We start from the raw sequence: 57671 nt of genomic DNA on the forward strand, positions 1-57671 counted from the left end.
CGACGGCATCAGCTTCCTCATGGTAGTGCTGACCATCGCGGTGCTGCCGCTCTGCGTGCTTTGTTCGTGGACCTACATCCAGACGCGAGTCAAGGAATTTCACTTCTGTCTGCTGTTTATGACCGCAGCCTGTGTGGGAGTCTTTACCGCTCTTGATCTGGTTCTCTTTTATGTTTTCTGGGAAGCAATGCTGGTGCCCATGTATCTGCTCATCGCTGTATGGGGTGGACCTGAGAAGCGTTACGCATCGCTCAAGTTCTTCCTGTACACTTTAGCTGGTTCGGCTCTGCTGCTGGTGGCAATCGTTGCCTTCAGAATTGTTGGTGGAACCTTCGCCATACCGGAACTTATGGAGCATAATTTTGCTTTCAACTTCCAGTTCTGGGCGTTTCTGGCCCTTGCTCTGGCATTTGCCATCAAGGTCCCGATGTTCCCGTTCCACACATGGCTTCCTGCCGCACACGTACAGGCTCCCACAGCCGGGTCGGTAATTCTGGCTTCCGTGCTCCTGAAGATGGGAACCTACGGCTTTCTTCGCTTCAACCTGCCGCTTACCCCGGCAGCCAGTGAATACTTTGCCCCGTTTATGATTGCCATATCCATTGCCGGAATTCTCTATGGCGGAATTGTGGCTCTCGGGCAGAACGATATCAAAAAGGTTATTGCCTACTCATCCGTAGGCCATATGGGATTTGTCACTCTCGGCATATTCCTCTTTAACCAACGGGGGTTGGAAGGCGCGCTCTTCCAGATGCTCAACCACGGAATCACCACCGGTGGTCTGTTTATGATGATCGGTACTGTATACGAGCGCAGCCACAGCCGTGAACTGGATGACAACCTGGGGCTCGGCAAATATATGCCTGCCTACATGTTCTTCTGGGGACTGTTCGCACTCTCTTCCTTCGGCTTCCCCGGAACCAACAGCTTTGTGGGTGAGATTCTCGTCTTCGTCGGAGCATTTGAGCAGAATCCGTGGATTGGGGCACTGATGGTGCCCGGTGCCATGGTTGCTGCAGCCTATATGTTGCGGGTTTCACTTAAGCTGGCTTGGGGCCGCCCGACATCATGGAAGGAATGGCCTGATCTCAACCTGCGCGAATGGACTTATCTGGTCATTCCGGCAGTCTTTGTCCTTTACATCGGCCTTGCACCGGGACTTTGTTTCAAGGTTATGGATGCTTCGCTGTTGAAGTTGGAGAAGGATGTGAAGGAAGGAGCCAAGATTGTTGCCATGGAAAAGGAAAAGCCTGCTGAAGTGGCCCTTAATTCCCTTAAGGGAATCATCAAGTAAGCAACAGGAGATATTGAAATGAATGTGAATCCATATCCTTTCATGCCGGAACTTTCCATGTTCCTGATTATTGCCCTGTTGTTTGTGCAGGCGGTGGGCAGTGAGCGTATGCGCCACAAGGTCGATGTCTGGCTTCCGATTGCGTCCTTGTTACCCATAGTTGTATCGCTGCTTTCGCTTGGGCAGGAAGGTTTGTTCTTCCATGGGGCCTATCAGGTCGATCCGCTTTCGCAATTTTTCAAGGTTGCTATTGCTATCGGTTTTAGTGTGACTGTATTTAATGCCACCCGCCAGCCCACTTTGCTGAATGAGAAGAGGTCCGATTACTTCCTCTTCCTCGCCATCAGTGGCTGGGGTCTGATGATGCTCGCTTCATCCGTGGAGTTGATTACCATGTACCTTGCGCTGGAACTTTCTTCCTATGCTCTCTATGCGATCATCGCCTTAAGAGCCAAGGATAAGGGGGCGGCGGAAGCGGCAATTAAGTATATCATGTTCGGTGCGGTTTCCACTGCTGTGGCTTTGTACGGATTTTCCTACATCCTCGCCGGAATGCATACTACCTACCTTGCGGAACTGGTCCAGAAAACATGGTCCTTTGAGGCCGCACCAATGGCCGTGACCGGTATGGCTTTATTCCTGCTGGGCATGTTCTACAAGCTGGCTCTGTTTCCGTTCCATTTCTGGTGCCCGGATGTTTACGAGGGGGCAAGCAATGAAACCGCAGCATTCGTGGCAACCCTGCCCAAGCTTGGTGCGGTGGTAATCCTTATTCGTCTGGCAGCCATGTTCAAGCCCGGTTACGATATCACCACCGTGATTGCCGTACTAGGTGCGCTGTCCATGACTTTCGGTAACCTTGCTGCGTTGGCACAACGTGATGTAAAGCGCATCCTCGGTTATTCATCCGTTGCCCATGCAGGTTATATCATGATCGGTTTGATCTCCGGAACTGCGCAAGGTTTGGCGGCTGCTGCATTTTATGCTTTGGCCTACGTAGCCATGAACCTGACCTGCTTCTGGGTGGTCAGCAGAGTTTCCGTGGATGGCCGCAACCTGCAACTGGACGACCTCAACGGTCTGCATAAGCGCGCACCAGCCCTTGCTTTTGCACTGGCTGTGGGAGCATTTGCGTTGGTCGGTCTGCCGCCAATGGCCGGATTCATGGGCAAGCTCTTCCTCTTTTCCTCCGGATGGAACCACGGCTACAACTGGCTGATCATCATTGCCGGGATTAACACCGCCATTTCCATCTATTACTATCTGGGAATGGTCCGCCATGCCTACACCAAGGATGCGGTCGAAGGTACTCCGTTACCGGACACTTCCGCATTCAGTTTTGCGGGTGCGGCTCTGCTTTCCCTGCTGGTACTCGGTTTGGGCATGATGCCTGCGGGCGTGTTTGATTTTGCTTTGAAAGTGGGGGCTGTTGTACCGTAAAACAAGTACGTAATGACTTAATATTAACTGTAAGCTCCTCTGCCGGATGGTAGAGGGGCTTTTTTATTAAATTGCCTTTGACCAAAAATAACCTGCCGCGTAATAGTGGTTCCAGTATCTACTTTTCATGTTCTAGAATTGCAAAGGAGAATCATATGAAGGTTGTTAATCGTTTATTTGCTTTTTGTTTTGCACTGGTTGTGAGTGTCTTGCTCTGTTCTGAATATTCCAAAGCATGTACCAGTTTAGTTTTGGAGGCAGAGGATGGAGCCTTCGTTTACGGGCGAACCATGGAGTGGGGGGCTTTTGATTTGAACTCCAGGCTTGTGGTGGTTCCCCGTGGTTATGAATTTAAAGGTCATACTCCTGATGGAAAGTCCGGATTAAGTTGGAAGGCGAAGTATGGAGCCGTGGCGCTTGATGCGATTGAAAAAGATTACCTTACTGATGGTATGAACGAAAAGGGTCTGGTCGTTGGGGTGTTGTATCTGCCGGGATTTGCGAAGTTTCATCCGTATGATCCTGCTAAGGCTCAAGAAACTTTATCATCTTTGGATCTTTGTAGTTATTTGCTTACCCGGTTTGCAACAGTTGATGAGGTGCGTGAGGGCGTGCAAAAGATTCGCGTAGTATCCATACCGGAGCCAACATTTGGCGGTGAAGTGCCAATCCATTTCACGGTGATAGATAAGAGCGGGAAAGCTATAGTTATTCAGTATCTTGATGGCGAACTTAATATTTTTGACAATCCGCTTCGTGTCCTGACCAACGCACCTCCTTTTGATTGGCATATGATTAATCTTCGTAATTATCTTGGTCTTTCGGCTGCAGCACATTCTGCAAAAGAAATTGAGAATATCAATTTTGCTCCTATCGGGGCCGGAAGTGGCTTCATCGGTCTTCCGGGAGACTTTACTCCTCCTTCACGTTTTGTTCGTGCTGTGGTGTATACCCAGACCGCACGTAAGACTCCGAATGGAGATGAAACTGTCTATGAAGTATTTAGAATTTTGGACAATTTTAACCTTCCGCTAGGGGCGGCTGAAGGTTCGGATACAACTTCCGGTGATTTGAAGGGAATGAGGAGTTCGACAATTTGGACAACTGTCGCTGATACAAAGAATCTCAAATTATATTACCACACGCAGCATAATCGCAGAGTGCGCATGGTTGATCTCAAAAAGATAAATTTTTCACCGTCCAAGTCAGGACTTAAGCGTTTTGCCTTGGATAAAAAGAAGTCGCAAGACATTGAAAATGTGACACCTCGCTAACCTAATAAGAAAAGGGCGGAGAATCTTAACGATTCCCCGCCTTTTTTAAATGGTGTTGTGATACGTGGTTTTACAGATTCAAAGGCTGCAATCCATCCAATTTTTCTGATTCCTTGCTGCCCAGATATTTAAGAGTCGCGTAAATTCCAGCGAGGATGACGATGGCGATCCCTGCGTAAACAGGGTTCCTTCCTTCAGCTATCTGGTAGAACAGGGTTGCTACAGACCAGCCCAGAGCGGTGCAATACATTGCCATAACACCGGAGTAGAAGCCGCCCATTTCCTGTCTGGTTGCGCCGATTACTGCAAGGCAGGGGAAGTACATGAGTACGAAGAGCAGGTATGCGAACGCGGAGTATACGGTGAAGTTTGCTGCAAGGTGCTTGTATACTGAGGCATCAGCGCCGATTTCTTCGGATACGGTTGCGCTGTCTTCGCTGATCAGTCCGATTCCGAGTAGGTCTACGGAACTAACAACACCTGCAAGACCGTCAATAACAGTACCGAAAGCTTCGTTAACCGCTCCGCCGATATCGAGTCCACCCTCTTCCTCTGCTCCTTCTGCCGCAGGTTCTGCAGTAGCAGCGTCATCCATGGATGCGTATAGGGAGTTAACGGTACCGACGATTGCTTCCTTGGCGAAGAGTCCGGTGAACAGGGCCACGGAGGCAGGCCAGTTTTCTTCTTCAATGCCCATGGGCTTGAATACTGGGGAAATGGACTTCCCGGCAATGGAGAGTACGGAATTCTGGGAATCTTCGTTACCGAAAGTCAGTTTGCCGTTGTCGATACCTACTGAGTTAAGCATGGAGAGTACGAATACAGCGGTTACAACGATAACACCCGCACGCTTAACAAAGCCTTTCATGCGTAGCCATGCGCTTTTGAAAACCGCACTGATTCTGGGAATGTGGTAAAGGGGCAGATCCATTACAAAGTGGGACGGAGAGCCTTTAAAAAGGGTGTTTTTAAGCAGAAATCCGGTGAAAATAGCCATTGCCAGACCGGAGAGATAGATGAGGAATACTGCCAGACCGGAATATGCACCGAACAGGGCCACGCAGAACAGTGCGTAAACAGGCAGACGTGCACCGCAGGACATGAACGGAGCCATGAAAATGGTCATGAAACGGTCTCGCTTGGAAGTCAGGGTTCTGGCTGCCATTACCGCAGGCACGGTGCAACCGAAGCCTACAACCATAGGGATGAATGCGGAACCGGGCAGGCCGATTTTACGCATGAAACGGTCAGCAACAACTGCAACACGGGCCATGTAACCGAAGTCCTCAAGTATTGCCAGCGCAAGGAACATGAAGAAGACAACCGGGACGAAGGTTGCAACTGTCTGGATACCCGCGCCGATCCCGCCAAGGGTTACGGTGATCCATTCCGGAGCGCCGATCTTGCTCAGTAGGTCGGCAGGGATGTCGATGAATACCAGTCCGGCCATGATGTCGAAAAAGTCAATAAATACAGAACCGAGGCCGATTGCGAACCAGAATGTCAGGAACATGGAAACAAGAAACACAGGGATAGCCGCGAACTTGTTCATGACAATATTATCCACCTTGTTGGTGAAGTTTTGGCTGCGGTCTTTCTTTTCTTTGAGAACTTTGCAGTAAATGTTGTCGATATGGTTGTATTTTTCAACCGTATCCATAACTTCCTGACGGGTAGGGTGCGAGTCGTGTTCCGGAAGGTTCTGTGATTCTTTGCCAAGGGCTTCGACTGCTTTTGCAACGGAATCCTTGTCCACGGCGATTACGGGAATTACCGGAATTCCAAGTTCTTTGCTGAGCTTGTTGACATCAATATCAAGTCCTTCGCTTTCCGCAACATCAAGCATGTTCAGCAGGATAACGATTTGGTCAGTGCGTTCCTTTAGGTCCATGGTCAGGAACAGGTTGCGTGAAAGGTTGGTGGCATCCACAACGTTTACGATCATGTCATATTCGCCGCTGCGGATCACGCGCTCAGCAACTTTTTGGTCTTCGGTATCAGGGCTCAGGTTGTAGGTTCCGGGAAGGTCTACAAGCTCAACCTTGGCACCGGAAAGTGAAAATGTACCTTCGATTTTTTCGACTGTTACTCCGGGCCAGTTGCCGACCTTCTGGCGCGCTCCGGTCAGGGCATTAAAAAGTGTGGTTTTACCGCTATTGGGTACGCCTGCAATGGCGATTCTTTCGATTTTATGCATGACTAGACTTCCTCCACCTTAACCTGATCTGCTTCATTTTTACGCAGGGCCACACGGCTGCCGCGGATTTCAAAAATCATGGGATCAGAGATTTTAATAGGTGCGAGGGTTATCTTGGTGCCTTCTACAAAGCCCATTTTACGGAGCTTTTGTGAGTATTCCGAAGCTTCACTTTCAAAGCCGAGAACAGTGTAGGTACGTCCGGTCAGTATATTGGATAGATTTATGTTTTTAGTCATCTGTGTCTCCCTGTTAATGACTGTTGCTCTTTCTTGGAGGTTGAAAATCATTGTCAACCGAATTCTTGACTAGCTAGGTATGAAATATGAGTCAAGTAGAAAATGAAATTAATTTTCAATTAAAAAAACGGAGGAGGGAGATCGGTGGAGCTTAATATGTACCATTTTATATGGTTAGATGATGATGAAAGGTCAGATTTTTTAAGATACTGGATAGCAGATTCAAAACCGGGGCCGCTGGCAGGATTACAGATAACAGCGTAAAAGATGTATTCAGAGTTTTCGTCGAAATTTTCTCTTATGGTATCCCCGGGAATGAGATTATCCAGAAAATGGAAATGAGTGTGCTTGCCTTCACAGTGCCACTCTGGGTGTGAAATTACATTTTTAGATGACTCGATAGGGCCGTCATGCTCATGATGGCTGAAGTGCCCATGAAGCTCATCACAGTGGGGGTAGTCATCTGTGTCATGGACTCCACAATCACAATCTTCATTACAATGATATGCGATGGGGCCACCAAGGTGACTATGGGTGACAGTTTCTATTCCGAAAACGTGGCAATGCTCGTGGCTGTCCGCATACGGTGTAATTAGGACCGTGATGATAAGAGCCAGAATTGAGCTGCGTATGATGATATGCATTTTTGCCATAGTAATTAATTGAAATGAAGATTGAGAATCAAAATCGATTAATGTCTATGCTTTGGTGAATGTAAGGTCAAGAGGAAAATGAAAATTATTTTCAATAAAGTTGCTTTTCAGAAGTGTAAAAATCAGTGGAACTCACAAACTTGCGAAAGCTGCCTAAAGATTTTACTATGTTAAGCGATGCAGAACTCATAGGGAGTTTTGCTTCAAGGATAGAGAAGGGTGGGCGACCTGATCGGCAGGTCGTCCTCCCTTCTTTTTTTTGTTGAGAGTGAGTTGTTTCGTCACCTTCCCGCCATGAAGCATCACAATTCATTATGTAATCCTCCGATTTAAAGACAAACAAGCCTCCATCATGCTATCGGAAGGAGAACATATGAATTTTTATCGGGGAGAAGGCCGCATGGTTGTTATGGATGAATCTGGTGAAGTGGCTGCCAGATCAGTGCAGGATTATATAGACGAAACTCCGTATTGGGCAGATGGAACTGTTGCTCCGTCTTCGCCCATGACCGCCATGCAGTGGCGAATCTGGTTTCTGGCTTCTGCCGGGAAGTTTTTTGAGGGCATGGTCGTTTTCATGACCGGGGTAGCCCTTCCGCTGATTGTCCGCGAGTTTAATTTAGGAGCCATGGAAAAGGGAACTGTCAGTGCTGCAACTCTTTTCGGGATATTGATCGGAGCCACTGCGCTCGGTGGATTGGCTGACCATTACGGGCGCAAGAATATGTTTATCGTTGAAATGGTCCTTTTTGTGGCCTGTCTGGTAGCCCTTGTTTTCAGTCCAAATTATATTTTTTTGGTCACGTTTCTGTTCGGTATGGGCTTGGCTTTGGGGTGCGATTATCCCACTGCGCATATGGTTATCTCTGAATCCATTCCAAGTAATGATCGCGGCAGGTTGGTACTGAGTGCTTTCGCTTTTCAGGCCATCGGCGCTCTTGTGGGAACGGCCATCGGTTACCTCATCCTTCATAAAGCTCCTGAGCTTAGTGCATGGCGCTACATGTATGGAGCGGCGATTATCCCGGCGATCCTTGTGGTTGTCGGCAGGTTCTACATACCGGACAGTAGTCACTGGCTGGTTTCCAAAGGCCGCATCAGGGAAGCCGAAGAAGCATTGCGCCGTTTGCTGCATCGCAAACCGCATTATCCTAAAGTGATTAAGATTGCACCGCCGGTTGAGAATGGCAACGGTTATGTAAAGGAGAATGGCAAGGGTTCTTACGCTGACCTATTTAAAGGTAAAAATATACGGTCTACAATTCTTGCTTCGGTTCCATGGTTTCTGCAGGACTTGGGGACATACGGAATCGGTATATTTACTCCGACTATTCTCGGTTCGGTAATCGGAGCAAAAGCCGTTTATGAGCGAAATGTGGCTGATCTGATTCATAATGATATGCTGGCAGCCAAGGGTGCAGCTTTTATTGATGTGCTCCTGTTGGTAGGAATTATTGCTGCTGTTTTCATGGCTGACAAAGTGGGGCGTATCAAGCTTCAGGTAGTCGGATTTATCGGCTGTGCAATCGGGTTATTTCTCGCTTCCATGTCTATGACCGTTCATTCAGATTCATCCATGTCCATGACTTTGCTGTTCAGCGGATTCATGCTTTTCAGTTTTATGACCAACATGGGGCCAAATGCTATCACTTACCTGCTGGCCGGGGAAGTATTCCCCACAAATATCAGGGGTAAGGGGGCAGGTTTCGCGGCGTCATTTGCCAAGATCGGTGCGGTTGCAACAGCTTTCTTTTTCCCAGTATTGCTTAAGGATTTCGGTACAGGACTAATTTTGACATTTCTGGTTGGCTGTTCCTTTCTTGGGGCCATTGTTACCTGGCTTTTTCGTATTGAAACCAGCGGGGTTAATCTCGAAGAACTCTAAATTTCCCTCACCTTCTTCCACTAAAGTCTTGTCCCAATATTGGGGGCAGGGCTTTTTCTTTTTTTGACTACTTGCACAACAACCCAGCATGCTTATATAATTCGTGAACAAATTAACTAAAACCCGACGGCCCCTATCAAAACGTTTTGGGATTCTTTAACCCTTTTGGAAAAGGGTTTAAGCCCCGGAGGGACCGCCGGTAGGCCCGCCGGAGGCAAATATGCATGAAGTAAGTATGGGTGGAACATTACGTGATTACTTGAGTGGCGAAGAGATTGAAGAAACCACTTACGAGGAATTTCGTCAGGCATTGGCAAAGCTACTGGTGGAAGAGCTGGGTTATCCCAAGGATTCCCTGAAAGCCAAGATTGATCTTTGTTTCGAGATAGACGGCGAGGAAATGTGCCGTACTATGGACCTTGTCATCCATGATAAAGTCGGCCTGCCGATTATGCTGGTCATGTTCTGCGCCGGGGATGTGGGCAGTTATGAACGTGAAGCCGTTTGTGCGGGTAAACTCTTTCAGGGCGGGCCTGTTCCTTACGTGGTTATCTCAGATTCCATGGATGCATTTTTGCTGGATGCCATTTCAGGTAAGACTTTGGCTCACGGCATGAAGTCCGTGCCCAGCTATGAAGAACTGCTGAAGATGACCGCTGACTACAAGCGTGAACCGCTTCCGGCAGAAAAAAGAACCAAGATTGAGCGTATCTTTTATACTTACACTGGATTTCTGCAGGGTACCTGCTGTAGCGATTCCTGTTCTTTGCCGCCTAAGAAGTAAGGGGAATACTCTATGGACCATCCGCTTTTAGAGCAGACCGTCGAGTCACTTAAAAAGAATAAATTCAAAGTTTATGTTGCTGATGATCCAGAGCAGGCTAAAGGTATCATCATAAATGAAGTCCTGCCGGAAATAGGTCCCGGTCTGGTTTCATACGGAGACTCTGAAACTCTGTTCGATACCGGGGCACTGGGAGAAATCAAGGCCATGTCCGGTAAAGACGGCTGGCAGTTCCTTGATACCTTTGAAGAAGGCGTAGAGCGGGCTGAAATATTGCAAAGACGGCGTGATGCCTTGCAGGCCGATATATTCTTTACCGGAAGTAATGCCCTGACCGCCAAAGGCCAGCTGGTCAACCTCGATATGGTTGGCAATCGCGTCGGCGGGATTGTCTGGGGGCCACATCATGTGGTGCTGACTATAGGTACCAACAAGCTGGTTGAAGACCTCGATCAAGCCATGTCACGTATCCGTGAGATTGCCGCACCGAAGAATGCTGCCCGGCACAATTGCAAGACTCCCTGCGCCAAGACCGGGAAGTGTCTGGACTGCAACAGTCCGGAGCGTATCTGTAATGTCTGGACAATTACCGAGAAGAGTTGGCCTGCGGGCAGGATTTCGGTGGTTTTGATTAAAGGGGATTATGGATTGTAATCCGTTTTCAAATTTACTCATGAATAAAGCCCGCTATGACATCTTAGTCATTGCGGGCTTTATTCTTTTCAACCGTAAAATTTAAATATTACCCGTCTACCAAGGGATTGATCCCTTCTTCGTAAAACACATCGGGAGTCCATGTTACGTTGTTCTTAATCACCTTTGCGGGGTTGCCGGCAGCAAGGCTCTGTGGCGGAAGTTCTTTACTGAGAACAGTCCGGGCTCCAATTATTGAATCGCGCCCAATTGTTGCCCCTTTCAACAGCACTGCCTCATAGCCAATCCAGACATGGTTGGCGATGGTTATATCCCGGCCATAGTTGAGACGCTTTCCTGTCTTGGCGTCAACAATCGAGTGGGCATCTCCGGTCCATGCATGTACTCTGTCACTGATGAGGCAATCCTCGCCGATAACGAGTTTGGTGCCGACTTCAGATGAAATCAACTCCGCATCAACAATTACGGTTCTTGCTCCTATCGCTATCAGGCCTCCTCCATGGATAAGACGTAAAAGGCCTGCGTCCATTCGAACATCACTGCCTATAAAAAGGCGATGATGATCACCACGTAGAACTATCTTTACTGATCCTAGTCGGGCGCTGGGGTGGATTTTAATGGTGTTATCATTGCCTATAATGTCTATGCTTGCTCGAGATATACTTGGACTTTCGTACTCAAGAGAATTCCTATCTCCACAGATGTTGATATTGTCATTGCTGCTGTTTGGCATTTGAACACTACTTTCACTCATTATGTATTCATCCCTTAGGGACAGGATGTACTCAATTTGTTGGGACAAGTTCTATTTTCTAACTAATAGAAGTTCTATATCCACTTTGTTGTTAGCGCGTCAAACCCCTGCTTAAACAAAAAAGGGCGTAAACCAGTACAGGTTACGCCCTTGATTTTTACTCATTTCAGTTGCTCTAGATATTAGCCCAGCAAAGCTTCAGATGTTCTTTGTTCATCTTTGGTGTAATCGTCGCTACCCCGATAGCCAGTGCCAGCGAGATGGGCAGGGCTACCACGTTGGGGTCAACCCATTGCAGCAGCCAGAGCCATGAGCCTTTGGCGGCGGAGGATACGAGGGTGTCCATTCCGGTCAGGGTCTTGCAGAGCCCGATGGCCTTGGCTTCCTTGGCATGCACGAACAGCAGCCAGAACATGGAAGAGCTGAAGCCGCCTACCATGGATACCTTTGCTGCCTTCTTGGTCATGCCTTTCCAGTACAGGCCCAGCAGATAGATGGGCAGGAAGGATGCGGCGCAGAGTCCGAAGAAGAAGGCCGTTGCGCGGGCAATGATGGACGGAGGCAGAACCCATGCCCAGAGGATTGCAGCCAGCAGGGTGATACCGACTCCAATTTTGGTGATCTTTACGGATTTTTCAGCCGGGACATTTACAAATCTTTCGAAGAAATCACGGCCCAGAGCGGTCCCGCCCACGTGGTACTGGGAGGACAGGGTGGACATCCCGGCAGCAAGCATTGCCAGCAGGAAGAGAGCGGAGAACCATGAAGGCATCATCTGCTCGATGTACATGGGAATTATCTTGTCCATGTTTCCGCCAGCAACGGCAATGGAGATCTTCCCTACCTCTTTATAGAAAACAGCGTTGGAAAGTGCTCCGGTCAGGAAGGCTACCCCGGTCATGAGCGGGATGAAGATTCCGCCGTAAAGTACCGCGCGGTTAAGCTCGCGGTCAGAGGGGACAGTCATGAAACGTACTGCCAATTGCGGCTGGGCCAGTACGCCGATACCCACGCCGTAAACAATAGTGGTGTAGATAACCAGCCAGAGTGGGGTTCCGAATTTCGCGCCTTGGGTCCAGCCTATCATGCCTCCTTTCTGGAGCTTGGCAGGCATGAGATTGACCATGTCGGTCAGGGCTTGATGCGCTTCAGTTACGCCTCCGAGCATTGAATAGGTGGAGACAATGAGAATAATCATCATAATGGCCATGATCAGCCCCTGAAAAGCATCAGTGTACATGACCGCTTTCATGCCGCCGGTGATGACATAACCGGCCAGAATGAAACTGATCACCAGCAGGGCAGTGTCGTAGGGGAGGCCGAAGGAAATTTCCATCATGCGTGAAATGCCGATCAGTACCGCAGCAGCGTAAACAGGAATGAAGAGAAAGATTATCCCGCCTGCAAAGCCCTGAATGAACTTGGAGTCGTAACGACGACCCAGCAGTTCCGGGAAGGTGTGGCTTTCAAGGGCCAGTCCCATTCTGCGGGTGCGCTTGCCGAAAAAGACCATGGCGATGAGTACACCGACCACAATTGTGGCAAGGGTCAGCCAGAGCAGGGGGAATCCGAACAGTCCTGCCGCTCCGCCGAAACCGATGATTGCGGATGTGGAAACAAAAGTTGCGCCGTAGGACATAGCCATGATGAACGGGTTCATCTGCCGTCCGGCGAGCATGTAGTCAGTGGATTTTTTGGTGGATTGCCAGCCTTTGAAACCGAGATAGAAGATTACGGAAAGGTAGATGCAGGTAATGACGATCTTGGTAACCATTACTTATCCCCTTTTCCTTTTACTTCCACATTCAGCGCGGTGGCATCGGGTTTGCCTCTGTTATTCCAGTTCAGGATTCCATAAGCCACACAGCCGAGCGAAGAGAGAATACAGAGCCAGAAGACTGCTGCAATCTCAACGCTTCCAAGTCCTAACATCATTTGAAGCCTCCAGATTTCAAAAATGGTTAAATTTGTAAAATTGTAGCTTTTAGTTGAAAAGACGGAGTTTTTTGGAGGAGCAGGCGGTTTGCGGAAACCCGGGGCAGGAAATAAAAAAGGCCGCGGGCTGGTTGCCTGCGGCCTGGGAGAAAACTCTTTCAACTATCGCTTATGCGAGTGAACACCTCCAGACCACAGGGCTGGTAAAGCTAAAAAAGTTAAAAAAGAAGAATAGAGCTTTGTTGGTGTTCATGAATTATTTTCTACAGTAAGCATTTACTCACTGTCAACCTGTTTGTGTTACAATTAGGCTCTAATGGCGTTGATTAATGGATCAAAAAACACAAAATTAGCAAAAAAAAGATGGAAATTTCTTATGATTTTTTAAAAAGATGTGTGGACTTAGTTGGTTAGTGGTGGAATAAAGGAATTGAAAAAATATTGGATGTTAATTTCATATCAACTGCTTAAGGCCGATTAGGAGGCTGTGCATGGAAATTTTGGAACTGGTCAAAAACAGGGACCCCAATGAACGTGAATTCCATCAGGCTGTGAGTGAGGTTGTTGAATCTATCAAGCCTGTTCTTGACCGCAATCCCGAATACCGCAGTGCCGGGATTATGGAACGGATTGTCGAGCCGGAACGGGTAATCATGTTCCGCGTGCCGTGGGCTGACGATGACGGTGATGTACACGTTAACCGTGGTTTCCGCGTGGAAATGAATAGTGCCATCGGTCCGTATAAGGGTGGTTTGCGTTTTCACCCTTCAGTAAACCTCGGCATTCTCAAATTTCTGGCCTTTGAACAGGTCTTTAAGAACGCCTTGACTTCCTTGCCCATGGGCGGTGGTAAGGGTGGGTCCGACTTTGATCCCAAGGGCAAGTCGGACATGGAAGTGATGCGCTTCTGCCAGAGCTTCATGCTTGAGCTTTCCCGGCACATCGGCCCGAATACCGACATTCCCGCTGGTGATATCGGCGTTGGCGCACGAGAGATTGGTTATCTTTTTGGTATGTATAAGAAGATTCGTAATGAATTTACCGGCGTGCTGACCGGAAAGGGCTTAAACTGGGGCGGTAGTCTCATACGTCCGGAAGCTACCGGTTACGGTTCTGTATATTTTGCCGCTGAGATGCTTAACGCACAAGGCCAGACCTTTGAAGGCAAGACAGCCCTTGTTTCCGGTTCCGGTAATGTGGCCCAGTTCACCATGGAAAAACTGCTTGAACTCGGCTGTAATCCGGTCACTTTTTCCGATTCATCCGGTTACATTTACGATGAAAAGGGCGTTGACCGCGAAAAGCTTGAATATATCATGCAGCTCAAGAACGTACGTCGCGGCAGGGTTAAGGAATACGTCGAGAAGTACCCCGAAGCAGTCTACACCCCGGTTGATCCTGATCTGGATTTTAATCCGCTCTGGAATCACAAGGCCGACTGTGCATTTCCTTCCGCAACCCAGAACGAAATTAACGGCAAGGATGCATCAAATCTTGTAGCCAACGGCGTACGCGTGATTTCCGAAGGCGCAAATATGCCGACCATGCCCGAAGGTATCGAGATTTTCCTCGATGCCGGACTTCTTTACGGACCGGGTAAGGCTGCCAACGCTGGCGGTGTTTCTGTTTCCGGCCTTGAAATGAGCCAGAACAGCATGCGTCTCAATTGGCCCCGTGAGGAAGTTGATAACCGCCTCAAGCACATCATGCATAATATTCACAAGTCCTGCATGGATACTGCCGAACATTACGGAACCCCATTTAATTACGTGAACGGCGCGAATATCGCAGGTTTCGTAAAAGTAGCACAAGCCATGTTAGATCAGGGTGTTGTATAAAACAGTTTCATATTATATTGTAATATAACGAATCTGACCAATAAGGCGGACTGCGATGATTTCGCTGTCCGCCTTTTTTGGAATTCATCCAGTTGCGGGGCTTCATTTATGACAGACAAGATGACATTTTTGGGCGGGCAGAGCCGCAAATTCAGCCTTTACCATGACCTGATGCAGATTAAGGTCCGGGATATTCTGTTAATTTCCAGTCCTTATGATGCATGGGTTATGGAAGAAGATAGCCGTATTTCCGAACGCATTGTTAGTGAATACCGTGGCCTGAACTTAAGTCGTCCCCCCCGTCTGACATGGGTTTCCAATATTGATGAAGCATTAGAACTGCTTGATGTGCGCTTTTTTGACCTTGTCATCATCATGCCCCACCTTACCAATATGGACTGCTGCGATATGGGGCGGCGTATCAAGGATAAGATTCCGGGTATCCCGGTTGCAATGCTGGCCCATAAGCAACTTCAAGTTACCGATGAGGTCTTTTGTGACGGCACAGACCGTCAGTTTGTCTGGTCCGGGGATGCCGAATTGCTGGTAGCCATGGTCAAGAACCTCGAAGACCTGCTTAATGTAGAACATGATACTTCCGAAGTCGGAATCAGGGTTATTATTGTTGTTGAGGATTCGCCGCGCTATCTGGCTTCTTTTTTGCCTATCCTCTATAAAGAGTTGGTCCGCCAGACTCAGGCCGTGCTTGAGGAGGGTTTGAACTCCGAACATCGTCTCCTGACCATGCGGGCGCGGCCCAAGATTCTGACTGCCCGCACCTTTGAAGAGGCCATGGTCCTTTTCGAGAAGTATGAACCGTATATTCTCGGTGTAATATCCGATGTGCGCTTTCCACGTATGGGCATTCTGGACGGTAATTCAGGTATTGAATTGCTGAAAAGTATTAAGGAGCGAAGGGATGATATTCCCTTGCTGCTGACCAGTAATGAACCGGAAAACAAAGAACGCGCTGAGGCTGTCCCGGCGTGTTTTGTGGATAAGAATTCACCTGATCTGATGTCCGAGGTCCGTAAGTTTGTAATGGATCATTTGGGCTTCGGGGATTTTATTTTTCGCGATCTTGAAGACAATGAGGTGGCAAGGGCCTCCAGTCTTTATTCACTTGAAAAAACTCTGCGCAAGATTCCACAGGATATTTTCATGCGCCATTGCCAGCTTAATGATTTTTCACGCTGGTTCTATGCCCGTACAGAAATTGCGCTCGCCAACACAATCCGGCCTCTACGGGAGAAGGATTTTCCCGATGTGGAAACTCACCGTAAGCATATGCTTACCCTGATCAGGGAGAGGCGTTTACAGCGTCAGCAGGGGGTTATTGTTTCCTTTAACCCTAAGGACTTTGACCCGGATACAGATTTTTTGAAGATCGGGGCCGGATCACTGGGCGGTAAGGCTCGTGGTATGGCTTTTATTTGTTCTATGCTGGCCCGTAACTCATGGCTGCGCGATAAATACAAAGATATCGTCATCACCGCACCGCGAACACTGACCATTGGAACTTCGGGGTTTGATGATTTTATGGAGATGAATGATCTTTCCTATCTTGCCACCACGGACCCTGAAGATGCAAAGGTCGCTGAGATTTTTAGTGAAGCATTTTTTCCCGGATGGATTGAGGCCCAGCTCTGGGCATATCTGCAGGAAGTCAAGTATCCGCTCTCCATCCGTTCATCCAGTTTGTTGGAGGACGCCCAGTATCAGGCTTATGCAGGCTTGTATCAGACCTACATGATTCCCAATGACCACCCGGACATTGAACAGCGGTTGAAACAATTGGTTGATGCTATCAAGCTGGTTTGGGCTTCCACATATTACAAGGCTCCGAAGTCCTTTTCCCAGCGGGTTAACCAGCGCACGGATGAGGAAAAGATGGCGGTCATTATTCAGGAGGTCGCCGGACAGCAATACGGGGATTATTACTTCCCGGCCATCTCCGGGGTGGGGCAGTCCTACAACTATTACCCCTTCGGTAAGATGAAGCCGGAACACGGTGTGGCTACCATTGCGTTGGGTATCGGTAAGTCGGTGGTGGATGGTGAGCAATGTATCCGCTTCTCGCCTAAATATCCCAAGATTCTGCCCCAGTGTCCGACTTTGCAGGATTCACTCAAAAATGCCCAAACTTCTTTTTACGGGCTGCGCATGGGAAATGGTGAGGTTTACGACATTCATGGCGATGCCAATCTTGAGAAGTTGGATATTGCTGATTTTGAAGATTCGGTTCCAGTGCGCAGGCTGGCTTCAACCTATCTGGCAGAAGAGGGTAGGATCAGGGATACTGCGGCAATTCCCGGTCCTAAGGTTGTTCTTTTCGCTCCGGTTTTGAAACATAAGCTTCTTCCGCTTCCGGGCGTGCTGACCGATGTGCTCAAGCTTGCTGAAAATGGTATGGGCGGTCCGGTGGAGATGGAATTCTGTATTAATATATTTGAGGACGGCCGCAAACCTGAGTTTAACCTTTTGCAGCTTCGGCCCATGAGTGCCCGCGCCGACCTCAATAGAATTGATATATCCGAGCAGGAATTGAAGGATGCAGTCTGCGTTTCCAGCCATGCCTTAGGCAATGCGGAAAAGGATGATATTGTCGATTTGCTGATCGTCCGGCCGGATTCATTTGATGTGTCTAAGACCCGGCAGATTGCCATGGAAATTTCTGCGATCAACAGCCGTCTCATCAAACAGGAGCGTAAGTATCTGCTTGCCGGACCCGGGCGTTGGGGATCGGCAGATCATTGGCTTGGTATTCCGGTTGAATGGCCCGATATTTCAAATGTTTCGGCAATTATTGAAACTTCTTGCGAAGAGCTCAAAGTTGAACCTTCACAGGGGTCACATTTCTTTCATAATATTACAACCTTGGGGATTAATTACCTGATGGTACTTGATAAACCGGGTGATCTTATGAACTGGGAATGGTTTCAAAATCAGCCGACCATTGAAAAGGGCGAATTCATAAGCCATTTGCGTTTGCCCGCTCCGGTAATACTCAAGGTTGATGGTCGCAGTTCGCAGGGAGTTGTTCTCCCGGCCAAGGGAAGTGAAGATTATTGCCTATTGCGCGAGTGTATTGCGGAATAAATTTCCTCTTTACTGAATAGAATTCCGGTTTTACTTTGCTGTGAGCAATTACTAATCAGCAAATCAGGTCGGGAAAAGTATGTTTGATTTTACTGAAGATGAGCGTGAGGATTGTCTCCTCTTGTGCCCTAAGGGTAGTTTTAACCATTCTACGGTTGGTTTAATCCGAGACCGTTTATACAATCATTGTTGTGAGGACGGTTGCCGGATTGTCATGTGTATGAAGGATGTGGATTTCATTGACAGTACCGGACTGGGAGTAATGGTTCATGCCCATAAATACTGTGATAAGTATGGCGGAATGATTGTTTACAGCGACCTTAACGATATGATTACCAAGAATATGAAGATGCTGACCATGGATCGGTATCTTAATTTTAGCCCGAATGTTGACTCGGCTTTGACGAAGTTTGATTGGTAGTTTTGGAGTATGTTTATTTTTACAAGCGGACCTGATTTTCTGGTCCGCTTTTTTTATTGGCAAAATTTATAACACGTTAGCTCGGATATTGGCATCTATGATGCATTGTACAGTTCATGACTAGCATAAATGACAGTATAAAGCGCATGGGTCTCGGGGCCAATGCCTTGGAGTTAAAGGAAAAGGTCGGGGGACAAAATTCTGACACTATGCAGAGTCTCGACTCTGTTATAAATCAGGCATTTGATACTCAGTTTGATTTTATTGAGCGGCAGAAGGGTGAATTTATCATTTTTGCCCCCAAGGGACGGATCAGTAATTCTACTGTGAAGTTTTTTAAGAAAAGGATTTATAACGCAGCCGGAGAACAGGGTTGCAAGATCATAATTAATCTCAGATATGCCAGCTTGATAGACAGTGTCGGTCTTGGAATGCTCATTAATGCCCACAAGACAGCGGACCAGAATGGCGGAATGGTAGTTTTTACCGATGTTCAGGAAAGGATCATGAAGAACCTCAAGATGTTGTACATGGATCGTTTCCTCAAGTTCGCTCCTGACATGAAGCAGGCAGTGCAGATGATGGATTGGTAAAGTCCTTTTTCAAATGTACTGATAAACCCCGGCTCTGATCATTCAGGGCCGGGGTTTTGTTTTTAGCGCATCAACTCTCCTTCTTATGGGGAATGCCGAGCAGTTCGCGTTTGGCTCTTCCTCGTTCGTAGGACCATTTCTGGTACGAATCCATGTAGGTATAGAATACCGGGGTCAGGTATAGGGTGACCACCTGTGAGAGGATCAGGCCACCCACAATGGCAAGTCCCATGGGCTGACGGGCCTGTGCCCCGGCACCGAGTCCGAGCGCGATGGGCATGGCCCCGGCAATGGCTGCGATGGTGGTCATCATAATCGGGCGGAACCTTTCCAGCGATCCTTTCATGGCCGCTTCTGCCGGGGAAAGATTCTCTTTCTCCTCAGCCTCAAGGGCGAAGTCTACCACCATGATAGCGTTCTTTTTAACGATACCAATAAGCATGATGACCCCCACAATACCGAACAGGTCGAGATCCTTGCCGAAAATAGTCAGGGTTAAAAGTCCGCCGATTGCTGCCGATGGCAGGCCGGAAATAATGGTGATGGGATGGATGTAACTTTCATAGAGAATTCCCAGAATCATGAAGATTACAAAAACCGCGATAGCCAGCAGGAAATAGACGCTGGCCATGGATTTCTGGAATTCATCGGCTGTTCCTTCAAAGTTGGAAACCACAGTGTCCGGCAGATTGTTGAGGGCAAGTTCGTTAATGGCCGACGTTGCATCACTTAGGGAATAGCCCGGAGCAATGTTGAAGGAGTAAGTTACTGAGGGCAGCATTCCGGTATGGTTTACCTGCATGGGACCGGGTTTCTCTTCAAAGCTGGCAAGGGTGTCCAGCCTGATCAAGTCGCCGTTTTTGTTGGCAACGTGCAGCTTCATCAGATCGCGCGGGTCGCGCTGGTTGTAGGGCAGCACTTGCAGGATTACCCAGTACTGGTCCGTATCTCCGTAAATGGTCGATACTTTGCGTTCGGAGTAGGCGGAGTTGAGTGTGTTTTCAATGTCGTGGGCGGTAACTCCGTAGTAGGAAGCCTTGTCACGGTCTATCTTGACCCAAAGCTCAGGATTCTGATCCAGCAGGTCTGAGGTCAGTCCGGTCAGGAACGGTATCTGGCGCATCTGCATTTCGAATTTCGGTGCGATTGAATACAGCTCCTGCTGATCCGGCGCTTGTACCGTATACTGGTAAAGGTTCTTAGTTGATTTTGCCGTCAGGCGGATCATGGGCGGGTTTTGAATCCAGACCATAATTCCCGGTTCGTTGTTCAGTTTATACATGAGCTGGCGGGCGACCTGATCTGCTGTCATGTCGCGGTCACCCGGAGATGTCAGCATGGGGAAGACGTATCCCTGGTTTTGGATGGGCGCTCCGGCTACAGTGATCACACTTTTAATGTTTGGGTCATCCATGAGGATCGGTTCAAGCTTTTTGATATGATCTTTCATGGCGTGGTAGGAAATACCCTGTTTGGCCTGTGCAAATCCCTGACAATAGCTCATGTCATCAGTAGGCAGGAATCCTTTGGGGATAACCATAAAAAAGTGGATGGTAGCCAGCAGGATCAACCCAGCCGCCCCCATGGTCCACGCTCGGTGGCGCATGACAAAATGCAGGGAACGATCGTACATGCGCAGCAGGAAGTCGAATATGGGATCGGATTCGGAAAGCTTGCTGCCTGGTTTGAGAATGCGGCTGGCCAGCATAGGAGTCATGGTCAATGAGACCACGCCCGAGGCAAGGATTGCCACGGTGATAGTCATGGCGAATTCGTGCAGGATACGCCCGATAATCCCGGACATGTACATGAGCGGGATGAAAACAACCGCAAGCGACAGGGTCATTGAAATAATGGTGAAGGTTATCTGTTTTGCTCCGTCCAGCGCTGCCTGATAAGGCTTCTTGCCCATCTCCAGATGGCGGACAATGTTCTCGATCATGACCACGGCATCATCGACCACAAATCCTACGGACAGGGTCAAGGCCAGTAGCGAGAGGGTGTCCAGCGAATAGCCCAGCACATACATGATGGCAAAGGTGAAGACGATGGAGACCGGGACCGCTACGGATGCGATAATGGTCGCGGAAAGGTTTTTAAGGAAAAAGAAGATAACGCAGATAACGAAGAATATAGCCAGCAGCAGGGTGACCTGTACATCATCAACCGCTTCCTTGATGGGCTCGGAACGGTCATAGAGGACCTTCATCTGAATGCCGGCAGGGATCTGGTTGCGGATGGTAGGAAGCATTTCCCTAATGGTCTCGCATACCTGAATTGTATTCGAGCCGGGCTGTTTTTTGATGGCGATGACAATACCGCGCTTGCCGTCAATCCATGAACCGGATTTGTCTGACTGCACCGAGTTGATGACTTCGCCCACTTCGGAGAGGCGTACCGTCCTGCCGCCTTCCGATTCAAAGATCATGGGCATGAATTCATCAGCATTTTTAAGCTGTCCGGTGGCTTCTACGGTTACGGATTGCTTTTTGTTGTCCAGCGTACCGACCGGTTCTTTCACGTTCTGGTCGGCAATGGCCTGACGGATGTCGTCAATGTTCATGCCCCGAGCGGCTAGTTTTTCCGGGTTGACTCGTACTCGCACAGCAAGTTTGGACTCCCCGTATACCTCAACCTTGGAGACACCGTTAACCATGGAGATGGTGTCGGTCAGAAACGTGGTGGTGTATTCATTAACTTTATATAATGGAAGAGATTCTGACCAGATTGCCATGTAGAGAACCGGATCATCGGCGGGGTTGAATTTTTCATAGTAGGGCTGCTGCGGCAGGTCGGTGGGCAGGTTGCCGCTGGCACGTGAAATAGCAGCCTGAGTGTCCGAGGCCGCACCGTCAATGTCGCGGTCAAGGTCGAACTGCAGGGTGATCAGGGTCTGCCCCTGTGAGTTAACGGAACTCATGGAGCGCAGTCCCGGCGTGGAAGTGAATTCCTTTTCCAGCGGTGTAGCCACCGATGAAGCCATGGTGGAGGGGCTGGCTCCGGGCAGAGTTGCAGTCACCTGCAATGTCGGGAATTCAACCGCAGGCAGGTAGCTGACCGGGAGCCGTAAATAGCCGACGATTCCGAAGAAGACCATGCCGATGACCACCAGAGAAGTCATGACCGGACGCTTGATGAAAAGTTCGGTGATGTTCATGGCTATTCACCGTTCTTGGTCTGAGCAGCTGGTGCAGTGTAATTCGAAGATTTCCCTTTGATAGCAATGACTGCGCCGGGGTAGAGTCGTAGTTGTCCGTCTGTGACTATTGTTTCCTTATTTTTCAATCCCCCACTGACTATATCCATTTTTCCGGCCCTGCGATCGACCATGATGGGGCGCATATCAACAGTATTGTTGCTGTTCGCTATCCAGACAAATTTACCTTCCGGACCTGTGCAGGTCGCTTCCATGGGGATATTGATGACGTTTTCATCGTACAGTTTGAGACGGATTTCAACATAGTTTCCGGGCCAGAGCGCTTTGTTTGTGTTGGCAAAACGGCCTTGCATCCAGATAGTTCCGGTTTTGGTATCTACATTGTTGTCGATGAAGGTCAGGTCTCCGCTTTCAGGATTGTCGCGGCCCTCGGTAATGGCAAGTACCTCAAGTGTTTTGTTGGCTGAGTATTTCTGCACTTCAGCCAGATATTTCTGCGGTAAGTAGAAATTTACGGCAATGGGAGAAATCTTGTTGATAACAACCAGTTCGTCTTTGTTCTCCTCAATGAGATTGCCTTCGGTGGGTGTTACATACCCGGCAAGGCCGTCAATGGGGGAACGGATAAAGCAGTAATTGAGATCGTTGCGGGCGTCGGTGAGCTTTGCCTTTGTCACGGCAATGGCATCACTGGCTGTCTTCATGTCCAGGCGCTTTTCTTCAAAGTTTTCTTCACTGACTACTTTGCGTTCTACAAGGTCACGGTAGCGGTTGTAATCTTTTTTTGCCTGTTCATATTTTGTAATATCGGAAGCAAGTTCAGCTTTGAGCTGGCCGATTGAAGCTTCATAAGGAGAAGGGTCCATGGTGAACAGCTGTTCGCCTTTGCTTACGTACTGTCCGTCATTGATGAAAATTTTACTTAGATATCCGGTAACTCTTGAGCGCACGGTAATGGTGTCTACTGCCTTCACTGTTCCGATAGCGGTCAGATAATAAGGTGTATTTTTCAATTCAGCTTTAGTGACAGTGACTGGCGCAGGTGGGTAGCCGCCAGTAGTAGCTTTATCATCTTTGCAGCCTGAAAGCAGGAAGCAAAAAAACAGGGTGAGCAATAGAAGCGTGAAGTGGGGGACATGATGTACTGCGGGGGATGGTTTGATCCGAGGCATGGGCAAAATCTCCTTACTGCTGAAATATAATTGATATATAGCCTAAATTATTGCTGCTTAAAAGGCTGTATGTGTTTATTTCTGCTTATTTGAAAAAAACACAGATGGATTTATTTGTATAATAACTTGATTTTTGCTCATATAACATGCAGGTAGAGACTGCTTTTTTTGTGACGATTGTTACAACGTTTATTTTGCCACTTTGAAAAAAATATTTAGCTCTTTTTATATATGACTACAGCAAATACTGTAAAAATTGACTATGTTGACGGTGTCCGCTTCAGGAGGGGAGTTGTGGCCGCCGCAAGCAAACTGATAGCCAATTCCCCACATTTGGATGCTATCAATGTGTTTCCGGTTCCCGACGGGGATACCGGGGCCAATATGGCCGGCACAATGCGCAGCATAGTAAGTTCCACCGGTAAAACTGTGGAGCGCTCCATTGAGAAAATGACCGCCCAGATTGCGGAATCCGCCCTTGACGGGGCCAAAGGAAACTCCGGTGCTATTCTGGCCCAGTTCCTGTGTGGATTTGCTGAGGGCGTGAAAGATATGCCTAAACTTTCTCCTTCAGATTTCGCTCAGGCTGCTTCCTTGGCTGCCAAGCGTTCCTGTGAGGCTATTTCTGACCCCAAAGACGGAACCATTCTTAGTGTTATCCGTGATTGGGCTGCTCACCTGCATGCTAACGGTGACAACTATCGCGATTTCCATCATCTTCTTTCGGATTCTCTCGAATACGCACGTAATTCCGCAAAGTGCACCACTGAAAAGTTGGCCGAACTTAAGGCTGCCGGGGTTGTAGACGCCGGAGCGCAGGGTTTTGTCTATCTGCTTGAAGGTATTGTGGACCTGCTGGAGAACGGCAAGATTGAAAAAAGTTTTCTGCCGGATGCACGTAACTCCAAGTCCTTTGCTAATGTTCAGGATAAGGTGGCGGTTGAATCTCTTGATTTTCGCTTTTGTACTGAATTTCTTCTCAAGGGTGAGGGCATTGATCGCGCAGCCATTCGTGATTCTATCTGCGAGATGGGTGACAGTCTGATCGTTGCCGGAACTCCCGCTTCTGTGAAGATTCATATCCATACCAACGATCCCGACGCAGTTGAGAAAATAGTCAATGGTTACGGTGAAGTAGTTAAGCGCAAGGTTGACGATATGCTGGTTCAGCATAAACGCCTCCTCGCTGATGACCGCACTGTAGGTATTCTTACTGACAGTACTTGCGACCTTCCTGATGAAGTGCTGGAAAAGTACGATATTCGCGTGGTTCCCATGCGTTTATCCATTGATGATAAAGATTTCATTGATCGGGTGACTCTCAGTTCCAGTGAGTTCTATAAAATTCTTCCTTCAGCAAAGAGGGCGCTTTCTTCGCAGCCGACTCCCGGCGACATGAAACGTGCCTACGCCAAGGTTTCTTCTGATTACGAAGATGTTGTTTCTCTGCATGTTGCAAAAGTGCTCAGTGGAACATTTCAGAATGCCCTGACCGTAAGCAGTCCTTTTGATAATGTCTCCGCCATTGACAGTAAGATGCTGACTATCGGACTTGGGTTGCCCGTTCTTGAAGCTGCCCGTGCAGCCAAGAAAGGTGCTTCGGCAGCTGAAGTCCGCAGGGTTGCTGACCGGGCTGTGGAGAACGTCAAAATTTTCGTAACTATTGACTGTCTTGACTATGCTGTGCGTGGCGGACGTTTGAGCAAGGGGCAGGGCATGATTGCCAAGGCTCTGAACATCAAGCCTATCCTGCAGTTTGCCGGAGAAGGTCATCCCAAGGTTGTTGCGAAGTCTTTCGGTGTTAAACGGCAGGAAGATGCCTTGATCAAGTTGGTTAAGGATAATGCTTACGGCCGCGGTAATTTCAGATACGCCATTTCTCACGCAGATACTCCAGAGACCGCAGAAAGGTTCAGACGCGTCCTCAAAGCCGAGTTCGGCGCAGAGCCGGAGTTTGTTGTTGAGGCCTCTCCTGTGCTGGGACTACATTCCGGACCCGGAGCATGTGCGGTGGCTTTCATCACTGACGAATAGTTCTGAATATTCTATACAAGCTGATTCAGCGGGAACAGGTTTTACCTGTTCCCGCTTTTTTTTTGGGTTTGGTGTGGATTTTTAGACAATAAAAAGCTTTAGGCATCATGCCTGGCTTGTGTTTTTTGTGGTAGATTGTTTGATCAATCAAGAGTTTTACAACTATGGCAACTGCTTCATGCTGAGCGGGAAAGGTGGTGTGTTGTGACTCAAGTGGCTTTGTTTGGGGCTTTGCAGGTATTCATACCGCAAATTCAGCGATAAGTTGGAAGGAGCTGTGTTCTCCTGTTGAGGGTGCTGGCTGCTTTGTGCAGAGTTTTTTGATAAATTTTTATTAAAAAAGAAAAAAAATATTTAAATTTCATTTTTCCGCAAAAAACATTTATCTTTTTTGTATATTTATTTCCCTTGTGTGATTAAAGGTGTTATGTGTTGTCTAAAATCTGTGATGCCCGTGGTTACGCGAAATGATCAATTTTGAGTGAATGAGTGAGGTGGTTAAAAATGGGGCTGTTTTGCATGTTCGGCAATTAGTTTTTGGAATTCTACATAAATGGAAAAAAGGGGTTAATTCCTTGACTTTTCTTTGTTTTAGGCTATAAAAGTCTCTCATTCTTGAATTCTGGGCGATATTAATACTAGCTTGGAGAATGGCGGCCGTAATCATCAATATACGCGTTTTTTACTATCACGGCCGGTCCTGAACTTAATAAACAGTACGGGAGTTGGAGTTAAGCATTATGGCAATGATTGAAATTAAGAATCTCCACAAGTGGTACGGGGATTTTCATGTTTTAAAAGGTATCAACGACCATGTCGACAAAGGTGAAGTGCTTGTAATCTGTGGCCCCAGTGGCTCCGGTAAGAGTACTTTTATCCGTTGCATCAACAGGCTCGAAGACTACCAGAAAGGGACAATTACTTTTGATGATAAAGACATTCTTGACAAGAGTGTAAATATCAATGAGCTGCGCGCTGAAATAGGTATTGTTTTCCAGCAGTTCAACCTTTATCCCCACCTGACCGTATTGGACAACGTTACCCTCGCACCATTGAAAGTACGTAATGTACCCAAGGCCGAAGCTGAGGAAACAGCACTTTACCTTCTTGAAAGGGTAGGAATTCACGATCAGGCTCATAAGTATCCCGCAGAACTTTCCGGCGGACAGCAGCAGCGTGTTGCCATCGCAAGGGCTCTGGCCATGAAGCCCAAGGCCATGCTTTTTGACGAGCCTACTTCCGCGCTGGACCCGGAAATGATCAACGAAGTTCTCAACGTAATGAAAGACCTCGCCCGCGAAGGCATGACCATGCTTTGCGTGACCCACGAAATGGGTTTTGCCCGTGAAGTGGCGGACCGTGTGATTTTCATGGATGGCGGTGAGGTTATTGAACAGGCTCCCCCGGAGGAGTTCTTCAGCAATCCCAAGCATGAAAGAGCAAAAATGTTCTTGAAGGAGATATTGTAATTATCGCTCTTGCCGGCGATATTGGTAGGTAACCTTAAATTTTTCAGGAGGACCCTGATGAGAAGACTCTCAATTATTGTTGCTATGGTTTTGGCGATGGCTCTTTGCGCATCTGCTGCAATGGCCGACAAACTGCAGGAAGTTAAAGCCCGCGGTGTTCTGATGTGTGGTGTTAAAGATGCTGTTGTTCCTTTCGGTTACATTGATGAAGACACCAAGAAGCTTGTCGGCCTTGATATCGATATTTGTAACTACATCGCCAAGGAACTGGGTGTAAAGGCTGAGTTCAAGCCCGTAACTTCCGCCACCCGTATCCCCATGGTTGTTCAGGGTTCCATTGACCTTGCTGCTGCTACCATGACCCACAAGATTGCCCGTGACGACACCATTGACTTTTCTATCACCTATTTCATGGACGGTCAGAAGCTGCTCGTTAAAAAAGGTTCCGGCATCAACTCCGTTGCTGACCTGAAAGGCAAAAAAGTAGGTACCGCTAAAGGTTCCACTTCCGAGCAGAACATCATGGCTGCACAGCCTGATTGTAAAGTGCTTTCCTTCGAAGGTTACCCCCAGGCAATGCTCGCTCTCAAGCAGGGTAAAGTTAAAGCTGTTACCACTGACTCAACCATCCTTCTCGGTCTCAAGAACTCCGACCCCAACCCCGAAAAGTGGGAAATCGTAGGTGAGTTCATCTCCCCCGAGCCTTACGGCATCGGTCTTCCCGAGAACGAGTCCAACTTCCGCGATGCAGTTAACCAGGCTCTCATCAAAATGTGGAAGTCCGGCGACTACAAGAAAGCATACAACAAGTGGTTCGGTCCTGACACCAAGTACTACCTGCCCCTTACCTGGAACATGGAAGTTTGGCCCTAAGCCGACTGCCTGAGGTTTTAGTTCTGTAAGATAACGGGGAGGCCGTGCGTGCGCGGTCTTCCCGAAAACAACGGATAGATGTTTTGAATTATCAGTTTGATTGGAATCTGGTTCTTAGCGGACAATACGGGCAGTGGATTATCGACGGGGTCAAGGTAACCCTTCAGATCTCCGCAGTATCCATCGTATTCACTATGCTTCTTGGGACTATTGTCGCAGTAATGCGTATGTCCAAGTTTAAGCCCTTCGAATGGTTCAGCTTTGCTTTTGTTGAGTTTTTCAGAAATACGCCTTTGCTGATTCAGATATTTTTCTGGTATTTCGGCTCTTACTCCATTCTGCCTGATGCGGTAAACGAATGGCTTTATGACCATGATTTCGAATTTGCGGCCGGGGTTATTTCCCTGACCGTTTATACCGCCGCATTCGTGGCTGAGGAAATCAGGGCCGGAATCAACTCCATCCCCAAGAACCAGTTGGAAGCGTCCCGTGCGACCGGACTTTCCTTCCTGCAGGCTTATCGCTACGTTATTTTGCCGCAGGCTTTCAGAATCATCATACCACCACTTATTTCACAGTCGTTGAACCTTATTAAAAACTCGTCATTGGTCATGACTATCGGGGTTATGGACCTTACCTACATGGCCCGTCAGATCGAATCCTATACATTCCACGGATTCGAGGCTTTCACTGTGGCGACCCTTATCTATCTGTGTATCTCGCTGATCGTGTCACTCATGATCAATATGTATAACAAGCATTTCCTGCTGCAAATTAAATATTAGGAGTGGCGTCTCGTGCAATGGGATGTAGTTTGGAACAACTTTGATTATTTTCTCTGGGGCGCCTTTCCTGACGGACCTATCGGCGGTCTGGCGGCCAGTATTATTCTTGCTCTGCTTGGTATTTTCGGTGCTTTCTGGATCGGTCTGGCTGCGGGGTTGATGCGTCTTTCCCGCAACAGGGTGGTTAAGTCCATATCTGTTGTCTATATTGAGGTTATCCGTGGGGTGCCCCTGCTGATGCTTATTTTCTGGTTCTATTTTCTGGCTCCGGTTGTGCTTGGTAAATCCCTGCCGGAATTCCACTGTGCCTTAATTGCCTTTATCGTTTTTACCGGGGCTTATATCGGTGAAATCGTCAAAGCTGGAGTTATTGCTCTGCCCAGAGGTCAGATGGAAGCAGCAAGGGGTACAGGACTTTCACATGTACAGGCCATGCGGTACGTAATTCTGCCACAGGCTCTGCGCAACATGATCCCTTCCTTTGTGAACCAGTTCGTTTCTTTGACCAAGGATACCTCGCTTGCTTACATCATCGGTGTGAACGAGCTGACTCGTACTGCTACACAGGTTAACAACCGAACCTTGTCAGCGCCTACAGAAATCTTTATTACTATTGCGATCCTTTATTTTGTCGTTTGCTATGTGCTGACTTGGGCCAGCCGCCGCATGGAGGCACATATGGCCAAGTATCAGGCTAGAGATCGCTAGTTTTCCTAATGTATATAAAATGGTTAGCCCCTGCTTCATATTGAGGCAGGGGTTTTCTTTTGCGCATTTGTAACTTTATTTTGACCGAAATTTCATATTGGATTAAAGTCGTTCTAATGGGAAGTATGCTCTAGTTTCGACCTGCAAAGAGAAACGCGGGATTGGAGCCGGACTTTGTTCAATTTTAACCCGGGAGACCGACATGGACAAAATAGAGAAACTTGCTTCGTACATTGACCACACTTTGTTAAAGGTATCAGCAGTTCCTGCAGATATTGAGCAATTGTGCCGGGAGGCGGTTGAGTACGATTTTGCATCTGTTTGTGTCCATCCTTCTCATATAGCCCGTGCTGCTGAATTGCTGGCAAGTGAAAAGCCGGTTGTTTGCTCGGTAATTGGTTTTCCGTCGGGGTCAACTTTAACGGAAGTAAAAATGCTTGAAGCAATGCGTGCAGTGGAAAAGGGAGCGCAGGAATTGGACATGGTGGTCAATATTGGAGCTCTAAAAGCCGGTGACCGCAAAGCGTTTTTGAATGATATATTTATGACCGTGGAAGGAGCAGGCGGGGTTCCGGTAAAGGCAATTATTGAAACAGGACTCCTTGATGATGAACAGAAAAAGATTGCCTGTGATCTTGCGGTGACAGCAGGAGCCTCTTTTGTTAAGACATGCACCGGATTTGCTCCCGGCTGTGCCTGTGTGGAAGATATCAAGCTCATGCGTTCTGTTGTCGGCGATGACATCGGCGTAAAAGCCAGCGGGGGAATTAAGACATATGAACAGGCTCAGGAACTGTTACAGGCCGGAGCCAGCAGGATAGGAACTTCCTCTTCCCTTGCTATAATAAGGAGATAATTTTTTGTCCGGGAAAGTAGAACTCATGGCCGTGGCAAAGCCCGGTGATATTGAAAAGAAGTCTTTTGAAATTATTGATTCCGAAGTCCCGGTACCTCGCAGGTTTGACGGTATTGAATGGCAGATCGCAAGGCGCATGGTCCATACTACCGCAGATTTTGAGTTGATCGACCTTGTGCGTTTTCATCCGGATGCTGTTGCTTCCGGCCTTGATGCCTTGCGGTCCGGCTGTTCTATTGTCACGGATACAGAGATGGCCCGCTGTGGAATTCCTATGCGCAGGATGAACCCTTTGGGTTGCGAAGTGCGTTGTCTGATGAATGATCCGGAAGTTATTGCGTCAGCAAAGAGGAATTCCACCACGCGTGCGCATGCTGCACTGGAGTTGGCTGCATCTTCTTTGAAGCCTGCTGTTCACGTTATCGGTAATGCACCAACAGCGCTTATCAGATTGGTTAATTTAATCGAAGAAGGAGAGATGGCTCCTCCTGCGTTGGTTGTCGGTATGCCTGTGGGGTTTGTGAATGCTGCGGAGTCCAAGGCCCTGCTGATGAATTGCGAATCCATACCTTATATAGCTATTGAGGGTAGGAAAGGTGGCTCTGCGCTTGCGGCATGTGTAATCAATGCTCTCGCTGAAGTTGTTCTTTCTGAGCGTAATCTCTCTGGCGAAATATGATCTTTTTTTTAGCTACAGATTAATTATTATAGACTTTGAAAGTTAATTGTGAAAACAATATTGCAATCAATTCTGTTTGTTTTTCGAGTGTTAATGTTAGTTCCGGTGCAATAAGGTATGTCTGAGAATACGACCGCTTCGAATAGATCATTTTTAAAATTTAAAAAGGGTGAGAGATCAATTTCCCGTGATCTTTCAGCCTGTCTTGTTTTTGCTCTAGCTATAATTATCGGTTTGGTGACGGCATATGAATATATTGGTCGTTCGAAGATGTTGCGTCAGGAATATGAGGATAAAGCTGATAATTATATTGAACAGTTAGCTAAGTCCGTTACGTTTCCTATCTGGAACTTTGATATGGGCTCGCTCAAGCATGTTTGCAGTGCCTATACTCAGAACGAGCAGTTCTCCAAACTTAAAATTGTCGATATGAACGGTGAGGTGTTGTTTAACTTTGTGCGCCCCGGCGACAAAGACGACAACCCCATTGTCCGTGTGCGTGATCTGTATATTTCCAAGGAAAAAATCGGGTCCATCCGTATGGAGTTGAGCAGCAGGATTTATCGTCGCAACCTTGACTGGATTCTGTTTGTTTCAAGTCTGACCTTCCTCACTTCTGTGGCAGTCATCTATATAATCACGGGCTTTCTCATAGACTACTTTATCCGTAACCCCATAGCCAGATTGCGCAAGGGGATGGATAAGGTTGCCATGGGGGATTTCTCTTACCGATTTGATGAGTTTCAGTACATAGAATTGTTGGAGATCGGTTCCCGATTCAACCGCATGACTGAAGAAATCGCCAGCCGTGAAAGCAGGCTTGAGGAAGTGAATAAGGTTTTGCAGAGCGAAATCCTTATGCGCGAGAAAGCTGCACGCTCACTTGTTAAGAGTGAAAAGCGTTACCGGGCATTGGTAGAAACCACTGCTGAAGGTTTTTTCATGATTGATGAATCCTTGATTCTGCTGGATGTAAACCCTGCCTTTTGCACCATGATCGGCCTTACACGGGAAGAAATTCTGGGTGGTGACGTCGAGTCGGTTCTCGGAAGCCTTGCTGCTGAGCGGTTCAGGAATAACGATGGTCATGCCCACAAGTTTGAGCTTAGCTTTGTGAACACTAATGGCCGTGAAGTTGATATTTTCATCAATGCAACTAATCTATTTGAAAGTGATAATGTAAAACTGACTTTTGCATTTGTTACTGATGTCTCCAGTTATAAGATGATGGAAAAGGCTCTGCGCGCTTCAGAGGAAGAGTACCGGACCATTGCCGAGTATACATTTGACTGGGAAATGTGGATTGGGCCTACCGGGGCGGTAAAGTATGTTAGCCCCTCGTGCGAACGTATCTCCGGTTACCCCAAAGCTTATTTCATGGAAGGTCCGGTCAGGGTAGAGCATATTCTGCATAAGAATGACCGTGAGTTTTGGCAGAAGGCTTTGCGTGGGACATTTCCTTCTCCTGATGGAACGGATATGCGCCTTTTCCGTCGTGACGGTCTGCTGCGTTGGGTCTCTCTTACCGGTCATCAGGTTTTTGCTGATGACGGTACCTCGCTCGGTTTAAGGATCTCCCTGCGTGATATTACCAAGCGTAAGTTTATGGAGAAGCAGCTGCAGTACGAAGCCCTGCATGATCCGCTTACCGGTCTTGCCAACCGCACTTTGTGCTGTGACCGTATTCTTCAGGCTGTGGAACGTTCGCGCCGCCGGGACAATTATTATTTTGCTGTTGTTTTTATGGATCTGGATCGTTTCAAGATTATCAATGACAGCCTTGGCCACAATATCGGTGATAAGTTGCTGGTAGAAGTTTCTAAACGATTGCTTAAAACCATTCGTGAGCTGGATACTGTTTCCCGTTTCGGTGGCGATGAATTTATTGTTGTGCTCGAAGAGCTTGCTTCCCCGCGTGAAGGTATACGTATTGTCCGCCGTATCAGGGATTGTCTGAACGGTCCTGCTGTAATCGAAGGACATAAGATCAATGTTGCCGCTAGTTACGGCGTGCTGCTAAGCCCCACTGAGTACGACAAGCCGGAAGAAATTATCCAGAATGCCAATGTTGCTATGCATCAGGCAAAGGAATCTGGCAGGGATAGAATTAAGGTCTTTAACAAAAGAATGCTGGAAGAGGCCGTGCAGGCCATGCAGCTTGAGAGTGACCTCCGTGCGGCAATGCTTTCAGGTGATGAACTTTATTTGGATTACCAGCCTATTTATTCTTTGCAGAACCATAGTGTTGTCGGGTTCGAAGCATTGATCCGTTGGAATCATCCCCGACGCGGTCTGGTTATGCCCAGTGAGTTCATTCCCATGGCTGAAGAGTCTGGGCTTATTTTTGAACTTGGAAGCTGGGTTGTAAGTGAGGCCTGCCGTCAGATGAAGAGTTGGCAGGCTAATTATGATTCCGCTTCTGATATGATGATGTCCATTAATATTTCTCCACGTCAGTTTTCTCAACCTGCACTTGTGGACAATATTCTTTCCAAGCTCAATGAGTTTGATCTTCCTGCGCAGAATTTGAAAATTGAAATTACTGAAACGGCAATTATGGAGCGGGCTAAACAGTCCGTTGATATGCTCAATAGGCTCAAGTCTGCAGGTGTTCTGGTTTCCATTGATGATTTCGGAACAGGCTACTCATCTATGAGTAACCTGCAGGAATTTCCGCTTGACCAGTTGAAGATTGACCTCAGTTTTGTGCGTAAGATGAATGAATCTTCCGAAAACCTTGAAATTGTCAGGGCAATTGTTAACCTTGCCCACAACCTCGGCTTAAATGTTGTTGCTGAAGGTGTGGAAGAGCTTGAGCAGCAGGATACTTTGCGCGATCTGGGCTGTGAATTCGGGCAGGGATACCTGTTCTCAAAGCCAATCAGCCGTGGCAAGGTGGAAGCCTTTTTTAAGGATGAGATTAAGTTGAATTGATTCTTTATCGACTGTGTTTCCGAAACTTGGGAAATGTATGTTGCATATGTATCCGTAAGTAGTGTGTTGGAAATTTCAGTCAGTTTTATGTATTGGCGAAGAAATTTGGGAGAGTCGGCATTTGGCCGACTCTTTTTTTTGGGCAAAAAATGTGATTGTATAATCAATCAAAAGCCGTTGGCAATACAGTAGTCCATCTTTTCATAATCTATGTACAAAGCATATTCATGTCAATTAAGTTGTGCTTATTTTATAATATTGCCATAAAAGTTCCGATTCCTGTTGCATGTGCGGAATTACCATGCTAGGGCCGAATTTAGGCCCAGTAAAAATAAAAGTTTACGGAGCTGTCGGCGAGGTTGGTCCGTTCAAGGGGAGAAGAAGAACGGATTATTTGAGTCACCCTCAACCTGGATCAGGTTATGAGTGTCAAACGTAAGGGAAATAGCACGGTTACGATTTTTCCGGACTGGTGTAAGGGGTGCGGAATCTGCGCAGCCTTCTGTCCGGCTAAGGTCATGGAGTTGAACGATCAGGGTAAGGCGGTCGTCATCCGGGAGGAAGAATGTATAAATTGCGGATTCTGTGAGCTGCATTGCCCGGATTTCGCGATTATGGTTCGTCCCAAGGTTGATGATGAGATTCCTGCGGTATGCAGGGCAGTCCTTGAAAAGGCCGCCCGGAAAGCCGACAGGCCTGCCGCTTCCGGCGGTGCTGCGGAAAAAACCGGTTCCGGTAAAAAAAAGGGATAAGGTGAATTTCCATGGCCAGACCTAGAAAAAAAAGAAACAAAGAGATTTTCGCTCTGGGCAACGAGGCTGTTGTTGAAGGTGCGCTTCTGGCGGGTTGTACCTTTTACGGCGGGTATCCCATTACTCCTTCTTCGGAGATTATGGAGATAATGGCTCAGAGATTGCCACTGATTCCTAACGGTTCATTTATCCAGATGGAAGATGAAATCGGTGGACTTGGATCGGTTATCGGTGCGTCACTGGCAGGCAGGAAAGCCATGACCGCTACTTCCGGTCCCGGCTTTTCCCTCATGCAGGAGCATTTGGGATATGGATGTATCACCGAGACTCCGCTGGTAATTGTTAACGTCATGCGTGGCGGCCCCAGTACCGGTCTTCCCACATCCCCAGCTCAGGGCGATGTGCAGCAGGCCCGTTGGGGAACCCATGGTGATCATTCCATCATAGTTCTTTCTGCTTCCAATGTTCAGGAATGTCTCGATAATACCATTGAGGCATTTAACCTTGCGGAGAAATACCGCACTCCGGTAATCCTACTTATTGACGAGATTACTGCCCATACCCGTGAGAAGATCATCATCCCCAACCCGGATGAGTATGAGGTCTTTAATCGCATTGTTCCGACCATGCCTCCGGAATGGTACAAACCTTACGAAGAGACTGTGCGCGGCGTACCGCCAATGCCTGCTATCGGTTCCGGTTACCGCTTTCACGTTACCGGGCTGACTCATGACACCAACGGTTTCCCCACATCCCGGCCTGATGAAGTTCGTGAATTGAACGAAAGGTTGTTCCGTAAAATTGACCAGTTTCTCCATGATGTGCAACTGGTTGATGAAGTGGACACCGAGGATGCGGATGTTGTTGTCATTGCCTACGGCACTGTGGCCCGTTCTGCTGAGCTTGCAGTTAAACAGGCTCGCGATCTGGGTGTAAAGGCCGGGTTGCTTAAGCTTTCGACCCTGTTCCCTTATCCAAGGAAAGCAACTGAGAAGGTTATGGCCAAGGCCAGTACTCTCGTTGTTCCTGAAATGAATATGGGGCAGATTTCAAGGGAAGTGAAAAGAGTAAATAACGGTCAGGTAAGCGTGCGGACCATCAATAAGGTGGATGGGCAGATTATTACCCCCGCCGAAATCCTTAAAGTCTTAACACGGGTGTAGTCATGGTTGATATGAAAGGTACACAGCTCATTCATGAGTACTTAAGGCATAACAAGAAGTTTCCGCATGTTTTCTGTGCAGGTTGCGGGCATGGCATCGTTCTCGGTTCCCTGATCCGATCAATCCATGGTCTCGGCCTCAAGAAAGATGAGGTCTGCGTGGTGGCCGGTATCGGTTGTTCCGGCAGGCTGGCGGCATATGTTGATTTCAACACTGTCCACACCACCCATGGCCGTGCGTTGACTTTTGCTACCGGAATCAAGATGGCCAAACCGGGGATGCACGTTATCGTTGTTATGGGTGACGGTGACTCCATGGCTATCGGTGGTAACCACCTGATCCATGCAGCGCGCAGGAATATCGGCGTGACTGCTCTGATTCTCAACAATAACATTTACGGTATGACCGGCGGGCAGTGCTCACCGACCACACCGTCCGGTTCTTTCTCCATGACCACACCGTTGGGACAGATGGAGCAGAGTTTTGATTGTGTGGAGCTTTGCTCCGCTGCCAAAGCCAACTATGTGGCCCGTGGAACTGTTTTCCATGTCAAGAAGCTGGACCAGATGATCATGGACGGTATCAGTAACCCCGGTTTCGGCGTGGTAGAGATCCTTACTCCCTGTCACACCCAGTACGGACGCAAGAACAAGTACAAGACTCCGGTGGACATGTATAAAATGCTCAAGAAGGATGTCATAGACATTGAGCGTTATGAAAAGCTGAGCGAGGCGGAAAAAGCCAAGAAGGTTCCCTCCGGCGTGTTTGTCCAGAAAGATGAGCCCGGTCTGGAAGAAAAATTCTATGAAATGGCTGCAAAATGTCAGGGAGGTGCGTAATGAAAAATCAACCTCTGGACAGATTTGAAATCCGCCTTTCCGGTCTCGGCGGTCAGGGTATCCTGACTCTCGGTAAGGTTATGGGGTCCGGTCTGGCTCTCGGGCATGGATACTTTGTTACCCAGACCCAGAGTTACGGCCCGGAAGCACGTGGCGGCGCCAGTCGCTCCGATCTGGTTATTTCGTCCAATGTGATTAGCTATCCAAAAGCTGAATCCCTCGATTTGCTTATCGCCCTGAGTCAGGAAGCGTGTAACATGTATTACCGTAACCTGAAGCCCGGCGGTCTGCTCATGATTGAAACCGATCTGGTCAAACAGCCTCCGGTAAACCAGTTTATCGGCCTGCCTTTTACTAAGCTTGCCAAGGATAAGCTGGGTTTGCCTCAGGCTATGAACACTATTGTGCTCGGTGCTGCAACTTACCTGCTGCCGTTTGCACAGCAGCGCACCATGCGCAAGAACCTTGAAGAAGTCCTGCCTGCAAAGATCAGGGACATCAACGTCAAGGCATTCAACATGGGTTTTCGTGAAGCTAAGAAGAACTTCGGAGATCCCGAAGAACTTTGGAAGGCTAATTCAGTAATCGTTTCTGACGAGGAATATGAATACGATTCCATTTAGCCTTTGACTGGCATAGCACTAATAAAAAAACTCCGGCCTTTGGTCGGAGTTTTTTTATTTAAATTTAAACAATGAATCTGAAGTCTGATTGAAAGTTTCCACTTCTTCCTGCTGGTCGGGAGTAAGATTGTACGGGTCCCATCGTTTGCATAGTTCCTGCGGCTCGCGGGCCCGGTTGCGAACCCTGATAACAGCGAGACTGCGTTTTCCGGTGGGAATGAAGGTCATACGTACCAGATGGCAGTCGATGTGCGCTGTGTAGCATTTTACGCCTTGCTCATCACTCAAGCAGTTGCCGATGGATACGGTTGACCAGTCCCCGATTTCAGGCATGTCTACTGTGGCCTTGCGGTTCAGGAGCATCCTTACTTCAGCTGTGCAGTTTTTGCTTTCAAAGTAGTAGTGCTGGTGGGTTATGGTTTTGAAATTCCGGTCCGAGCTGCCGTCAGGGGCTAAGGCTGTCGATACAGAAATGGTTTTTCTGGTGGTAATATGGTCGGAATCAAACGGAATGATAAAAGGTTGCTCCGGTGCTTTTTTAGCACCGGAACAACCTGTAATAATCAATGCCAGCAGACTTAAAGCTGCGCAAAGGAAAGGCTTAAAAGTACCTTTTGCGGCGTGCTTCAAAACTTGCATGTTTTATTTTTTCTTTTTCGCGCCTGCGTATTTCTTGACGTCAATATTGTATTTTTTAACCTTGTAGTTGACGATACGGTAACTTACACGCAGGTCTCTGGCGGCCTGCAGCATGTTGCCGCGTGCCTTTTTCAGGGAATCAACCAGCAGTTCCTGTTCAAACTTTGCCACAGCTTCACCAAAGGAAAGGGAGGTATCAGTAGCGGTGGATTCTGCTGTCTGCAGGGTCGGGGGCAGGTGGTAAGTCCTGATTACCTCTTCCTCGCAGATGAGTACTGCACGTTCAATGCAGTTCTTCAGCTCACGTACGTTCCCCGGCCAGTGATACTGGGTGAAGAGATCGATTGCAGGGCTGGAGATACGCTTGATTTCCTTGTTGTATTCCCCGGAGAACATGTCGAGGAATTTTTCGGCCAGCGGCAGAATGTCCTCACGACGTTCGCGTAAAGGAGGGATAAAGACGGGAAAGACGTTGATGCGGTAGAAAAGGTCTTCCCTGAATTTGCCGTCACGCAGCAGTTGCTCCAAGGGCTGGTGGGTCGCGCAGATCAGGCGGACATCAACAGCAATGGGCTGCTCGGAGCCGACCCGCTGGATTTCCTTTTCCTGAATGGCGCGCAGTACCTTGGCCTGTGCATCAAGGGAAAGTTCACCGATTTCATCGAGGAAGAGTGTACCGTTGTTGGCGATTTCAAAGAGACCGCGTTTGTTCTGGTAAGCACCGGTGAATGCACCTTTCTGGTGTCCGAAAAGTTCGCTTTCAACCAGTTCCGCAGGCAGGGCCGCGCAGTTGAGTTTTACCAGCGGTTTTTCCCTTCTGGGGCTGCATGAATGGATAGCTTCGGCAAGGAGTTCCTTACCGGTTCCGGATTCACCGCGCAGCAGGGCTGTTGCTCGGCTGGGGCCGACCTGACGGGCCTGCCTCAGTACCTGCTTCATGCTCTTGGAAGTAGCCACGAAGTCAGCCGGCGGGGGAACATCCACCGCACCGGGCATCATGCCCTGAGAAAGCATCTGGGCCTGCAGGGACATTTCTTCCTGTAAGCGTGATACCTGATTGGAAATAAGGGCCGCTACCACCTCAAGGAAATGTTTATGCTCGTGCAGGTCATCCATGGGCAGAATGGGGGAGTCAACGCTCAGCGCGCCGATAACTTCCTGATTGCCGTCGGAGTCAGTCCTTATTACAGGGACGCAGATGAAGGAAAGTCCTCTCTGCTCTTCCTCAGACCTGTTGAATGCTTTATTGAGCATCTGATCATCATCAGACATTCTGGGGATGATTACAGATTCACCCGTCTCGTATACTTTACCCACAACGCCTTTGCCCGGTGCGTAAGTGGCAGTGTAGTCTTTTGCTGGGCTGTGGGTAATGGAAAGCTTCAGCTTTTCCGATTCCGGGTCCATAATGGCCAGGAATGCACGCGGGAAGTGGAGGTCTTTGGACAGAACTTCAAGAATAGCATTGAGGCTGGGTTCCAAATCGTGATGGGGAGCTACAGAATCAAGAATTTCACTCAAAGTTGAAAGATAGATATTGTCCACTCGTTCCGTCAGTCCGTTTCTAGTCATTTCTTTACTCATGCCGTCCAGGCTGTTTTTAGATTTCAGCTTTGCCGGAGCGTACTTGCTCCGTGGTTCCGGCCTAAAATTTTGTTTGGCGCATCGGGAGTATCCTCCCGATCTGGTATACTGTTCTTTAAAGTCGACAGCCGCATGATAACATGCGGCTGTCGATTTGTTTACTTATGATACTGCCTTTACTCCGAGTTCCAGAGCCTTCAGGTTGATATCCGCAATTTTCGGTTTCATGGCTGATTTGATTGTTTCAGCCAATTGTTCCGGTTTAAGGGGAATGCATCCTGTGGCACAGAGAGCTCCGAGCAGGGCAATGTTACCGCTCTGCACAGCTCCGGCCTCAAGGCCGAGTGACTGGCAGGGGAGGTAGTATGCTTTTCCGGCGCAGGTATCAACCTTTTCCTTGATAATTTCAAGGGGAGTGTTTTCTGCTTTTCCGGTGCATACGGAAAGAGGCGGAACGTATTCGGTGCTGGAAAGCACTGTGCCGCCGGGTTTGAGGTAAGGCAGGGCGCGCAGGGTTTCCAGAGGCTCAAAGCCGAGGATTACGTCTGCTTCGCCGTGTCCGATTTTAGGGGAGGCCAGTCCGATAAGCAGTGCTGATTCAACAACACCGCCGCGCTGGGCCATTCCGTGAATTTCGCCGGCAGTGACATCAATACCGCAGTCAAGAACCGCCTGTGCGAGGAGGTTGGTGGCTGTCAGGGTGCCCTGTCCGCCGACCCCGGTCATGAATATACGCAACCTATTACTCATTAGCTGCTCCTTTTCCGGGCTTTAATATCTTTAGTCAGTTGCAGGCAGAGCATACAACCGGAACAAAGGATTTCGTTGATTTCAACGCCTTCCGCAGTCTTTTCAAAAGCGGGGCAGGCCAGTTCTTCCATCACCTTGAGCACTTCGTCAGTCTGATTAGCTACGTAAGCTGTCTGTCCGGGTGCTTTTTTGAGGGTTCTGCGGGCGAAGAGAGGACAGGGGGCCTTAGCGATAAGGACACGCACGCCTTTCATAGCCTTCAGATCTTCAAGGTCTTTGGTGAGGGCTTTCTGGTTCAGCGGGTTCACGGTACGGATTTCGTTAACGCCGCAACCCTTGACGATGGACTCGATGTCGACCTGCGCAGGGTTGGAACCCAGTGCAGTGGTCTCAACGCCGGGGTGGGGCTGGTGCCCCGTCATGGCGGTGGTGGAGTTGTCAAGGACGACCAGCAGGATATCGTGCTGGTTGAAAACCGCGTTAACCAGTCCGGTGATACCGGAATGGAAGAAGGTGGAGTCGCCGATGAAGCCGACAACAGTCTGACCTGCGGCTCTTGCAGCTCCGGAACCTGCTGAGATGGAGGAACCCATGCAAAGCAGGAAGTCAGCAGCATTAAGCGGAGGCAGGATACCGAGAGTGTAGCAGCCGATGTCGGAAGAACAGACTGCGTCGGGACCGAAAACCTTTTTCACTGCGTAGTAAGCGGCACGGTGGGTACAGCCGGCGCAGAGGTTCGGCGGACGCATGGGCAGTCCCTCTTCTGCGGGACAGTTTTCGATCTTCTCAATTTCCATGCCCAGAACTTCGCGGATAATCGCGGTGATGTTCAGGGTGGAGTATTCATCGTTGAGCGGCAGCAAGGCGTTATCTTTACCGATTACTTCTACTGCAATGGAGTTCTTCTGGGCCAGAACCCTGAGTTCGTTCTCAAGGAAAGGCTCAAGTTCTTCCAGAACAACGACTTTCTCTACGGAAGATATGAAGTCGGTGAGCATCTTGGTGGGCAGCGGATAAGTGAAGCCCAGCTCAAGAATTTTAAATTTGTCGGCAAGGCCGGTATCAGCCAGTGCATCTGCGAGATAAGCTCTACAGATACCGGAAGCTACGATACCGATTTTCCCATTACCGGAAATTTTGTTGTACTTGGATGTCTCCGCCATTTCACGCAGTTTTTCGAGTTTTTCGAGAAGGTCTACGTGCATTCTGCGGGCGAAAGCCGGAATTGGTACGAACTGAGCGGGATTCTTTTTGAATCCTTCAGCCGGAGCAAGCTTGGTGATTTCACCGTATTCAACCGGACCACGAAGGTGGTTGACGCGGGTGGTGGTGCGCAGCAGGAACGGAGCGGACATTTCGCGGGACATGTTCAGTGCGTCGCGGGTCATGTCTTTTGCTTCCTGAGCTGTAGAAGGCTCAAGGCAGGGCATGCCGGCAAGGCGAGCATAGTAGCGGTTGTCCTGTTCGTTCTGGCTGGAGTGGCATCCGGGATCGTCTGCGGAAAGCAGAACCATACCGCCGGGGGTGCCGGTGTAGGCCAGAGTCATGAGCGGATCGGCAGCAACGTTTACGCCGACATGCTTCATGGTGGTCAGGGTCATTGCACCTGCGAGAGTGGCGCCGCCGCCAACTTCCAGTGCGACCTTTTCATTGACCGAGTATTCAAAAGTGAAGTCGCCTTCAGGGGAAAGGCGGAAGAAAGTGTCCGGAACTTCGGAGGAGGGGGTGCCGGGGTAGCAGGTCACTACCTGGATACCGGCTTCAATTGCGCCTCTGACAATGGCTTCATTGCCGAGAAGCAGCTTTTTCATGCCCGGACTGTCCTTGAGAAGTGGGTGAGCCATGAATGTGCTCCTTAGGTCATGGGGTTAACAGAATGTTCACAAACGCACGACTGGGTAGTCTCAGCGGGGATCCGGCCCCTACGGTTAATGCCGGAGCCCCGTTCTGTGGCTTTTCGTGTACAGTCGTACACTTATGATCAGCCTGTGTTAAATTTAGAGTTTAGCCTTGAGTTCCTTGATTTTGAACTCAAAGAAAGAAGCTTCCTGGGGAGAGCTGGTCATCAATCCCTGGTAAGCCTGTATTGCAACCTGGATGTTTCCTGCTTTTTCAGCAGCTTCGCCCAGCAGTCTGTTGATGGATGCTGCGTAAACTGCGTCTACGCTCTCTTTCAGTTTCTGAAGAACAGTAACAGCTTCACCTGCTTTGTCTTCGAGCATCAGGCATTTAGCCTGCCCGAGACCGGAAACAGCTGAGAGCTTGGGAGATGTCTTGGCAATAGCAGCCCATACGGTTTTTGCATCAGCATAGTGTCCAGCGTCCATCCATGCCTTGGCAAGGGCAAGCTGTACTGCGGGCTTCATGGATGCAGGAGCATCTTTTTCAAAAGCAGCCAGCGCATCGGCCTGTTTTGCTCCGCTGTACTTGATCAGGATGGTTCCCATTTCGCTCTGGGCCTTGATCAGTTTCTGCTGGTTCATATATTTGAACCCGGAGATTCCACCGGCGATAAGAATAATTGCTGCTACACCTGCTGCAATCATCTTTCCATTCTTAATGATGTAGTCGAGGATAGGGTGCAGGGTGTCGGGAGTGGATTCGTGAACCTGATTCAGAATGTCCTGTGTGTTGTTTTGTTCTTCCATTTTAAAGGAAAGCCTCCATGAAAATTTTATACAAAGTTGAAGTGCGCTATATAATGCAGTCTGACAAAAAGGTCAAAAGCGAAAGCTTAAAATAACATCCCGTAAATGTTGACTTAATGCTAAAGTGGTTGAAAAAGATGACAAAAAAAGAAAAAATAATTTCACATATTTTTCAACAAAACCCCTTGCCGATGGCTATCATTGGTAAATGGTAGTTGACTTTTTTGCAATATCCTTAGTAGCCAAAAAGAATCAATCGGCGGAAAAAATGATATTTCAGTCAATATAAATGTTTTTGAGGTGGAATAATGAGCCATTCTGAAGCAATGAAAGCTTTGGCCTCCAAGGCCAAGGAAGCTTCCCGAAAAATCGCCTGTGCCGACGGCACCGCAAGGAACGCAGCCATCATCGAGCTGGCTGCTTTGCTGGAGCAGGAAAAAGAATTTATTTTTGCAGAAAACAAGAAAGATCTTGATGCAGCAAAAGAGCGAGGTCTTGATCAGGCCCGTTTGCAGCGTCTGGAAATTACCCCTGCGGTTCTTGACTATATGATTCAGGGCTGCAACGAGGTTGCCGGACAGGCTGATCCTGTTGGCGAAATTGAGAAGATGGAACGTCGACCCAATGGCATGATGGTTGGCAAAATGCGCATACCACTCGGCGTAATTATGATGATTTTTGAGTCTCGCCCCAATGTTACAGTTGATGCTGCCGTGCTTTGTCTTAAGGCCGGCAACGCAGTAATTCTGCGTGGTGGCTCAGAGGCTATCCACTCCAACCTAGCACTTGCTTCCTTGTTGCAGAAGGCCCTTGGGAAAGCGGATCTTCCTGCTGAAGCAGTACAGGTTGTGGAGGTGACTGACCGTGAAGCTGTGAGCGAACTGCTTAAGCTGGATGAATACATCGACGTAGTCATTCCCCGTGGCGGAGAAGGGCTGATTCGTGCGGTTGTTTCACAGGCAACTATGCCCGTACTTAAGCACTACAAGGGTGTATGTCACATATACGTGGACAAGGATTGTGAAATTCCTGAGGCTATGGACATCATCAAGAATGCCAAGACCCAGAAGCCCGCAGCATGTAACTCCCTTGAGTGCCTGCTTGTTCACGAAGATATTGCCAAGGAGATTCTTCCCTCGCTCGGAACTCTGCTCAGCGCTTCCGGTGTAACCTTGAAGGGCTGCCCCCGGGCCATGCCTTTGCTGGGACCCAAGGCTATTGCCGCTGATTTTGATGACTGGGGTATGGAATATCTGGACCTGATTCTCTGCGTGAAAGTGGTCTCCACTCAAGACGAAGCACAGGATCATATTTCCCGTTATGGCTCTAACCATAGCGAGGTAATCCTGACCAAGAACCATGACCGGGCTATGCGTTTTATCCGTGAAGTGGATGCCTCCATGGTAGGTATTAACGCTTCCACCCGTTTCAATGATGGCGGTCAGCTCGGACTTGGTGCGGAGATCGGTATTTCCACCTCCAAACTCCATTCATACGGCCCCATGGGCGCAACTGAGCTTACCAGCACAAAGTTTGTACTGCTTGGCAATTGGGATGTCCGTAACTAGAATTTAATTGAGTAAATTAGTCCCGGTAAAAGAGTTCTTCTTTTGCCGGGAATTTTTTTAGGTTTGAAATATGAAAATTGGTCTTTTCGGTGGAAGCTTTAACCCTGTTCACATGACACATATTGATGTTGCAGAAGGGGTGCGGACGCGACTCGGGCTTGATAAGGTTCTGTTTGTTCCGGCGGGTAATCCCTATCATAAAGAACAGGGCGAAATGCTTCCTGCAGCATTGCGTTATGAGCTGGTAGAAAAGGCGGTGCAGGGCTGTTCCGGTTTGGATATCAGCGATATTGATATTTCTGCAGACGGTCCCACATATACTATCGACACTCTGCGCGAGGCAGCGCGCCGTTATCCTGATGCTGAGCTTTACTTTATTATGGGGCAGGATTCGCTGGAGACTTTTACCACTTGGAAGGATTGGCAGGAGATTCCAGAGTTAGCCAATGTTGTTGCGGTAAGTCGGGCAGAAGCTGACCACGGGGCAATGTCTCATGAACTTAAACGTATTTTCCCTGATTTGACTGAAACCGGCCAGAATGTCTGGCAAATAAAGGGCGGAAAGTCGATTTACATTATCGGAGATTTTGATTTTGTAATCAGTTCCACATTGGTTCGTGAAGAGTGGAAAAAAGGTGCGGATGTCACTGGGCTGGTCCCGAAAGCTGTTGCCAAGTGTATGGCAGAACATACAGATGGACTGGCAAAGTTTTGGAGCTAGCAACGGCGAAGCCCTAACAAAAGTTTTTGGGATTCTTAAACCCTTTTATCAAAAAGGGTTTAAGTCGCCGGAGGCGAACTTCGTTCATTCTTAAAAGCGCGTTAGCGCATCAGGTCCTGTATTTTCTCAAACACATCTCCCGGGGTGATTTTTCTAAGACATTCCCGGTCCTTTTTGCAATTGCTCTTGCCGTGCAGTGAGCAGGGGCGACAATCCATATCAGATTCCAGAACAACATCTCGCGGTCCGGCGGGGTGGAATCCCCAAGCCTTGGAAGTGGGGCCGAACATGGTGATTACCGGGGTTCCTACAGCTGCGGAAAGATGCATGGGGCCAGAATCTCCGGTGATCAGCAATGTTGATTTCTCCAGCAGTGCACATGTTTCACGTAGCTGTAATTGGCTGGTGAAATTGCAGCCTGACTGCTTGGGTTCGAAAATATTGTCGTCAAGTCCGATGATGGTCCATTTTATGTTGGCCTCATCCAGTTTTTCAATAAGTGTGTTCCAGCTCTCTTCTGGCCATGCTTTGTCCGGATGGGTGGCGTAGGGGTGCAGGGTGATGAAATCCTGACCCAAGTCGTGTTCATCGACCAGTGTCTGTGCGGTCTTTCTTTCATCCTCATTCAGATAGATATGAGGCAGCAGTTCAGATGCTGCCGGGATATCTTCTTCAAGGGCTGAAGCGTAGCGCTGAGTGACCCGCAGCTCAGAAAGCTTGTTGTTCAGCTTGGCGGAGCGGGTCAGCTTGAACATACGGCGTTCAAGGGAAAATTTGTTATATCGTGAGACCTTGCCCTTCCAGCGAGAGCTGAGAATTCTTGACCGCAAGGTGGAGTGCAGGTCGATGAGTTCGCAACCTTCATACTCGGCAGCAATTTGTCCGGCCTTTTTTACCCATGCTAGATCGCCAAGGTCTTTTTTATCAAGGCTGATGACATTTTTGATATGAGGATTATTTTCTAATACAGGGCTGCTGGACGTTTTGGTAATAAAGGTGAAGGTGCAGTTGTACTTTCGGGCCCAATACTCGATTACTCCAGTGGTCAGGACTACGTCCCCAAGGGCGCTGAGTCTGAATATTACTTTATGATTTGTTTTTGTCATCGCGCGCATATTTTAATGGCGAAACTCAAAAGGTCAATGCCTTTTTAGGGTGTTTTGAATGGGGGAGTAATGATTATTTTTTTCGCTCTAACCGTTTGAACTCTTGCTAATTTTATCTTATGAATTTATTTTGTAGCAAAATCGTAGGGATTAAGGCTTTGGGCCTTCCTATTTTTATTGCGCCACTATCTGCCTTCTGATACTGATGCCAGTATCAAATAGATGCCGGATGGCGTCATTTAATAACTTTAACTCAAAAATTAATGCTGGAATTAATACTTTCCGTTAGTGTAGCCACACTTATTTCCGCTTACTGTTCTGTCAGTGAAGCCGTTTTTTATTCCTTTCCGTGGAGCAGGATTGAAACCCTGCGTAAGGAAGGACACAAGTCCGGGGCGATTCTGCATAAACTGCGCGCCAATGTGGACCGGCCTATTACTGCAATCCTGACCCTCAATACCGTTGCCCATACTGCCGGTGCCGCTTTTGCAGGTGCTGCTTGGGCCTCTGTTTACGGTGCGGAAACCCTGCCTTGGTTCACGCTTGGCTTCACTATTGTCATTCTTATTCTTTCTGAAATTCTGCCTAAGACTATAGGCGTTCTTTATTGTGAACCTCTGGGACGGGTATTGGCCCGGCCCATGGAGATTTTGATTTGGATATTCCTTCCGGTTATCTGGATCTGCGGTATTTTCTCTCGCCTTGTGAATAGAAACAAGAGCTGTGAAGGACCGCAGGCCACGGAAGAAGATATACGTGCTATGGTCAGCCTGACCAGGAGATCCGGGGCGATTAAACCGTATGAAGCCCTCTCAATTGCTAACATCCTGTCGTTGGACGACAAGATTGTTGAGCAAATTATGACCCCCCGGACTGTTGTGTTCTCTCTTCCTGCTGAGATGACCGTAGCCGAGGCTCATGCCAAGTACAGTGCATGGCCGCACAGCCGTATTCCTGTTTATGAAGGAGATGATCCTGAAGACATTGTCGGCGTTATTTACAGGCGTTCTGTTTTTGAAGCGCTTGCGGATGACCATGACGATGTGAAGCTTTCTGAACTGATGAAACCGGTCCGTTTTGCACTGGAAAACATCACGCTGGATAAGCTTCTGGTAAAATTCCTCGAAAGCCGCATGCATCTTTTTGTGGTGCTTGACGAGTACGGTGGAATGTCAGGGGTTGTAACCCTTGAAGATGTTATGGAAGAGATCCTTGGTAGCGAGATCGTGGACGAGACCGATCAGGTCGTGGACATGCGTGAACTTGCCCGCAGGAGAAGAAAAGAACTGGTCGTCAGCAAGGAAGATGATTCCGCTGACGTTTCGAAATAAAACGGAGTACGAGATGGCCAAGAAAGGTGGAAAAGGCGTTTATATTGCCGCCTTGATCCTTTTTCTCGGTGGACTGGGCTACCTGATTTACTCAGGTATTTCTCAGGACAGCGTGTATTTTCTTAATGTTTCAGAGGCACTTGCCATGGAAGAGTCTGAGCTTGGACAGGCAAGGCTGTTCGGCAAGGTTGCGCCTCAGAATATTGAGTCTAAAGCTGGTGGGCTCGGGGTTGCTTTTGATCTTACAGATCAGAAGGAAAATACCCAGACTATCCGCGTTGATTACAGCGGTGCCGTCCCTGATACGTTCAAGGAAGGGGTCGAGGTTATTGTGGAAGGTAATTTTGTCGGTGGACATAAGATGTTCAAGGCAACTTCCCTGATTACCAAGTGTCCGTCCAAGTACGAAAAGGAAAATCGCGAGGGTTGATCCCTGCGGTTGCTCTTCAAAGATTTTGCTTTGAAGTTCCCGTTTTTATAAAGATTTTATCCGTTATGGAGTAAATATAATATGCAGCTATTTGCTAACCTTTTGCTCCTCATCGCCCTTCTTGCGGCGTTGGGGGCGGGTGCTTATGCATGCTTGGCCCTGCTCACGGGCAAGCGCAGCGTGCTGGATCTGATTGATAAGGCGAACATGGTCATTGCCGGTCTGGTTACAGGCTCAAGCATTATTCTGACCATCGGCCTTGTTAACAGGGATTATTCATTCAAATACATTTATGAATACGTAGATAATACCCTTCCCATTTTCTATACGCTTACAGCATTCTGGGCCGGAGCCGACGGTTCCCTGCTTTTCTGGATGCTTTCCATTGCGATTATGGGTGTTATCTTTTCGAGACTTCCTCTTTTTAAGGAATTTTCTGAAAAAACAAGGCTTTACTACTGGCTATTTTTTATGGCGGTGCAGGCTTTTTTCCTGCTCCTGCTGACTAGCTGGTCCAATCCTTTTATGGAACTTGTGCCCACCCCTGCGGACGGACGCGGTCTGAACCCTCTGCTCCGTAACCCCGGTATGATTTTTCATCCGCCGCTGCTTTTCCTCGGTTATGCAGGTTTTACAAGCCCAGCAGCTCTGGCTCTTGCGGCATATCTTGCTGGTGAGTTCAAATCCTGGGTTTCCTTCTGTCGTAACTGGAACATTCTGGCCTGGATTTTCCTGACTGCCGGAATCGTTCTCGGTTGCTGGTGGTCTTACATGGAACTGGGCTGGGGCGGCTACTGGGCATGGGACCCCGTTGAAAACGCATCCCTCATCCCGTGGCTCAGTGCTTCCGCATTCATGCATACAGCCATTATTCAAATTAAGCGTAAGGCTCTTCAGCGGACTAACGTTTTCCTCATGAGCCTGACTCTGCTGCTCTGTATCTTTGCTACCTATCTGGTGCGTTCCGGAGTAGTACAGTCCCTGCATGCTTATGGTGAGAATGGAGTCGGCCTGCCGTTGCTGCTGTTTCAGCTTGCTTTTCTCGGTATCATGCTGGCTGTGCTTTTTGCCGGTCCCCGTCCTGAGTTCAGAACCCTTTCAGGTTTGAACAGCAGGCAGGGCATGCTGGTTATTGCAGCATGGGCATTCCTCGGTCTCGGCCTTGTGGTCGGACTTGGAACCATGTGGCCGGTAATCAGCAAGATGTGGAGCGCGAACCCAATCGGCCTTGATGCTCGGTTCTATAACCGGGTTTGTCTGCCCTTGTTTAGCTTGATCATTCTCATCTTTACAGTTTGCCCTTGGTATAACTGGAAAGAGGGTATCTTTAATAAATGGGGCTTGTATCTGGTCGGAGGTGCTTTTATTCTCGGCGGTGTTACCAGTTACGCCTTCGGTCTGCACAATCCTCTAGGACTGATTACCAGTGCTGCGGCTATCGCTTCTCTGGTGGGAATTCTCGGCGTTTTCGCCTTCATCCCGCAGCTGCGTAAAGTCCGCTCCATGATCGGTGTTTACGGCTTACATTTCGGTGTTGCGCTTGTATTCCTCGGTGTGGCCTGGTCCGGACCTAATAAAATCGAACATCAGTATGTGATAAAGCAGGGCGAAAGCGTCCAGCTCGGAACATACACAATGACTTATAAAAAACTGACCGAAGGCCAGACTCCCGAAATGGCAAAGATTACCGCACTCGTGGAAGTTACTGAGAACGGTAAGCCTGTCGGTCTGCTCGCTCCTGAGCGTAGGCTCTACCGTAACTTTGATCAGCCTTTTGCTGAAGTTTCGGTTATCCCCAGCCTCGGCAGCGAAATATATGCAACATTGTTGAGTGTGGATGCTGAGGGCAATGCCACATTTAAGTTGAGCCTTAATCCGCTTATTAACTGGCTCTGGATCGGAGGTACTTTGATGTGCCTGTTTGGATTCATGGCTTTTAGAAAACCGAAACTTACTTAGGCGGGCTCAAGTGGCTGAGAATGAAAGTATTGCGCTTAAGGTTAGAAAAGCAGCCAAGTTTTTTGGGACGAGGCTGATTTTCAAGGATGTCAGTTGTGATGTTCTCCGCGGGGAGATTCTTCTCGTGGTAGGGCGCAACGGTGCGGGCAAAACAACCCTGCTCAAGATCATGTCCGGGCTTTCAAGGCCTTCGGCCGGGGCTGCGGAGATTTTGACTGAGCCGGAAAAGACCGCTTATCTCGGGCATTCCACCTTTATTTATCCGCGTCTCAGCGGGGTGGCGAACCTTTCATTCTGGGCTTCCATGTACGGTTTGTCCCCTTCTCGCGAAGAGCTGATGGCTCTGCTGAAACGGGTCGGACTGGAACGTGCAGCCGAAGAACAGGCCGGTTCTTATTCACGCGGTATGGCTCAGCGTTTGAATCTGGCACGTGTTTTCCTTGTAAATCCGGATCTGCTTTTTCTGGATGAGCCGGGAACAGGGCTTGATCAGGCTTCACTCACTTTATTGCGTGATGAGGTTGTCGCCATGCGTGACCGCGGAACCGCTATTGTCTGGATCAGCCATGATGTGAACCATGATGCTGCTTTGGCCGACCGGGTTCTCGGATTGGCTGGACGCAAAATGGCTTACCTTGGCGTTGCTTCTGAATTCGACCCTGAAACCGTATTGGGAGGGGAGAATGCTTAAGCGTGGACTGGCAATTGCGGCCAAGGACCTGCGCCTTTCCATTGGCGGGGGCCAAGGTTTGACTCAGGCTGTTCTTCTCGGATTACTGCTGATCTTTGTGTTCAGCTTGTCGCGTCCGGCAGGGCAGTTGGTTGAACCGCAGGCAGCTTCAGCCATCTTCTGGCTGGCATCTTCCTTCGGGCTGGTTTTGGTTTTCAATACTTTGTTTTCAATGGAAGAATCAAACGAAGCGCGTTTGGGACTGCTTTCATCGCCTGTTCCATTGCATGCTGTCTGGTTCGGAAAAGGCCTTGCAGGATTCGGGCTGTTGCTTTGTTCTCAGCTTGTATTTCTTCCGGCTACAATTGTATTTCTCGGTCAGGATATGAAGGGTTCATTTGCGGTTTTTGCTGCAACCCTGCTGGCTGCGGACTGGGGACTGGTTGCTCTTGGAGCATTGCTAGGTGCAATCTCTCAAGGGCAGGCTGCACGGGAATCTCTGCTTTCAGTGATTCTTTTCCCCTTGATGCTGCCCATTCTGCTGGGGGCGATACAATTGATGACTTCGGTATTTTCCGGAGTTAACCTTATGGATGAGAGTTCGTGGATGGGTATTATTGTATCTGCCTCGGCTCTGTTCAGTGGTGCAGGCCTGATCCTTTTTCCTTTTGTATACAGCGGCGAGCAGTAGGCTGGCCGTTTAATATAGTTTACGGAGTTTATAAATGAACCTTGCAATCGCAGCACTGCTGGCTGGTGTAGCACTGTGTGCCGGACAGTATCTAATCTGGATGTATGCACCTATTGAAATGACCATGGGGCTGGTTCAGAAGATCTTTTATGTCCACATGCCAATGGCGGCTTGGGCCATGATTAGTTTTTTCGTGGTTTTTCTCGCAAGTGCTGCGTATTTGCTGAAACGTGATATAAAGTTTGATTACATTGCCGGAGCAGCAGCTGAGATCGGAGTTGTTTTCAGCGGTTTGGCTCTTGTAACCGGTTCCATTTGGGGCAGGGCGGCATGGAACGTCTGGTGGACATGGGACCCGCGGCTGACCACTACATTAATTATGTGGTTCGTTTATGCTGCTTATCTCGTGCTCAGGACTTCACCCATGTCGGCTGAACGTCGTTCCCTTGTCTGTGCTGTTCTCGGAGTTGTCGCATTTGTAGATGTCCCTCTCGTTTTTTACTCTGCGCGACTCTGGAGAAGTGTGCACCCCAACGTAATCGGTGCTAAGGGCGGCGGAATGGAGCCTGAAATGTTGACCACTTTGCTGGTTAATCTGGCTGCATTCGGTCTGTTCTGGCTGGTCCTGCTGCTGGTGCGTTACCGTCAGGTAAGGCTTTCCGGTCAGCTCGATGCAAAAATGGTCTGGGACCAAGATTAAATATTAAATGACTAAACTGCCATACGATGCGGCAAGCCTTTACTGAAAAAGTTTAGGATTCTTAAACCCTTTTTAGATTGTTTAAGCCGCCGGAGGCGAGGAGTACATATATAATGAACAGTGAAACATATCTTCTGATTGCTAATGTTGCTGTTTGGGCCGTTATTGCCGGTTATCTGGCATTTATAGCGGCTAAGGGGGCATCCATGGACCGCCGTATCAGGCAGATGGAGATGCTCGATAATGACCAGTAAATCTATCAAAGACTTTACCCTCAGCGGAGGACAGAAAGCTGTCGTCTGGTTGCTGGGCTTAGCTCTTGTTGCATTGTTTGTTTCATCTCTTACATACCGCATGAGCCATCCCGGCAATAAGGTTGAATTCCAGCAGCAGAGCAAAGGCGGCGGAATGCCCGGTGGTATGGGCGGCATGAGCGAAGATGCCATGAAACATGTACGAGAACTTATGGAGCGTTTGGGCAAGGAGCCGGATAACATGGAAATCCAGCTTGAGCTTGCCAACTCCTTTATGATGATTCGGGCTTATGGGCGCGCTCAGACTTTCTTTGAAAAAGTGGTCAGTGTTGAGCCGGAAAATGTGCAGGCCCTGATGGGACTGGGCATGTGTTTTTATCAGGCTGAACAGTTCGATAAGGCAGCTGAGGCTTTTGATAAGATTGTGGCTATCAATCCTGACGATTCCATGGCGCTGTTTAATGCCGCCGTTGTGAAAAAATATTATCTGCATAAGCATGAAGAGGCTGATGCTCAGCTGAAGCAGATAATAGACAATCCCAAATCTTCAGACGAAATGAGAAAACGTGCTGAAGAGGAACTGAAACGGGACGCTCACGCTGAGCAATAGTTTTGGTAAATAATAAGCAAAAAAGGGAATCCGTAAAAAACGGGTTCCCTTTTTTTGTGTTTGCAGTCTGGCTGGTTGTAATTTTGCTCAAAAAGCAAGCAGTGAGTATTTACTCCGAATATTGTATTTTTTAAGCCGTGAAAATAGTAGAGAAACAGACTATTTTTTTACGAGCAGGTGAATTTGGCTTACTTTATTCGTGATTTTCAGCCAAACATTGACAAGTTTGCTCAATGCCGGGTACTTAATACTCAAGACAAATTGATTTTCCCGCAATTCTAGCATGTCCGTCTTGCCGGATTTGGACATCAAGCGGGATTTATCAATGAATTCTCGTAGTCAGTTGTTTTCAACAGCTGTATTAACATGATAGGGTTATTCACGTTTTCTTCTTGTGGCGAATCACGAGTTGTTACGCAGGTGAATACGGTAACCGGGCTCGAACGGCCCAAATCAACGCAGTCAAGGAGTGTTATGATGAAACGTTCATTGCTGGTTCTGTTGGTCGCAGCTATGATGACCATCGGTAGTTTCGGTTCTGCAGCAGCAGGCAAAATTGTTCTCGGTGTTCCCGGTGCCCATAGTGGCGACCTCGCTTCCTACGGCCTTCCTACTGTTGAAGCTGCCAAGCTTGTTGTTAAGGCTATCAACGAGTCCGGCGGTGTGAATGGTGAGCAGGTTGTGCTTTCCCTTCAGGATGACCAGTGCAAACCTGAATTCGCCACCAACGCGGCCATGAAACTTCTTTCCGATCAGGTAAATGTTGTTCTCGGCCACATTTGTTCCGGCCCGACCAAAGCAGCTCTTCCTATCTATAAGGATTCTAATCTGGTCTGCATGTCTCCTTCCGCAACCAACCCCGCGCTTACCTTGAGCGGCAACTACCCCAACTTTTTCAGAACCATTGCTTCTGACGATGCTCAGGGCGCACTGGCTTGCAAATTCGCTATTGAAAAGCTCGGCCTCAAAAAGCCTGCTATCATCCATGACAAGGGCGACTACGGTAAAGGCTTTGCTGAGTGGACCAAGAAATATCTCGAAGAAGCAGGCGTAAAAGCTGTTCTTTTCGAAGGCGTAACCCCCGGTGCTGTTGACTATTCTGCAGTTGTGCAGAAAGTGAAGGCTTCCGGCGCTGACGGCGTTATCTTCGGTGGTTACCATCCTGAAGCATCCAAGGTTGTTTCCCAGATGCGTAAAAAGAAAATGACCATCCCCTTCCTCTCCGACGACGGTGTTAAGGCTCAGACTTTTATCGACATCGCTGGCGACGCTGCTGAAGGCGTATACGCTACCGGTCCTCAGGACATTACCGGTAACCCTATGTATAAGGTTGCCCTCAAACAGTACAAAGATTCCCACTACGGCGCTGAACCCGGTGCTTTCTATTTTGAAGCATACTCCGCAGCTCTGGCCCTGCTCAAGGCTATTGAATACGCCAAGTCCACTGATTACGAAAAAATCGTTGAAGCTCTGCGCACCAACGAAGTTGAAACTCCTGTTGGTAAGATTAAGTTCGATGCCAAAGGTGATGCGATCGGTGTAGGTTTTTCTGTTTATCAGGTGAAAAACGGCGAGTACGTAGAAGTTAAATAAGCTTCTTTTTTAGCAATTCCGGTTCAGGGGACAGGTGTTTTGCCTGTCCCCTGAGTCTTGATTCAGCAGGGTCCAAATGGAATATTTTCTGGAATTATTTTTCAGTGGTTTGACCAGGGGGAGCATTTATGCGCTTATCGCCCTCGGTTACACCATGGTTTACGGTATTATTGAACTGATCAACTTTGCCCACGGTGAAATTTATATGATCGGGGCATTTGTTGGGCTTGTTGTTGCAGGAATCCTGACCAGTTTCGGATTTCCCGCGGCTTCCATCATTATTCTGGCCTCTATCGCGGCGATTATCTACGCAGCTGCATATGGTTTTACCCTTGAAAAGATTGCTTACCGTCCCCTGCGTGATGCACCGAGACTTTCTCCGCTCATTTCCGCAATCGGTATGTCCATCTTTCTGCAGAACTATGTGATGCTGTCCCAGACTTCTGATTTCCTTTCCTTCCCCAACCTGATTCCCGAATTTCATTTTCTCGGGAAATACGAATCCATGGTCGGCTCATCTGACTTTGTTATTATTGTCGTTGCTGCTGTGGTCATGGTTGCCCTTAACCTTTTCATCAAGTTTACCAGAATGGGTAAGGCCATGCGCGCCACGGCTCAGAACCGTAAGATGGCCATGCTCGTCGGTATTAATGTTGATCAGGTAATTTCAGCCACCTTTGTTATCGGTTCCGCGCTTGCGGCCGTTGGTGGTATTTTGATCGCCTCACATATTGGGCAGATTAACTTTTTTATTGGATTTATCGCAGGTATCAAGGCTTTCACAGCCGCTGTTCTCGGCGGAATCGGTTCTATTCCCGGCGCTATGCTGGGCGGCCTTATCCTCGGCTGGACCGAAAGTTTCTGCACCGGATATGTATCCAGTGATTACGAGGACGTTTTCGCCTTCGCATTGCTGGTCCTTATCCTCATCTTCAGGCCTTCCGGGCTGCTTGGAAAAGCTAAGACCCAGAAGGTGTAACAGCTAGGCTGATGGTGCGGGAATCGCTTCCCGCTGATTGAAAATGATAAAAATGGATATCTTTTAATATGGAAGGCTTGAAAAAATCTATACTGGCTTCATTGTGGTTCATGTTTTTGACCCTGCCCATTATGGGGGTCTTCGTGAACACCATTGATAAGTCTGTTACCTGGCATTTGGACCGGGTTTTATATGTGGGGGCGGCAGCCTTTGTCCTTTCCTTTCTCTGGCGGTTTATGCTTGAGCGCAAGGAGAAGGGCAGGAAGGCGGAAGAGCAGTCCAGTGTTGAAAAAGTCACGCTTCTTAACAAGCTGCTGGCTAATCCGAAATTCTACTGGCCTGCAGTAATTGCAGTGGCTGGTTTTGCTGTCGCATTTCCTAAGCTGTTTTCAATGTATCAGGTCAACGTCATGACCTCCGCACTCATTTACGTGGTGTTGGGGCTGGGCTTGAATATTGTTGTCGGTCTGGCCGGTTTGCTGGACCTCGGTTTTGTGGCTTTCTATGCTGTGGGTGCGTATTCATACGCTCTTATGAATATGTATTGGGGAATCAGCTTCTGGGTGGCGTTACCGCTTGGAGCATTATTGGGAGCCATCTGCGGTATCATTCTCGGTTTTCCGGTCTTGCGTTTGCGTGGTGACTATCTGGCCATCGTAACCCTTGGTTTCGGTGAGATTATTCGCCTTGTGCTGGAAAACTGGGGTGAATTTACACATGGCCCGTCCGGTATTTCTAATATTGCCCGTCCTGAATTCTTCGGTCTTGCCAAGGGGTTTCTGGCTCAGATCAACTTCATGTATTATTTGATGCTGGTGCTGGTTGTATTTACTATCTTTGTGGTTAACAGGCTTAAGAATTCCCGTATCGGTCGTGCATGGCAGGCCCTGCGTGAGGACGAGATTGCTTGTCAGGCCATGGGTATCGATAAGATGAAGACCAAACTGATGGCCTTCTCGCTCGGTGCTACATGGGCCGGTATGGTTGGCGTTGTTTTCGCGGCCAAGACCACCTTTATTAACCCGGCATCATTCACGTTCCTTGAATCGGCAATCATTCTGTCCATTGTTGTTCTCGGCGGTATGGGCTCCATTCTCGGGGTTATCCTCGGTGCACTGGTGCTGATCCTGCTTCCGGAATATATGAGGGACTTTTCTGAATACCGTATGCTCATCTTCGGTGCGACCATGGTTCTGGTAATGGTTTTTAGACCTCAGGGGCTTGTTCGCGATGTTCGAAAGAAAATTGATATCAGCGCAGTGAAAAAGGCTTTAGGTGGCGCCCATGAGTAATGAAAGAAGAACAGTTCTCGAGGTTAAGGGCGTCAGCAAGGATTTCGGCGGTCTGCGCGCGCTTGATGATGTTGATCTTGATGTAAAGGAAGGGGAGATTGTCGCTCTTATCGGACCTAACGGGGCAGGCAAAACCACCTTCTTCAACTGCATCACAGGAATATATAATCCTACTGAGGGTGACGTTAATATTGATCCGTATGGCGAAGGCTTCAAGCGTATCAACGGTATGAAGCCAAATAAGGTGACTGAACTGGGAATGGCTCGTACATTTCAGAACATCAGGCTTTTCCCGTCCATGTCGGTTATTGAAAATGTCATGATCGGCTGCCACTGCCGGACCAAGGCAACTTTCCTCGGCGCGGTCTTCCGTGATCCGCGGACCCGCAGGGAAGAGCAGGAGACCATCCTTAAGAGTTATGAACTCTTGCAGGAACTCGGACTTGAGCAGTTTGCGGACGAATTGGCCCGTAACCTGCCTTACGGTGCGCAGCGCAGGCTGGAAATTGCCCGCGCATTGGCAACTGATCCATTTATCTTGCTTCTGGATGAACCGGCAGCAGGTATGAACCCGCAGGAAACCGCAGAACTTGAGGAACTCATCGTCTCCATCAAGGATAAGCATAAGATTTCAGTCCTGCTCATCGAGCATGATATGAAAATGGTCATGTCTTTGTCAGACCGTTTGTTTGTTCTGGAATATGGCCGTGAAATTGCTCATGGCACACCGCAGGAAGTCAGCGAGAACCCCGCTGTAATCAAGGCTTATCTCGGGGAGGAACTCGTCGATGCTTAAACTTAAAAATGTAAATACCTTTTATGGAAATATTCAGGCCCTGCGTAATATCAATATCGAGGTAGAGCAGGGCGAAATCATCACCCTTATCGGGGCCAACGGAGCGGGAAAGACCACCACGCTGATGACCATCAGCGGTGTTGTCCCGCCTCGCACCGGTGAAGTGCTATACAACGGAGAGCCGATTCACAAGACCAAGCCGGATAAGATCGTGAAGATGGGGATTTCACAAGTTCCGGAAGGGCG

51 protein-coding genes (2 of these 51 running past the window's edge) are annotated in these 57671 nt (G+C 48.5%); 37 read left to right on the forward strand and 14 right to left on the reverse strand.

The annotated features are described in order from the left end of the window. The 3 genes from ACO05Z_RS07280 to ACO05Z_RS07290 form a co-directional block, all read left to right on the forward strand. Positions 1-1294 carry the 3' portion of a complex I subunit 4 family protein gene (locus tag ACO05Z_RS07280; RefSeq protein WP_421901502.1) on the forward strand. The gene continues 242 nt to the left of window position 1, outside the view, so 1294 of the gene's 1536 nt are visible here — the last part of the coding sequence; its start codon lies beyond the left edge, outside the window; its stop codon occupies positions 1292-1294. Positions 1295-1312: 18 nt separating this feature from the next. Beyond that, entirely contained in the window at positions 1313-2734 is a 1422-nt protein-coding gene (locus ACO05Z_RS07285) for an NADH-quinone oxidoreductase subunit N (protein ID WP_421901503.1), read from the forward strand. Positions 2735-2889: 155 nt separating this feature from the next. Next, positions 2890-4008 (forward strand): linear amide C-N hydrolase, encoded by a 1119-nt coding sequence (locus tag ACO05Z_RS07290; RefSeq protein ID WP_421901504.1) that lies wholly within the window; start codon positions 2890-2892, stop codon positions 4006-4008. 70 nt (positions 4009-4078) lie between these two features. On the opposite strand, the gene feoB is transcribed toward ACO05Z_RS07290, so the two are convergent. The 3 genes from feoB to ACO05Z_RS07305 form a co-directional block, all read right to left on the reverse strand. Beyond that, positions 4079-6205 carry a ferrous iron transport protein B gene (gene feoB, locus ACO05Z_RS07295; RefSeq protein ID WP_421901505.1) on the reverse strand — a complete coding sequence of 709 codons (2127 nt, stop codon included), beginning with the start codon at positions 6203-6205 and terminating at the stop codon, positions 4079-4081. Between the two features lie 2 nt (positions 6206-6207). Continuing rightward, a complete protein-coding gene (locus tag ACO05Z_RS07300) occupies positions 6208-6444 on the reverse strand; it encodes a FeoA family protein (protein ID WP_421901507.1) in 237 nt (78 codons plus the stop codon). A 119-nt stretch (positions 6445-6563) separates the two neighbouring features. Further along, positions 6564-7088 carry a hypothetical protein gene (locus tag ACO05Z_RS07305; RefSeq protein WP_421901508.1) on the reverse strand — a complete coding sequence of 175 codons (525 nt, stop codon included), beginning with the start codon at positions 7086-7088 and terminating at the stop codon, positions 6564-6566. A gap of 382 nt (positions 7089-7470) precedes the next feature. On the opposite strand from ACO05Z_RS07305, the gene ACO05Z_RS07310 reads away from it, so the two are divergent. The 3 genes from ACO05Z_RS07310 to ACO05Z_RS07320 all read left to right on the forward strand — a co-directional run bounded on the left by ACO05Z_RS07310 (position 7471) and on the right by ACO05Z_RS07320 (position 10420). Then, the gene (locus ACO05Z_RS07310; protein ID WP_421901509.1) at positions 7471-8982 is read left to right on the forward strand and encodes an MFS transporter; all 1512 of its coding nucleotides are present in this window, start codon (positions 7471-7473) and stop codon (positions 8980-8982) included. Positions 8983-9202: 220 nt separating this feature from the next. Next, positions 9203-9766, forward strand: a complete 564-nt coding sequence (locus ACO05Z_RS07315; RefSeq protein WP_421901510.1) for a type I restriction enzyme HsdR N-terminal domain-containing protein — start codon at positions 9203-9205, stop codon at positions 9764-9766. Between the two features lie 12 nt (positions 9767-9778). Further along, entirely contained in the window at positions 9779-10420 is a 642-nt protein-coding gene (locus ACO05Z_RS07320; protein ID WP_421901511.1) for a lactate utilization protein, read from the forward strand. Positions 10421-10508: 88 nt separating this feature from the next. Here ACO05Z_RS07320 and ACO05Z_RS07325 read toward each other — a convergent pair whose 3' ends face one another. The 3 genes from ACO05Z_RS07325 to ACO05Z_RS07335 form a co-directional block, all read right to left on the reverse strand. Then, on the reverse strand, positions 10509-10949 hold the full coding sequence (locus ACO05Z_RS07325; protein WP_421901512.1) for an acyltransferase: 441 nt from the start codon (positions 10947-10949) through the stop codon (positions 10509-10511). A gap of 400 nt (positions 10950-11349) precedes the next feature. Beyond that, positions 11350-12948 (reverse strand): sodium:solute symporter family protein, encoded by a 1599-nt coding sequence (locus tag ACO05Z_RS07330; protein WP_421901513.1) that lies wholly within the window; start codon positions 12946-12948, stop codon positions 11350-11352. After that, positions 12948-13109, reverse strand: coding sequence for a symporter small accessory protein (locus tag ACO05Z_RS07335; protein WP_421901514.1), 162 nt, complete (start codon positions 13107-13109; stop codon positions 12948-12950). Before ACO05Z_RS07335 ends, ACO05Z_RS07330 begins: the two co-directional genes overlap by 1 nt. A gap of 491 nt (positions 13110-13600) precedes the next feature. Here ACO05Z_RS07335 and gdhA point away from each other — a divergent pair, with 491 nt between their 5' ends. The 4 genes from gdhA to ACO05Z_RS07355 all read left to right on the forward strand — a co-directional run bounded on the left by gdhA (position 13601) and on the right by ACO05Z_RS07355 (position 19060). Beyond that, positions 13601-14947 (forward strand): NADP-specific glutamate dehydrogenase, encoded by a 1347-nt coding sequence (gdhA, locus tag ACO05Z_RS07340; protein WP_421901515.1) that lies wholly within the window; start codon positions 13601-13603, stop codon positions 14945-14947. Between the two features lie 108 nt (positions 14948-15055). Continuing rightward, on the forward strand, positions 15056-18046 hold the full coding sequence (locus tag ACO05Z_RS07345) for a PEP/pyruvate-binding domain-containing protein (RefSeq protein ID WP_421901516.1): 2991 nt from the start codon (positions 15056-15058) through the stop codon (positions 18044-18046). A 79-nt stretch (positions 18047-18125) separates the two neighbouring features. Next, on the forward strand, positions 18126-18467 hold the full coding sequence (locus ACO05Z_RS07350) for an STAS domain-containing protein (RefSeq protein ID WP_421901517.1): 342 nt from the start codon (positions 18126-18128) through the stop codon (positions 18465-18467). A gap of 116 nt (positions 18468-18583) precedes the next feature. Further along, a complete protein-coding gene (locus ACO05Z_RS07355; RefSeq protein WP_421901518.1) occupies positions 18584-19060 on the forward strand; it encodes an STAS domain-containing protein in 477 nt (158 codons plus the stop codon). Positions 19061-19130: 70 nt separating this feature from the next. On the opposite strand, the gene ACO05Z_RS07360 is transcribed toward ACO05Z_RS07355, so the two are convergent. Together ACO05Z_RS07360 and ACO05Z_RS07365 are read right to left on the reverse strand one after the other, a co-directional pair. Next, positions 19131-22217, reverse strand: coding sequence for an efflux RND transporter permease subunit (locus tag ACO05Z_RS07360; protein WP_421901519.1), 3087 nt, complete (start codon positions 22215-22217; stop codon positions 19131-19133). A gap of 2 nt (positions 22218-22219) precedes the next feature. Next, positions 22220-23389, reverse strand: coding sequence for an efflux RND transporter periplasmic adaptor subunit (locus tag ACO05Z_RS07365; RefSeq protein ID WP_421901520.1), 1170 nt, complete (start codon positions 23387-23389; stop codon positions 22220-22222). A gap of 294 nt (positions 23390-23683) precedes the next feature. Between ACO05Z_RS07365 and ACO05Z_RS07370 the strand changes: the two genes are divergently transcribed. From ACO05Z_RS07370 to ACO05Z_RS07425, 12 genes are all read left to right on the forward strand, one after another. Next, positions 23684-25423, forward strand: a complete 1740-nt coding sequence (locus tag ACO05Z_RS07370; RefSeq protein WP_421901521.1) for a DegV family protein — start codon at positions 23684-23686, stop codon at positions 25421-25423. A gap of 740 nt (positions 25424-26163) precedes the next feature. Then, positions 26164-26892: an amino acid ABC transporter ATP-binding protein gene (locus ACO05Z_RS07375; RefSeq protein WP_163350435.1), complete on the forward strand. Its 729-nt coding sequence runs from the start codon at positions 26164-26166 to the stop codon at positions 26890-26892. Between the two features lie 57 nt (positions 26893-26949). Next, the gene (locus ACO05Z_RS07380) at positions 26950-27765 is read left to right on the forward strand and encodes an ABC transporter substrate-binding protein (protein ID WP_421901522.1); all 816 of its coding nucleotides are present in this window, start codon (positions 26950-26952) and stop codon (positions 27763-27765) included. Positions 27766-27848: 83 nt separating this feature from the next. Beyond that, positions 27849-28550 (forward strand): amino acid ABC transporter permease, encoded by a 702-nt coding sequence (locus ACO05Z_RS07385; RefSeq protein WP_421901523.1) that lies wholly within the window; start codon positions 27849-27851, stop codon positions 28548-28550. Positions 28551-28562: 12 nt separating this feature from the next. Next, a complete protein-coding gene (locus ACO05Z_RS07390) occupies positions 28563-29258 on the forward strand; it encodes an amino acid ABC transporter permease (RefSeq protein WP_421901524.1) in 696 nt (231 codons plus the stop codon). A 202-nt stretch (positions 29259-29460) separates the two neighbouring features. Then, positions 29461-30114 carry a deoxyribose-phosphate aldolase gene (gene deoC / locus ACO05Z_RS07395; protein WP_421901525.1) on the forward strand — a complete coding sequence of 218 codons (654 nt, stop codon included), beginning with the start codon at positions 29461-29463 and terminating at the stop codon, positions 30112-30114. A 4-nt stretch (positions 30115-30118) separates the two neighbouring features. Beyond that, the gene (locus ACO05Z_RS07400) at positions 30119-30793 is read left to right on the forward strand and encodes a precorrin-8X methylmutase (protein ID WP_421901526.1); all 675 of its coding nucleotides are present in this window, start codon (positions 30119-30121) and stop codon (positions 30791-30793) included. Between the two features lie 117 nt (positions 30794-30910). Beyond that, positions 30911-33727 (forward strand): EAL domain-containing protein, encoded by a 2817-nt coding sequence (locus tag ACO05Z_RS07405; protein ID WP_421901527.1) that lies wholly within the window; start codon positions 30911-30913, stop codon positions 33725-33727. Positions 33728-34149: 422 nt separating this feature from the next. Next, the gene (locus tag ACO05Z_RS07410) at positions 34150-34479 is read left to right on the forward strand and encodes a 4Fe-4S dicluster domain-containing protein (protein ID WP_421901528.1); all 330 of its coding nucleotides are present in this window, start codon (positions 34150-34152) and stop codon (positions 34477-34479) included. Positions 34480-34490: 11 nt separating this feature from the next. After that, positions 34491-35642 (forward strand): 2-oxoacid:acceptor oxidoreductase subunit alpha, encoded by a 1152-nt coding sequence (locus ACO05Z_RS07415; protein ID WP_421901529.1) that lies wholly within the window; start codon positions 34491-34493, stop codon positions 35640-35642. A 2-nt stretch (positions 35643-35644) separates the two neighbouring features. Next, positions 35645-36481 (forward strand): 2-oxoacid:ferredoxin oxidoreductase subunit beta, encoded by an 837-nt coding sequence (locus ACO05Z_RS07420; protein WP_421901530.1) that lies wholly within the window; start codon positions 35645-35647, stop codon positions 36479-36481. Continuing rightward, positions 36481-37104, forward strand: coding sequence for a 2-oxoacid:acceptor oxidoreductase family protein (locus ACO05Z_RS07425; RefSeq protein ID WP_421901531.1), 624 nt, complete (start codon positions 36481-36483; stop codon positions 37102-37104). The genes ACO05Z_RS07420 and ACO05Z_RS07425 overlap by 1 nt, the downstream gene beginning before the upstream one ends. A 54-nt stretch (positions 37105-37158) precedes the next feature. Here ACO05Z_RS07425 and ACO05Z_RS07430 read toward each other — a convergent pair whose 3' ends face one another. The 5 genes from ACO05Z_RS07430 to ACO05Z_RS07450 form a co-directional block, all read right to left on the reverse strand. After that, positions 37159-37743 carry a hypothetical protein gene (locus tag ACO05Z_RS07430; RefSeq protein WP_421901532.1) on the reverse strand — a complete coding sequence of 195 codons (585 nt, stop codon included), beginning with the start codon at positions 37741-37743 and terminating at the stop codon, positions 37159-37161. Positions 37744-37746: 3 nt separating this feature from the next. Next, positions 37747-39315 carry a sigma 54-interacting transcriptional regulator gene (locus ACO05Z_RS07435; RefSeq protein ID WP_421901533.1) on the reverse strand — a complete coding sequence of 523 codons (1569 nt, stop codon included), beginning with the start codon at positions 39313-39315 and terminating at the stop codon, positions 37747-37749. Between the two features lie 174 nt (positions 39316-39489). Further along, positions 39490-40077 (reverse strand): indolepyruvate oxidoreductase subunit beta, encoded by a 588-nt coding sequence (locus tag ACO05Z_RS07440; RefSeq protein WP_421901534.1) that lies wholly within the window; start codon positions 40075-40077, stop codon positions 39490-39492. Next, entirely contained in the window at positions 40077-41921 is a 1845-nt protein-coding gene (gene iorA / locus ACO05Z_RS07445; protein WP_421901535.1) for an indolepyruvate ferredoxin oxidoreductase subunit alpha, read from the reverse strand. Before iorA ends, ACO05Z_RS07440 begins: the two co-directional genes overlap by 1 nt. 153 nt (positions 41922-42074) lie before the next feature. After that, positions 42075-42725 carry a tetratricopeptide repeat protein gene (locus tag ACO05Z_RS07450; RefSeq protein ID WP_421901536.1) on the reverse strand — a complete coding sequence of 217 codons (651 nt, stop codon included), beginning with the start codon at positions 42723-42725 and terminating at the stop codon, positions 42075-42077. A 308-nt stretch (positions 42726-43033) separates the two neighbouring features. On the opposite strand from ACO05Z_RS07450, the gene ACO05Z_RS07455 reads away from it, so the two are divergent. After that, positions 43034-44293 carry a glutamate-5-semialdehyde dehydrogenase gene (locus ACO05Z_RS07455; RefSeq protein WP_421901537.1) on the forward strand — a complete coding sequence of 420 codons (1260 nt, stop codon included), beginning with the start codon at positions 43034-43036 and terminating at the stop codon, positions 44291-44293. Between the two features lie 70 nt (positions 44294-44363). Continuing rightward, positions 44364-45014 (forward strand): nicotinate-nucleotide adenylyltransferase, encoded by a 651-nt coding sequence (gene nadD / locus ACO05Z_RS07460; RefSeq protein ID WP_421901538.1) that lies wholly within the window; start codon positions 44364-44366, stop codon positions 45012-45014. A gap of 101 nt (positions 45015-45115) precedes the next feature. On the opposite strand, the gene ACO05Z_RS07465 is transcribed toward nadD, so the two are convergent. After that, positions 45116-46120: a glycosyltransferase family 9 protein gene (locus ACO05Z_RS07465; protein WP_421901539.1), complete on the reverse strand. Its 1005-nt coding sequence runs from the start codon at positions 46118-46120 to the stop codon at positions 45116-45118. 263 nt (positions 46121-46383) lie between these two features. Between ACO05Z_RS07465 and ACO05Z_RS07470 the strand changes: the two genes are divergently transcribed. The 13 genes from ACO05Z_RS07470 to ACO05Z_RS07530 all read left to right on the forward strand — a co-directional run. After that, positions 46384-47451 (forward strand): hemolysin family protein, encoded by a 1068-nt coding sequence (locus ACO05Z_RS07470; protein WP_421901540.1) that lies wholly within the window; start codon positions 46384-46386, stop codon positions 47449-47451. 13 nt (positions 47452-47464) lie between these two features. Continuing rightward, complete coding sequence (locus tag ACO05Z_RS07475; protein WP_421901541.1) at positions 47465-47881, forward strand: cytochrome c maturation protein CcmE; 417 nt, start codon at positions 47465-47467, stop codon at positions 47879-47881. 81 nt (positions 47882-47962) lie between these two features. After that, on the forward strand, positions 47963-49840 hold the full coding sequence (locus ACO05Z_RS07480) for a heme lyase CcmF/NrfE family subunit (protein WP_421901542.1): 1878 nt from the start codon (positions 47963-47965) through the stop codon (positions 49838-49840). 10 nt (positions 49841-49850) lie between these two features. Continuing rightward, positions 49851-50531, forward strand: a complete 681-nt coding sequence (locus ACO05Z_RS07485) for an ABC transporter ATP-binding protein (protein ID WP_421901543.1) — start codon at positions 49851-49853, stop codon at positions 50529-50531. Then, positions 50524-51201: a heme exporter protein CcmB gene (locus ACO05Z_RS07490; RefSeq protein ID WP_421901544.1), complete on the forward strand. Its 678-nt coding sequence runs from the start codon at positions 50524-50526 to the stop codon at positions 51199-51201. The genes ACO05Z_RS07485 and ACO05Z_RS07490 overlap by 8 nt, the downstream gene beginning before the upstream one ends. Positions 51202-51235: 34 nt before the next feature. Beyond that, complete coding sequence (gene ccsA / locus ACO05Z_RS07495) at positions 51236-51901, forward strand: cytochrome c biogenesis protein CcsA (RefSeq protein ID WP_421901545.1); 666 nt, start codon at positions 51236-51238, stop codon at positions 51899-51901. 113 nt (positions 51902-52014) lie between these two features. Continuing rightward, positions 52015-52155, forward strand: coding sequence for a CcmD family protein (locus ACO05Z_RS07500; RefSeq protein ID WP_421901546.1), 141 nt, complete (start codon positions 52015-52017; stop codon positions 52153-52155). Continuing rightward, positions 52145-52765, forward strand: a complete 621-nt coding sequence (locus ACO05Z_RS07505; RefSeq protein ID WP_421901547.1) for a tetratricopeptide repeat protein — start codon at positions 52145-52147, stop codon at positions 52763-52765. Before ACO05Z_RS07500 ends, ACO05Z_RS07505 begins: the two co-directional genes overlap by 11 nt. Before the next feature lie 477 nt (positions 52766-53242). Next, positions 53243-54358 (forward strand): branched-chain amino acid ABC transporter substrate-binding protein, encoded by a 1116-nt coding sequence (locus ACO05Z_RS07510; RefSeq protein WP_421901548.1) that lies wholly within the window; start codon positions 53243-53245, stop codon positions 54356-54358. Positions 54359-54434: 76 nt separating this feature from the next. After that, on the forward strand, positions 54435-55337 hold the full coding sequence (locus ACO05Z_RS07515) for a branched-chain amino acid ABC transporter permease (RefSeq protein ID WP_421901549.1): 903 nt from the start codon (positions 54435-54437) through the stop codon (positions 55335-55337). A gap of 68 nt (positions 55338-55405) precedes the next feature. Next, on the forward strand, positions 55406-56629 hold the full coding sequence (locus tag ACO05Z_RS07520) for an ABC transporter permease subunit (RefSeq protein ID WP_421901550.1): 1224 nt from the start codon (positions 55406-55408) through the stop codon (positions 56627-56629). Next, a complete protein-coding gene (locus ACO05Z_RS07525) occupies positions 56622-57425 on the forward strand; it encodes an ABC transporter ATP-binding protein (protein WP_421901551.1) in 804 nt (267 codons plus the stop codon). Before ACO05Z_RS07520 ends, ACO05Z_RS07525 begins: the two co-directional genes overlap by 8 nt. After that, positions 57418-57671 carry the 5' portion of an ABC transporter ATP-binding protein gene (locus tag ACO05Z_RS07530; protein WP_421901552.1) on the forward strand. The gene runs 454 nt beyond the window's last position, so only the first 254 of its 708 coding nucleotides appear in the window; the start codon lies at positions 57418-57420; the stop codon falls past the right edge of the window. Before ACO05Z_RS07525 ends, ACO05Z_RS07530 begins: the two co-directional genes overlap by 8 nt.

It is taken from the genome of Maridesulfovibrio sp., from assembly GCF_965230075.1.
Classification (GTDB): domain Bacteria; phylum Desulfobacterota; class Desulfovibrionia; order Desulfovibrionales; family Desulfovibrionaceae; genus Maridesulfovibrio.

Bases quoted from the DNA above. Each gene is read 5' to 3' on its own strand.
- ACO05Z_RS07360 (WP_421901519.1), bottom strand. From the start codon at position 22,217: ATGAACATCACCGAACTTTTCATCAAGCGTCCGGTCATGACTTCTCTG.
- ACO05Z_RS07405 (WP_421901527.1), top strand. From the start codon at position 30,911: ATGTCTGAGAATACGACCGCTTCGAATAGATCATTTTTAAAATTTAAA.
- ACO05Z_RS07290 (WP_421901504.1), top strand. From the start codon at position 2,890: ATGAAGGTTGTTAATCGTTTATTTGCTTTTTGTTTTGCACTGGTTGTG.
- ACO05Z_RS07435 (WP_421901533.1), bottom strand. From the start codon at position 39,315: ATGACTAGAAACGGACTGACGGAACGAGTGGACAATATCTATCTTTCA.
- iorA (WP_421901535.1), bottom strand. From the start codon at position 41,921: ATGGCTCACCCACTTCTCAAGGACAGTCCGGGCATGAAAAAGCTGCTT.
- ACO05Z_RS07480 (WP_421901542.1), top strand. From the start codon at position 47,963: ATGCAGCTATTTGCTAACCTTTTGCTCCTCATCGCCCTTCTTGCGGCG.
- ACO05Z_RS07320 (WP_421901511.1), top strand. From the start codon at position 9,779: ATGGACCATCCGCTTTTAGAGCAGACCGTCGAGTCACTTAAAAAGAAT.
- ACO05Z_RS07475 (WP_421901541.1), top strand. From the start codon at position 47,465: ATGGCCAAGAAAGGTGGAAAAGGCGTTTATATTGCCGCCTTGATCCTT.
- feoB (WP_421901505.1), bottom strand. From the start codon at position 6,205: ATGCATAAAATCGAAAGAATCGCCATTGCAGGCGTACCCAATAGCGGT.
- ACO05Z_RS07440 (WP_421901534.1), bottom strand. From the start codon at position 40,077: ATGAGTAATAGGTTGCGTATATTCATGACCGGGGTCGGCGGACAGGGC.
- deoC (WP_421901525.1), top strand. From the start codon at position 29,461: ATGGACAAAATAGAGAAACTTGCTTCGTACATTGACCACACTTTGTTA.
- ACO05Z_RS07425 (WP_421901531.1), top strand. From the start codon at position 36,481: ATGAAAAATCAACCTCTGGACAGATTTGAAATCCGCCTTTCCGGTCTC.
- ACO05Z_RS07525 (WP_421901551.1), top strand. From the start codon at position 56,622: ATGAGTAATGAAAGAAGAACAGTTCTCGAGGTTAAGGGCGTCAGCAAG.
- ccsA (WP_421901545.1), top strand. From the start codon at position 51,236: ATGAACCTTGCAATCGCAGCACTGCTGGCTGGTGTAGCACTGTGTGCC.
- ACO05Z_RS07430 (WP_421901532.1), bottom strand. From the start codon at position 37,743: ATGCAAGTTTTGAAGCACGCCGCAAAAGGTACTTTTAAGCCTTTCCTT.
- ACO05Z_RS07285 (WP_421901503.1), top strand. From the start codon at position 1,313: ATGAATGTGAATCCATATCCTTTCATGCCGGAACTTTCCATGTTCCTG.
- ACO05Z_RS07500 (WP_421901546.1), top strand. From the start codon at position 52,015: ATGAACAGTGAAACATATCTTCTGATTGCTAATGTTGCTGTTTGGGCC.
- ACO05Z_RS07455 (WP_421901537.1), top strand. From the start codon at position 43,034: ATGAGCCATTCTGAAGCAATGAAAGCTTTGGCCTCCAAGGCCAAGGAA.
- ACO05Z_RS07300 (WP_421901507.1), bottom strand. From the start codon at position 6,444: ATGACTAAAAACATAAATCTATCCAATATACTGACCGGACGTACCTAC.
- ACO05Z_RS07420 (WP_421901530.1), top strand. From the start codon at position 35,645: ATGGTTGATATGAAAGGTACACAGCTCATTCATGAGTACTTAAGGCAT.
- ACO05Z_RS07345 (WP_421901516.1), top strand. From the start codon at position 15,056: ATGACAGACAAGATGACATTTTTGGGCGGGCAGAGCCGCAAATTCAGC.
- ACO05Z_RS07490 (WP_421901544.1), top strand. From the start codon at position 50,524: ATGCTTAAGCGTGGACTGGCAATTGCGGCCAAGGACCTGCGCCTTTCC.
- nadD (WP_421901538.1), top strand. From the start codon at position 44,364: ATGAAAATTGGTCTTTTCGGTGGAAGCTTTAACCCTGTTCACATGACA.
- ACO05Z_RS07335 (WP_421901514.1), bottom strand. From the start codon at position 13,109: ATGATGTTAGGACTTGGAAGCGTTGAGATTGCAGCAGTCTTCTGGCTC.
- ACO05Z_RS07325 (WP_421901512.1), bottom strand. From the start codon at position 10,949: ATGGACGCAGGCCTTTTACGTCTTATCCATGGAGGAGGCCTGATAGCG.
- ACO05Z_RS07510 (WP_421901548.1), top strand. From the start codon at position 53,243: ATGAAACGTTCATTGCTGGTTCTGTTGGTCGCAGCTATGATGACCATC.
- ACO05Z_RS07465 (WP_421901539.1), bottom strand. From the start codon at position 46,120: ATGACAAAAACAAATCATAAAGTAATATTCAGACTCAGCGCCCTTGGG.
- ACO05Z_RS07380 (WP_421901522.1), top strand. From the start codon at position 26,950: ATGAGAAGACTCTCAATTATTGTTGCTATGGTTTTGGCGATGGCTCTT.
- ACO05Z_RS07310 (WP_421901509.1), top strand. From the start codon at position 7,471: ATGAATTTTTATCGGGGAGAAGGCCGCATGGTTGTTATGGATGAATCT.
- ACO05Z_RS07520 (WP_421901550.1), top strand. From the start codon at position 55,406: ATGGAAGGCTTGAAAAAATCTATACTGGCTTCATTGTGGTTCATGTTT.
- ACO05Z_RS07415 (WP_421901529.1), top strand. From the start codon at position 34,491: ATGGCCAGACCTAGAAAAAAAAGAAACAAAGAGATTTTCGCTCTGGGC.
- ACO05Z_RS07330 (WP_421901513.1), bottom strand. From the start codon at position 12,948: ATGGTTACCAAGATCGTCATTACCTGCATCTACCTTTCCGTAATCTTC.
- ACO05Z_RS07410 (WP_421901528.1), top strand. From the start codon at position 34,150: ATGAGTGTCAAACGTAAGGGAAATAGCACGGTTACGATTTTTCCGGAC.
- ACO05Z_RS07515 (WP_421901549.1), top strand. From the start codon at position 54,435: ATGGAATATTTTCTGGAATTATTTTTCAGTGGTTTGACCAGGGGGAGC.
- ACO05Z_RS07315 (WP_421901510.1), top strand. From the start codon at position 9,203: ATGCATGAAGTAAGTATGGGTGGAACATTACGTGATTACTTGAGTGGC.
- ACO05Z_RS07505 (WP_421901547.1), top strand. From the start codon at position 52,145: ATGACCAGTAAATCTATCAAAGACTTTACCCTCAGCGGAGGACAGAAA.
- ACO05Z_RS07450 (WP_421901536.1), bottom strand. From the start codon at position 42,725: ATGGAAGAACAAAACAACACACAGGACATTCTGAATCAGGTTCACGAA.
- ACO05Z_RS07355 (WP_421901518.1), top strand. From the start codon at position 18,584: ATGACTAGCATAAATGACAGTATAAAGCGCATGGGTCTCGGGGCCAAT.
- ACO05Z_RS07375 (WP_163350435.1), top strand. From the start codon at position 26,164: ATGGCAATGATTGAAATTAAGAATCTCCACAAGTGGTACGGGGATTTT.
- gdhA (WP_421901515.1), top strand. From the start codon at position 13,601: ATGGAAATTTTGGAACTGGTCAAAAACAGGGACCCCAATGAACGTGAA.
- ACO05Z_RS07350 (WP_421901517.1), top strand. From the start codon at position 18,126: ATGTTTGATTTTACTGAAGATGAGCGTGAGGATTGTCTCCTCTTGTGC.
- ACO05Z_RS07470 (WP_421901540.1), top strand. From the start codon at position 46,384: ATGCTGGAATTAATACTTTCCGTTAGTGTAGCCACACTTATTTCCGCT.
- ACO05Z_RS07305 (WP_421901508.1), bottom strand. From the start codon at position 7,088: ATGCATATCATCATACGCAGCTCAATTCTGGCTCTTATCATCACGGTC.
- ACO05Z_RS07365 (WP_421901520.1), bottom strand. From the start codon at position 23,389: ATGCCTCGGATCAAACCATCCCCCGCAGTACATCATGTCCCCCACTTC.